Consider the following 57,671-nt stretch of genomic DNA (forward strand, 5'->3'; position numbering starts at 1 on the left):
GGTTTTCTAAGGAACTGCTTAATGTTTCTGATGTGGCTTATAAAGTGCCGATTGGCGTACGCAATATTCTCGGCGGGCGATCTGGAATGCTTGTCGGGACATTGAGCTCGAGTCCAGTTCAAAGTAACTATGGTAATGGGGCATACTCATTCGTAACCCAAGTTACGCCGTATCAAGTTCATTTTAAGTTTGGACATTTTAATTCCTACGTATGGGTGACGGACCTCAGAACTGGACTGCCGGTGAACGGCGCTGAAGTCGGTATCGAACTTGAACATTATTCAAATGTATCGTCACTTAGCGAGAGTGATAAAAGCGTGTATACCGACGATAGTGGTCTCGCAAAACTCGAGGGTATTCTTGAGTTAGACCCCACCCTGAAATACCGAAACCCTTATCGTTTTTCTGCTCCAAGATTAATCGTTAAGGTTCGCAAAGGTGAAAATACAGCGTTTCTCCCAATAGATAGGAACTATGAGTCTTGGACGCAGCCTTGGCCTAACCTTAAGACTAAAAACGGCTACGTTAAATCCTGGGGTACCACCGCACAGGGTGTGTATAAGGCTGGTGAAACCATTGAATACAAGTTGTATGTTCGTGGCCAAAGCAATCGTCACTGGGTGGTCCCGCCGAAAGGCAAGTATGAAATCAAAGTGGTAGACCCAAAAGGGCAAGTCATCCATAAAATCGAGGATGCATCGCTCAACGAATTTGGCGCAGTTCATGGTGAGTTTAAGACCGCAAAAGATGCCGCTGTGGGCTGGTATAGTTTTCAGCTCACGTTTTTCAACGGAGAAAATAGTTACACCCGATTTCCGATGCAAGTATTGGTGAGTGATTTTGTTCCAGCATCATTTAACGTAGGTAATGACCTTAATGGTGATTTGTTTCAAAGTGGTGACACGCTTAGTGTGTCATCTTACGCCAAAATGCACGCTGGTGGGCCTTATACTGACGCTCAGATTCGTGTCACGGCAGTTCTAACTGCACGTAGATTTACCACAGACCACCCTTTAGCCAACGGCTTTTCTTTTGGGGTTAGTGGTGGGCAAGGTCAACATACATTGCATCAAAGTCAGGGGGCTCTTGATAAAAATGGTGAAAAAGCCGCTGATTTTACCGTCGATGGCAAGTCGATCGTTTTCGGGCGTCTTAGGGTTGAAAGTGCCGTACGCGACGACCGTGGAAAATTTGTTGCGGGAAGCTCCAGTGCAGATTATGTCGGTCGTGACCGATTCATCGGCTTAAAAAATACGTCCTGGATTCATAATGTGGGCGATCGAAGTCGAGTTGAGTCGTTGGTTGTCGGGCCACGAGGAGCGCCCTCTCAGGGTGATGAAGTTATTCTTGTTGTTGAACGTCGTGTTACCAAGGCAGCCAGGATTAAGGGGGCTGGAAACGCTTACCTTACTCAGTACTCTCATGAATGGCAGGAGGTATCTCGGTGTGAGCAGACGAGCAATGCGAATCCCATGAGTTGTGAATTTATTCCGACCCACCCCGGTTCTCACAGAGTAACGGCCTCGCTCTCTGACTCTAAAGGTCGAAGGGTGAGTAATCAGATACACACATGGGTCGTAGGTAAGGGGGCTGTTGTGTGGAGCGGGGCGAATAACAATCAAGTCGAAATTGTCGCTGACAAAAAGGAGTACAAAGCGGGAGATACTGCAAAATTCTTAATCAAAAACCCTTTTCCTGGAGCGCAGGCATTGATTACAAAGGAGCGCTACGGGGTTCTCAAGACTTGGCAGAAGACGTTAGATGGCAGTACACCAATTGTCGAGGTACCAATCGAAAGCGATGATAATCCTGGTTTTTATTTGTCGGTGGTCATTGCATCTCCCCGGATTTCTCAACCCTTGGGCGACGGTGAGGTGGATTTAGGTAAGCCAGCATTCAAAATGGGGTACTTACAAATAGATGTGCGCGATGATTCAAAGCAAATTGACATAAAGCTAAAGACCAATAAAAAAGTCTACAAGCCAAGAGAGAGCGTAAAGGTCTCGGTCAAAGCCAAACCAAATACTGGAAAAACGAGCCCTATGGAACTTGCCATTGTGGTTTTAGACGAGGCTGTTTTTGATCTTAATAGTAAAGGGGAAGGTTACTACGACCCTTACCAAGGGTTTAATAAGTTGGAAGGCCTTGGCGTGGCTAATTACAACCTTTTGATGCGTTTGGTTGGGAGACAACGGTTCGAGAAAAAAGGAGCGAACTCAGGAGGAGGCGGAGGCGCTGGATCTGAATCGACCGATTTTAGAGACCTAATTAAGTTTGTTGCGCATTGGAATCCGTCTATCGAACTTGATAAGTCAGGCCGAGCACAATTTGACTTTACCCTGCCCGATAATCTGACGGGCTGGAGAGTGATAGCGATGGTGGTCGACAAAGAGACGCGCATGGGTATGGCTACCAGCAATTTCAAAGTGAATAGGCCGACCGAACTAAGACCGGTCATGCCAAATCAATTAACTAAGGGAGATTCTGTTCAGGCGGGATTTAGTGTCATGAATCGCACTGATAAGCCTCGCACTTTAAACGTTGAACTGCGAGCCTCAGGTTCGGCTCTAAACAGTCCTATTAAAAAGGAACTAACCGTTAATTTAGCGCCTTATCAACGCGAGAAGGTTTGGTTGCCTCTGACCACAGATTCAGTGGGTGAACTGGCTTTTTTCGCGAGAGCAGGAGATAGGAAAGACAGTGACGCGATAGAGCACCACTTAACAGTACGCCCTCGTTATACAGTGTTGACTGAAGCGAGCTACGGGACCAGCACTCAAGCACGAATTAGTGAACCGCTGCAGTTTCCTGGAGGGCTTGTGTCGGGAGTCGGTGGTGTAAAGGTAGAGGTTTCTCCTTCGGTGATCGGAAACATAGCGGGTGCTTTCCGCTACATGAGAGACTATCCGTATGCTTGTTGGGAGCAACGCTTAAGCAAAAGCGTTGCAGCGGCACAGTATCAAAGCTTGTTTGACTACCTTCCTGCAGACCTTGAATGGCCGGGCAGTGAGACTCTGCCGCAGTCAACATTGGATCAAGCCGTTCAGTTTCAGGCATCCAATGGCGGAATGGCGTATTGGATAAATAGAGACGATTACGTTAGCCCTTATCTGAGCGCGTATACCGCACTTGCTTTCGTTTGGTTACGCAAACAAGGAAAAGCGGTTCCAGAGGGCGTAGAATCGAAATTGCATGAGTATTTGACCTCTTACTTGCGTCAGGGAAGTTCGGAATCGCAACTAACAAATAATCTATCAGTTCGAATGGTGGCCCTAGCCGCACTTGCTGCTCGAGGTAAAGTTAAACGCGCTGATTTGATGCGGTATAAACCCTATATCACAAAAATGAACCTGTTTGCTAAAGCTCACTTCTTGAATGCAATGAGTTCGGTTGATGCGAGTGAATCCGTCGTCCTTGAGCTAGGCAATTCGATTCTGTCGCAGAGTGTCCAGTCTGGTGGTAAGTTTTCCTTCAATGATCAAGCTGCTCACAATTCATACTCAACGCTTTTCTCATCTTTACGCAGTAATTGCGCGGTGCTGAGTTCTTTGCTAACTGCTTCGCAAGGGTCTGAAGAACTGTTTACTCTCTTGGCTGATATTCCGTTTAAACAGGTGCGATCCATCACTCAAACTCGAGGCAATCGTGATCACTGGGAGAATACTCAGGAAAATATCTTCTGCATGAATGCATTGTGGGACTTTAGCCAGCTGTATGAGAAACGGAAGCCAAACATGGTTGTATCGGGCGAGTTTCAGTCTGCGGTTTCAGATCGGGGAATTAAGTTAGGGCAGACAGAGTTTGATAGCGTTAAAGATGAATCGTCAATCTTGTCTAATCCCGCATTAACGGTTAAGTCAAATTTAGCTGGAAACGTCGTCCTTAGTAAGACAGGGCAAGGACGGTTTTATTATGCAGTCAGAGCCTCATTTGCTAAGAACGACGACAGTGCAACTTCCATAAATGCGGGTATCGAAGTGCTGCGAGAATATTCGGTTCAGAGAAATGGTATTTGGGAAATGTTGACTGACCCAATGAAGGTTGAAAAAGGTGAATTGGTTCGGGTTGACTTGTTTCTGTCAACGGCTGGACCTAGGAATTACGTGGTGATCGATGATCCTGTGCCCGGTGGCCTTGAGCCGGTTAATAAGGATTTAGCAACGAGCTCTCTGATCGATGCTCAGCAGGCTTCGCAAACCAGGGACAATCAATCATGGTGGTATAAACGGGCCGCTTGGACTGGATACGGCCGTTATGGTTACAGTTTTTATCACAAAGAATTACGCCACGAGGCGGTTCGATTTTATTCCGATTATCTGCCGGCTGGTGATTATCATCTCTCGTACGTGGCGCAAGTGATTGCCAATGGTAGTTTTGCTGTCAGGCCGCTCAAGGTTGAGGAAATGTACGACCCTGATGTGTTTGGTCTCGGAGTGCCAGCTAGGTTAGAAGTCGACACAAGCCCTGTGATTGAACGTTTTAACGGTAGTGACCAATGAGTTATCGTATTCGATTTTTGCTTCCATTTTTATTGCGTAACCGTTGGTTGATTTTGTTGCGAGTTTTTCCATTGATTGCCGCTATGTTATCGATCGTTCTTTGGTTAGCGACCAGTCAAGCAATGCGTACCCTACCAAGTGATTTAAATGTCTTGACCGCACAAGCAGTGAAATCACAGTTGCTTGATCGCTCGGGGCGTCCCCTGACCATAACGTTTCAAAATCACTGGAACATCCATGATCAGAAACGTTTGCATGACATTCCTGAGTTTCTTCAAAAGGCCTTCGTCATTGCTGAAGACAAACGTTTCTATTCGCATGCTGGTATCGACTGGATTGCTCGAATAAATGCGGTAATGCAAAACATCTTGTCACTCAAAGGTGTCCGCGGCGCCAGTACAATATCTGAGCAGGTAGTAAGAATGATTCATCAGCGACCGCGAACCGCATGGTCGCGATGGGTCGAGGGGTGGGAAGCGAAACAATTGGAGACAGAGTTTGATAAGGCGACCATTTTTGAGTTTTACTTGAACCAAGTTCCTTACGCGGCTCAACGCAGGGGCGTGGTGCAGGCAGCACGTTATTATTTTGATCGTGACTTATTTACTCTCAGTCAGAAAGAGATGCTGTCCTTAGCGGTGTTAGTTCGAGCCCCATCTCGTTTTGATCTTCGCAAAAGTGTCACTAAAATTAGTGGCAGACTGCACTTGTTGGCTGATCGTTTTGAAGCAAATGGGCTTTTGATTAGCGCGGCAGAGTTGATGAACCAACAACTAGAAGTTAGCCAGATTAATGATATGGTCGATGCTTCGCACTTCGCGAGACACGTTTATGAAAAAACCGAATCGAATAGGCATCTTGGTTCGCACGACCAGGCTAAGAAAAACAACCCCAGTAAGCTTGTTACCACCCTAGATTTATCCTTGCAAAGCTATGCTAACACGGTGTTGGAAGCTCGCCTCAAGGCCTTGTCTGGCAAAAAGGTTCACAATGCCGCGATGATCGTGTTGGATCATGAATCCAACGACGTTTTGGTCTGGGCGGTCGGAAACAGTAAGCGAAGTTCGGGTTCTGCATTTGACAGTGTTTTAACCAAGCGACAGCCTGGATCAACGTTAAAACCGTTTGTCTATGCGGCCGCCATTGAAAAAGGCTGGTCGCCGGCAACCTTAATCGATGATAGCCCTCTACGAGAAGGGGTTGGCCGCGGGGTGCATGAATACCGAAACTACAGTAATACCTATTATGGCAATATCAGTTTGCGCAATGCTCTGGGTAATTCGTTGAACATACCTGCAATAAAAGCCGCCAAATACGTGGGGCTGACCCCTCTGATGAATAAGCTTAACCTTCTTGGCCTTAAAGAACTGGACCTGAGGTCAGTGGATTATGGGAATGGAATTGCCTTAGGAAATGGTGAAGTGAGCCTGTATTCCATGGCGAGAGCGTATTCCGCTATCGCGAGTGGTGGCACTTTGCGGCCAATAAGAACGGTCAAAGAGATAATACAGGAATCGTCGAATATCCCATCCGTTGATGTAGCCACTGGAACCGACCTCACGACAATCACCTCAGTGTTCGACGGGGAAGTCAGCTCATTGATCGGAAATATTTTATCCGACAGTGATGCTCGTGCCTTAGAGTTTGGCCGTAATAGTCTGTTGAGAATGCCCGTTCAGACGGCCGTTAAAACCGGCACTTCCAACGATTATCGGGATGCGTGGGTGTTTGGGTACGATCATAAGTATGTGGTAGGAGTGTGGATGGGGAATTTGGATAACACGCCAACAGATAAGGTAACCGGTTCAATAGGTCCCGCGGCCGCCATGCGGGACATGTTTTCTAAATTGCGAAAAAATTCAGAAACAAAAGGGCTCTTTCTCAGCCCGAAACTTAAGCAGTATCGAGTGTGTTTGGACTCAGCCAGTCTTTATGACGGTGAGTGCGCGTCAAGAAACGAATATTTCTTGTCAAAGCGCGAACCATTGAAGAATGCACCTCAAACACAAGCCGATGCGGATATTGAGTTGCTTGAGCCCATCGATCAGACGGAACTTGCAGTGGACCCACGCATTCCCTCAGACTTACAGCAAATTGATTTCAAGTTAAGCAGTGTAGAGGGAGTTGAAAGGGTCGAATGGTATATCGATGAGCAACGGATAGCGATAAATCGAAATGCGCGACAGCCGTGGCAGGTCGAGCGAGGCCACCATCAAGTCGAAGCAAGAGTGTTTTTCCCAAATCAAGCCGAACCTAAACGATTACGTGCCAGTTACTTGGTGAAGTAACGCAGAACAATACGTAAAAACCTAGCTAACGATGCCTAGATTGTTACTGAGTCCGCGTTATTTTTAGCCGCGATGTCTGAGGAATGGTTACTCCCTCTTTGCATCAATGGTCGCGGCCAACGCAGGTTTGTGTTCGCGAATCTCTTCGATGCTTAAATCAGTCAGCTCATGAGGGAAGACTAACCACTCGTCTGTTTCGTGCACGTAAAAGTCTGGTGAGTGATCGGTTTGGTTTCTGGTCGGTTTGTACCACGGGCAGGCAATTTTCATGTTGTGAGGCATGTTGCGTCTGGTTCTAATTTGCATATTCTCAAATATCGCTTTTATACTGCGACCAGAATCAAAAACATCGTCGACCAGAAGCACATCATCTTCAGCATTGACGTTATCGATAATGTAGTCCAACCCATGTACACGAACATTTTTATCCTGCTTGTTAATTCCATAATAAGAAGAGGTTCGAATGGCAATGTGGTCTGTCGGCACATGCATGTATTCAAAGTACTCCTGAATTGCAATTCCAACGGGTGCGCCACCACGCCATACGCCAATTATAAAATCTGGTCGATAGCCGCTTTCATAGATCTGCTTTGCTAATAAAAATGAATCGGTGAGAAGTTCGTTGGCACTGATGAAGTGCTTGGTCACAGGATCGCTCATGAAAGTGCTCGACTAAATAGTAAGATCTAAAGAAATGTGAACTTTAAAATAAAAATGGCTGAAATAATGATGACCGCGGGAGGGCAGTCTTTATTTTTTCCAGCAAGTAACTTAATTATGAAATAGGCTATGAATCCTAGCCCAATGCCATCTGCGATTGAATAACTCAGCGGCATTCCTAGCATGGCAATGACGGCGGGCGCGGATTCGGTTATGTCATTCCAGTCCAGACTCGAAATTGAGCGTATCATTAAGCAGGCCACAAACAATAATGCGGCGCCAGTTGCAAATGAAGGAATTCCTTTTGCGACCGGCGCAATAAACAAACAGGCTAGAAACAAGGCTGCCGTGGTCACGGCGGTTAACCCTGTTCGTCCGCCCGCTTGGACTCCTGCGGCACTTTCAATATAGGAGGTAGTCGGCGATGTGCCCAATAGCGCTCCAGCTGTGGTTGCACTTGAGTCGGCTAACAGCGCTTTTTTAAGGCGAGGTAGTCGCCCTTTTTCGTCGAGCATATTGGCTTGGTTTGCGACGCCAACTAAGGTTCCTGCGGTGTCAAAAATGTCAACGATAAGTAGCGTGAGTATCACCGTCACCATCGACCATTCGAGCGCGCCTTTGATGTCCAGCTCAAGAAGTGCACTGGGGTCGGGCGGCATGGAAACAATTCCGTCGAAAGTGGTTTCTCCCAGTGTCCAAGCAATGAGGGTAATGACGATAATGCCTATGAGTACGGCACCGACGACTCCGCGAGAAGTGAGTCCAGCGATCAACATAAAACCCAGTAGCATTAACAGGGCAGGCAATTCCGTGAGGTCTCCTAGGCTAATTAAAGTCGCTGGGTTATCTATTATGACCTTGCTTCCTGTGAGGGCGATAACGCCGAGAAAAAGGCCGATGCCAGCTGACATGCCAAGTTTCAATGAAGTCGGTATGGAGTTAATCAGCCATTCTCTGATCGGTAGCACACTGAGCACTAAAAAAATTAGCCCAGCGATGAATACGGCGCCCAGAGCAATTTGCCAAGAAATTCCCATTCCAAGAACGATGCCGTACGCGAAGAAAGCATTCTGACCCATGCCAGGGGCTTGTGCTATTGGGTAATTCGCATAGAGGCCCATAATTAAGCTGCCCAGGGCGGCGGCCAAACAGGTTGCAACAAAGACCGCACCAAAATCCATTCCAGCATCGCTGAGAATAGCAGGGTTAACCACGACAATGTAGGCCATGGCTAAAAAGGTGGTAATGCCAGCGAAAACTTCCTGACGCACGGTGGTGTTGTTTTGTTCTAACGCGAAAATCCGGTTGAGCATAATTGGGTCCGAGTAAGGAATTAGTTGTTGTTCGCCTTAATGTAATCAGCAATTTGAATGATGGCTTGTTCGAAACTGTCCGCTATTTCCCCGCTTCCAGATAACAGTGAACCAATCATCATCAGATTATCAGCCATTTCAAAATTTTCTATACTCTGACCATCTGCGTCAGTGTCTTCGTTTTCAGGTGAAATCGGGTAATATTTTTTGACACGGTCCCGATAAATGCCGGGTTTTTCGTGTTCGCCATAAAATGGTTTTGCATCGTAATAGGCGAAGACGGGTTTGTTCAAACCGTTCATGTATCCCATTTCGAACGCCGTACCAACGTCCATACTAGGCCCCCTAAATCTGATCATATTCGCAGTGACAAAATTTGCTTTTTGCATCAGATCAATATTGGCCTTATAAATAATTACGCCAGTCTTGAAGTCGGGTTTGAAGTTTTCAATTTCGTTGTCCATAGGGTACAGGCCAACGAGCGTAAAGGGCCAGTCATAACGTGAATTTAGTTCAGCGATTTTTGCTTTCTTGGATACTCCAGCCGCAATGGGATCTGGAAGGAACACTTCAGGGCCGGCTAAATAAATTGAGTAAACCGGTTTCTGAGCTGGGTTTTGGGTTGAATCAAATTGAGTGCTTTTCTTGACATTTGCTTGGCACCCTGTAAGGGTGAATACAATCAAGAGCAAGGACAGTGTTTGATGCAGTTTCATGATTATTTAATAGGAAAGTTTAGTTGCGCAAAAGATACCATGAAAACTGCTTTTATTGGCGGCTTAGACGGACAGCCGAAGATGATTTTGTAGGGGAAGCGTATGAAAGATGAACGCGTATACATGCTGAATGTTTTGTGGTTTCGAGAGGATGGGGGCGAGGAACGTTTCCAAGACTATTGGAAATTGGCGTTTCCGATGATTGAGTCGGTCGGAGGGCGAAAGTTAAAAAGCTTTGAGCCTCAACGGGCATTGGAAGGAGACTTTGACGCCGATCTGATTTTTTTTGTTGAATATCCTAATTTTGAAGCCTTCAAGAAATTTGCTAATAGTCCAGAGCATCACAATCTGGCGTTTATGAAAAAAGAAGCGGTTGAAAATTCACTCTTGGTTCGTTGTGCCAGACCTGAAAAACGTTCTGTATCCCACTAAATTGTTGTAAACATTGCGGAGTCAGCCTGCGGCCGCATTTAGAACGGTTCGTCGTGGTTTGACTACGGAGTCGACTGCGGGTTTGATATGTCTATAACATTCAACAAATATATGGTGCAACTCTTCGGTCTCACACGGCATAAAGCGGTTATTTTGCCTTCATTTAGCGAACTTTACATTTAAGGACGGGTTTCGCTCATCATCATTAGCACCAAAGTAGGTGAGCCTGTATACTCGCGCGGCTTTGTCGCCAATGCTAGTTTAGGTGACTATTATTACACGGCAGCATATGATTTCTGGGCTGCCACTCAACTTTGGAGCGTGCATGTCTGATTCTATTTTATTTGCTGATTTGGGTTTACCAGAACCAGTACAACGTGCGGTTACCGATCTTGGGTATGAAGTTCCTTCGCCAATTCAAGCGAAGAGTATTCCCGTTTTACTTGAGGGCCGGGACCTATTAGGACAAGCGCAAACGGGCACGGGTAAAACAGGGGCCTTTGCATTGCCGCTGCTCAGCAAAGTGGATGCAAGCAAGCGAGTTCCTCAATTACTTATCTTGGCTCCTACTAGAGAATTAGCCATTCAGGTTGCAGAAGCTTGTCAGCAGTACTCGAAACACATTAAAGGTTTGAACGTATTACCAATATACGGCGGCCAGTCCTACACTATTCAACTTAAGCAATTGAGCCGTGGCGCGCAGGTCGTGGTTGGCACTCCTGGTCGTGTAATGGATCACATGCGTCGCAATACGTTGTCGCTTAAGGACCTTAAAACGATTGTGTTGGACGAAGCGGATGAAATGCTCCGGATGGGGTTCATTGACGATGTGAAGTGGGTGCTAGAGCATGCTCCCAAAGAGCGTCAAATTGCGTTGTTTTCTGCCACCATGCCGCGTGAGGTCAAAAAGGTCGCAGATCAACATTTAGTTGATCCTGTTCATATAAAGATCGCTGGTAAAACAGCCACTGCCGCGAATATCAAGCAGCGCTACTGGATAGTCAGAGGGACACATAAGCTCGACGCAATAACACGAATATTGGAAAGTGAAGAGACTGACGGTGTCATTGTCTTCGTCCGCACTAAAAACGCCACGGTTGAGTTGGCCGACAAATTGTCGGCACGAGGGTTCAGGTCCGAAGCTTTGAATGGCGATATTCCTCAAGCCAATCGAGAGAAGGTGGTAGGGAGGCTTAAGAGTAATAAGCTTGATATATTGGTGGCCACTGATGTTGTTGCCAGAGGCTTAGACGTAGAAAGGATTAGCCACGTCATTAACTACGACGTACCACATGACACTGAATCTTATATTCATCGTATTGGCAGAACCGGGCGTGCGGGCAGAAGTGGTAACGCGATATTGTTTGTGGCACCACGCGAAAAGCGCATGCTGTTCTCAATCGAACGCGCAACTAAGCAACCCATCGAACCAATGGATTTACCTTCTGTTGATGATATTAATCAGAACAGAGTAGCGCGATTTAAAGCGAAAATACTGCAGACAATAGAGTCTGAAAACTTAGATGCTTTCTCACAAGTTATTACTGAGTTACAGTCTGAAGCTGAGGTGAGCTCGGAACAGATAGCGGCTGCAAGCGCTTACTTGGCGCAAGGTGGATCGAGCCTGATCCTTGACGAAAAAGACATTCCTTCGAGTTCTTTCGACGACCGTGGTCGAGACGGAGGCAGAGAGTCAACGCGCGTAAGGAGAGCTGATAAACCAGCGCCTGAACTTAAGCCTCAAGCTCTTAAGGGTTTTCCTGATGTTGAGATGACTCGGTATATCCTTAAGGTGGGCCATCGGCATAGGGTAAAGCCTGGCAGCATTGTGGGATGTATCGCCAATGAAGCTGAGTTAGAAAGTAAATACATTGGCGACATTGAGATCCGCGATGGTTATTCAACGGTAGATTTACCGGCGGATATGCCGAAAGAAACAATGAGTATTCTTCGCCGCGCAAGAGTGTCGAACAGGCCTTTGGAAATAGAAAAGTACACTCAAGCTCCTGCCGAAGACGACTCAAGTGATTTCGGGAGAAGAAAGCCCAGAGGGCAGGGTGGAGCAAAGCGGCGATCGGACGCACCCGCAGGCAAAAAATCGTATAATTCCAAAAAAGGTAAAGGTTCGCCTAAGAAAAAAGGGACATCTGATTACGCCAAAGGTAAGCGTAAAGACCGGTCAAAATAAGCAGCGCTCGAGAAGTTTCGTCGTAGTTCGGTGTAACCAAACGTTGACGTATACTGTCGAATTAACAGATTGTACGTAACCGAGGGTGTCGGCAACGATGCTGAGCAGTAGAAGTTTTAGAAAGTTAAATAGAATCGCTCTTCTGCTTGCCACGTTGAGCCTACTCTGCGGCTGCCAGTCTGTGGGATATTATTCCCAGAGTATTGTGGGGCATTCAAAGCTCATGTTAGCGCGAATGCCTATAGAGCGAGCAATAAAAACAGTTGACCCTCAAACCGCCGAAAAATTGAGGCTTTCCAAAGAACTCAAAAAATTTTCTGTTCAAGAGCTCGGGTTGCCTGATAATACTAGTTATACAACGTACGTTGCCCTTGAGCGTGATTACCCGGTATGGGTAGTCACGGCGGCTCCACCGTATTCATTAAAACCCAAGCAATGGTGCTATTTTATTATCGGTTGTGCGTCTTATCGCGGTTACTTTTCGCGCGAGGCAGCCACTGCCTATGCGAATGGCCTGGAACGTAAAGGCTGGGAGGTCAATGTTGGGGGCGCTCCCGCGTACTCAACGCTCGGTTGGTTTTCAGATCCAATATTGCCTTCGATGCTTCGTACCTCGGATGTCGATTTTGCTGAAATGCTCTTTCACGAACTCGCGCACCAAAGACTCTATATTAATGGTGAGTCCTCACTTAACGAGGCTTTTGCAAGCTTGGTCGGTGAACAGGGTGCCATTAAATGGCTTACCGCCTATTTTCCGGACAAGCTTGAACGATACCTGCGTAGGCAGCAAGCGCTTCGTGATTTTTCAGGTTTGATTGAACAATTGAAATCTGAGCTTAATCGTATTTATGATCAGTCGTACGAAGATGACATAAAGGGTCGAGAGAAGAAAAAGGCGATAGTTACCTTTCGCAAAAACTACGAGAGTTTTAAGCTCAATGAATGGTCAGGCAAAGGGTATTTTGATAACTGGGTGTTACAACCAATTAACAACGCGCGTTTGGCCGCATTCTCGACTTATCATACAAAGTTGCCGCCACTCGAAGCTTTATTGCGACGCTGTGGTGGTGATCTGAGGCGTTTATACCAGAGACTTGAAAACAACCACCTTTTGGAAGCCCCCTATGTTTGTCGTTAAATTTGTTGTTATATTTTTCATAATAACTGGGTCCCTTTATTCGTCTTTAGGCCGTGCACAATCGGATTTTACTAAATTGGTAGTCTTTGGTGACTCCCTTTCAGATACTGGCAATCTGGCGTTTGTTGATTTTCCGCCCCCTTACTTCGAAAATAGAATATCCGATGGTCCTGTTTCCGCGGACTTCTTAGCTTTAAAAGTTGGCAGCAATGCGGATCGCTCTGGTCACCTACTTGATCAAACGGGTGGTTTTAATTTTGCCGTTGCTGGCGGAAACATAGTAGGGGCTGATCGCGAGGATTTATCATCACAGGTCACCGCGTATTTAGATCGAACTAACGGCGATGCGGATTCTGACGCCTTGTATCTGATATTCATCGGTGGCAATGATATACGGGGGCTTCGTTCCATCGCTTCTCTGCCTTCCGCAGAAAGTTCAATAAGTGAGATCGTGGCGTCACTCGAAGTGCAGATAGACAGATTAGTGGCGGCTGGGGCCAGAGCATTTTTAGTGCCCAATGTCGCTAACATTGGGCGATTGCCAGAAACCATTGAAAAAGAGACGTCCATACCCGGGGTGAGAGCCAGGTCTGAGTTGCACAGTCGAGCTTATAATTCGGCGTTAGCGTCGATGTTAGAGAAATACAAGACTGACCGCGATGTAAGTTTGGTTGAGTTTGATCTATTTGGCGCTCTGGAAACTATCTTGGATAATCCGGCTTCGTTTGGCTTTAGCACAGTCGATGAAGGTTGTTTCGATCCCAGTGAATTGGAGATTGAGTTGGAATGTGCTTTGTTTGGCTTTGAACGACGCCCTTTTTTTGACAGTCTCCATCCCTCAAGCGCCACAAATAGGATCATTTCTGCTCAGTTAACCGCTGACTTACCAGTACTGATTCAGACCTCTGCCGCTTCTTCAAAGTCCATGATAACTCCTATTATCTTGTTGTTACTAGATGACAAGACCGATCTCTAGACGAGCCTCAGTTAAAATATCTTACGTTCGAGCGTGGATCTTTAAGTAGGAAATTCTGAATTTACATTTCTTGACTCCTTATTAGCGCTTGATGCTGGCTAAAAATATAACTGTGTTATAAGTTAGTAGGCATATCAGAGAGGTTGTTGGAAAATCTCTGAGTCAACAAGAGGTTTGTTCAGGTTCACATGGGGATGGGGTATGAAAATAAGTTCTGAAATGCGTTCTGTATTGGTTCAGTTACAAAATAAAGAGGGGCGAGCAATTAAAAAGTTGGTCAAGTTGCCAGCAAACGACCTCGGCAATAGCTTGATTGACTATTATTATAAAACCGACGCATTGGAGACCAGACAGCTGATCAGAATTTTTTTGGATATGGCTGGTGTGGTCTGGCTAAGAAAATTGTTGACGAATGACACAACGGCGGTTGTGAGTAGTCAAACTCGATTCGCCAGTTTAGGTGATTACTTAGATTTATTAGCGGCCAATGATGACGTATCTGGATTGTTGATTAATGCATAATGGATGACGGATTTTTTCTTAAGCTTGGTTTTCCTCCGAAATGGGCACTTGTAACTCATCACTGACATCAAAATTAGGCAAACACTAAGCAAAAAGCCCGCTGACGTAATGGTCAGCGGGCTTTTTGTTTGAGCGCGTCATTGTCTTAGTTGATCTTAACAGCAGCTTCGACAATGTCGAAACTGCTCTCGAAGATTAAGATTTCAATGATATTTTTTTTCTTAGGGGCTTGGATACTTTACGTAGCAAAGCCCTTTTGCGCTCTTGGAATGTTCAGGTTTACGCTTTCGTATAACTGATTGATCCATCTTTAGCGATTTCGCAGACAGTCTTAACAGAACCTTCTTCGGTAACAACCTTAAGCTTAATTTTGTAGACTCCGCGAGTTAGCTTTATTTTGCTTGCACGGGCTCGCTTGTAACCTTCATGAGCTAAGCCTGCTTGTGACTTACATAGCGTCACCGCATGGCCTGATGATTTGGCAGGCTCGCCAGCTTGTGCAGCAGCAGCAAAAAGGAATGTAAGAGCAAATAATGATGATGTTAGCTTTTTCATGGTGTACCTCTCGGGTTTAAAGCTCAGAATATAAAATTCAGTTATTGGCGAAAGTCGCCAAGGTTATATCAGAATATTCATTCTGATATGAATAAAAAAAATCAGACTAGGATCCACGAACCTTTGGTCGGTGGTATTCAATTAATCTAATGTACATTTTGTATATCAAAATAACAATCGTATTTGTTATACGGACGGTTTCAGTAATTGCAAGGCGCATCTAACATAATCATGCCTTTCTTCTACTGAACATCGTTGTTTTGTCATCGCAATCAAGGCTCTCTGAATGCCCATGACATACGTTACGAGGTCTTCTACGGGAAGCGCTCGAATATGACCGTCGCTTATTCCGTTTCGGATTAATGTTCGATACGTGTTCTTTGTATCGTCAAAAATACAATTGACGATTTTATGCACGTGTTCATCTTTCGCGCCTCGTTCTATCGCGGCTTGATGTGCAAAACAACCGTCTCGTTCACCTTTTTCAAGCTGTTCTAACACTCGATTAAAGTGTTCAACCAGCGTGTGAAAATCCCCTCGTTGGCCACAAAAGGGCTTTACGAACAGGTCGTGCAGCCTTTGGTGGTAACGCTTTAGAGTTGCGTAGTACAGTTGGTCTTTATCGGTAAATGCCTGATATAAACCGTAGCGAGCAACGCCGGATTTCTTAACCACGTCAGCCATGGAACACGCCTTGTACCCCTTGCTCCAGAATAAATCTAGTGCGGCGTCGAGGACTACTTCAGGGTTAAATTCGCGTGTTCTAGGCATGGGTAGCAGAATACATGTTCTGAATTATAACCGTCAAGCATGAAAACGACGTGAATTGATATGATTTCACTTTATTTCACAAATGAGTGTTATTTTTCTGAGCGTTTGTCGTGTTTCGTCAGTGTCGCCTAGCTGCTCAGACTGAATTTCTTAAAGCCAGGTTCGGATAGCATCGGTACAAGCCTCTGGGTCCTCCAGTGGGATCATGTGATAAGTGTTCGCTACTTCAATGCCAATGAATTCAGGGCTTAGTTTCTTGTTCTCACGATGAAAGGTTTGACTGGAATAGAGGTAAGAATGTTCAGCTTTGATAAACAGGGTAGGAAGCAGAGGTGCGTTTTTAAGGTTTTTCCATATATATTCAACTTGGCTGAATATATAGGCTTCCCAAATAGGATCAAAGACAAGTTCGTAGCGACCATTAACGTCCTCAGTTAAGCCCGATTGCGCATAAGACTCCATTGATTGAGTGGTGAAATGCTTAAAGGTTGGGTGTGACTTGTAACGTGATTTGAAAGAATCTCTACTCGACCAAGTTCGCTTTCGCTGCAAAGTGTTTTTTATCATCGGGACCATTCGATGGAGAAGCCAAGTCGGGAGGTGGCGGTAAAAAGAATCTAGTATACGATTGGGTAAAGATGCCGGTTCAATTAAAATTAACTTCTTGAACAGGTCCGGGCGTCGAATTGACGCGAGTAAAGTCACGTGCGCGCCAAAAGAATGACCCATACCAATTACGGGGGCACTGTGTGTGTTCTCGATCACAGTGATTAGGTCACTTGCTAAGCCATTGAAACCAAAGTCCTGTGGCGGGGTGTTGCGTTGCTTCGAAGCACCTCGGCAATCGGCGGCAACCACACGATGATCGGTTGAAAACTGATTTAAAAAATGTTGGTATACGAGCACCGGAAAACCATTAGCACCGGTAAAATGGATGGATTCCGCATTTTGTTGCCCTAGGCTGTAGTAGGGCAGCAGTGCCTTATCGGTACGTAGGTATTCTAGCTTGGGCTGCTTCATCTATATTGCTTGAGTTGCTGATCGAATTGCACTGTAGGGTTGATCCAGTATTCCCTTGGAGAACACAATTTGCCAAAGGTGGTTTCTCGAAGATTGGAAAGTCGCAGTACAACTCATCAGATAGTAGTGCCACATCCGTTGAAATCGCTCGTCATAGTTGGGTATTTGGTCCCAGTTAGCCTCAAGGTTTCGCCACCACGCCCACAATGTTTTAACGTAATCATGTCCGAAATTGTGCCAGTCTTCCAGATTAAATAGTGGTGCACTGTGTTTGCCGATCAGTTCGGCTGAGGGGAGTATAGAGTTGGGAAAGATGTACTGCGAAATCCATGGATCGACTTTGTTGATAGTTTGTCGGTGCCCAATGGTGTGCAGTAAAAACAATCCTTGATCATTCAGACTCTTCTCCACCACTTCAAAAAAGGTTTCATAATTCTTAAAGCCCACGTGCTCAAACATTCCTAGAGAATAAATTCTGTCATATTTTCCACTAATTTCTCGATAGTCTATTAATTCGAATGTGACGTTAGGGCACTCTATTTTGTCTTTTGCGAGCGCAATTTGCTCTTTGGAAATGCTCACGCCCGTCACCTCGACATCGTATTTTTCAGCCATGTATTGGGCTGCTCCTCCCCAACCACAACCGATGTCAAGCACCTTCATGCCTGGCTCTAGTTTTAGCTTTCGACATACTAGTTCTAGTTTGTGTTCTTGAGCCTGATCCAGGTTCTCTGCGTCTTGCCAATAGCCGCAGGTATAGATCATGCGTTTATCTAACATCTTTTCGTAAAGATCATTTCCTATGTCATAGTGCTTTATCGCTACCTCTCTAGCGCGATTATGTGTTTGCCTGTTGGTTAAATGCGCTTGAAGTAAGCGTAATTTATCTTTCAGTGTGGTGATGGATGTTGACAGGTTTGCTTCTAAGACGCGTGAGAAAAATGCGTCAAGTTGCTGACAACTCCACCATCCATCCATATAAGCTTCACCAAGGCCGAGAGTTCCGCCACCTAAAATTCGCGCGTAAACATCGTCGTTGTGAACTTGAATATCATATGGTTGTTTTCCGTTAATCTTTATTCCAGCTATGTCCAGTAGACCCTGAATAGTGCCCCTATGCTTGGATTCCCCTTGCATTGCCCTTACCCCGTTTCCGTTTTATAAATATTCTTTAATTATTGGATGCATTTTTATGGTTACAATGAATAAGTGCAAGTTATTCGTGTTTGTTTCGAAATCTAGTCTTTTAGTGCTAGGCAGATGCGGATAGCGTGGTTGCATCAACAATTGTGTTATTATTAGAGCGGTGATGCAGGAAACGGGTAGTTCTCGCATCAATTTTGCTATAGGGATTTGTTTGTATTCAGGCTGAGCTTTGGCGTCGGATGTGACGCAGCTCACTAGAGTCTCCTAAATATTGAGCATTTGGGTTTGGGTTTTTAGTATGGTCAAGATGTTCTACTGCAAGATGAGCAGTTGAACGCTTTCGTGCATTTTGTTCGGCACATTGTATTTCTTACCAATGAATTTAAACCTATTTATCGAACGATTTTCTTTCTGGGTATGCTTTGGAAGTTGTTTGATTTTTCCGTTAAGGAGGGCACATGTCTCTTAGCGTTGTAAGTCAGGGTTGGCTCATTGCCTTGCTGGTTATCTTAGTTGCTTCTATGTTTGTTTATGCTTTGTTTTCGGCGGGAGGAAGTGCGGCCTCTAGAGTCGCCGGAATGAAGAAAAAGAGCCGTCTCTTTAGTGCCTCCGAAAGGAAGTTTTTCGAAACCCTTTCCGACGCGCTTGATTATGATTACCACATCTTTGCCAAAGTCAGTGTGCTGGAAATAGTGGAGCCTGGCCCCAAGTTGAGTAAAGGACGGTTCAAGAGTTTAAAGAACGAGCTAGAAAAAGAGCGTTTCGATTACGTGGTTTGCAAAAAAGGTGATTTATCTGTCGCGGCGGTAATAGAGCTCGAGTGTTTTGATAAAGCAGTTTCGCGCAAGCGTAAACAGAAGCGCAGTGCACTTTTTAGTGAGTTGTGTAAAGCGACCAAGCTGAAGTTGTTCTATTTCGACACTCGTCAAGACTATTTGGGCGTTGATATTCGGCGCTTAATTACCGGAAGCTCTAAAGTGACGTTGACAGACCAAAAGCAATCAGGGGATGACAGGGGGATTCGGCAAGCCAACGAAAGAGTAGAGAGTCCGTCGTTAATTACCGAGCACGTAGGTCAAAACTCCTGCCCGGACTGCCACAGCGACTTGGTCACCAAGGTGGCGGTAAAAGGAAAGCACATTGGTGAACGCTTTTTGATGTGTAGGAAATATCCTTACTGCGAATACCGTGTCTTATTAAAGGAGCCTAATGTCGTTAACATGCGTTCCGTTGGTACACAGACTAAAGAGCCTAAAAAAGGTTTCTCTGATTGGAGTGGTTAGCGTCTAACGCAGGTTAATTGCCTGTTGTCCAGAATAAGGCTTACCAAGAGTCGTGGATTGTTGCTCCGCCTAAACAGCGTCTATCACGATAAAATACCAGTGCTTGTCCGGGTGTGACGGCTCGTTGAGGTAGTTCAAATCTTACCTCAATAGATTGTTCATCTAGTCTGGTTACGGTGCATACTTGGTCTTGTTGGCGGTAGCGAGTTTTGGCCGTCACAACATCACCAACTTCGGGGCTTTTTCCGCTTACCCAGTCCATGCCGTGAGCGGTAACGGTTTGAGTCAGCATCGCCGGGTGATCGTGTCCTTGCACAACCAGCAGTTCATTTTCTGAAATATTTTTACCAGCCACGTACCAGGCCTCACCGGCACCTCCGATGTTCAACCCTTGACGTTGTCCCAAAGTGTAGTACATCAGCCCGTCATGCTGTCCGACGGCTTTTCCATCTACGCCAACCATGTTTCCGGGGTTGGGTTTGAGGTAGGTGCTTAAAAAATCCTTAAACCGTCTTTCACCAATAAAACAGATGCCAGTACTGTCTTTTTTATTGTGGGTAACAAAACCTTGCGAGTCGGCAATTTCTCTGACGACGGTTTTTTCGAGCTCTCCTAAAGGAAAAAGGCTTTTATTTAACTGGCTCTGTTGTAGCGTGTAGAGAAAGTAGCTTTGATCTTTGTTGGAGTCAGCGCCTCGCAGAAGTAATGACTGGCCAGAGTCTGTTTGGCCTTTAGCTACGTAGTGTCCGGTGGCTATATAGTCAGCGCCCAATGACTCCGCTTGCAGTAAAAATTCTTTGAATTTAATTTCCTTGTTGCAAAGAATGTCAGGGTTTGGCGTTCGTCCAGCCTCGTATTCATGTAAAAAGTGTTCGAAAACATTCTCCCAATATTCGTGTGCAAAATTTACTTCATGCAGTTCTATATCGAGCTTTTCGCACACTTGAGCTGCGTCCTTAAGGTCTTGAGCCGCTGCACAGTACTCTTCAGTGTCGTCTTCTTCCCAGTTCTTCATGAACATGCCGGTGACATGATAACCTTGCTGTTTTAGTAGGTAGGCGGTGACTGATGAATCTACGCCGCCGGACATGCCTACTACCACATGGTTTTCTTTTGGGTTGAGAGTAGTATCTAGTTTTGGTTCTATCATGGCGCTAAGAATCGGGGCAAGATTTCAGATTTAAAGGACTAAACAGCAATCAGAGGTAACGTATGCGGCGTTATTCTAGGGTATGCCGTTCAAATTCAAAGGCTTTGAACTAAGTCTAGTGGGTAGCGCACACCGGACAAATAGTCCTTGAGGCAGGCTTTAACCAAAGGGCTTCTTAGTTGTGTGTGCGTCATTATTTCTTGCTCGGTTAACCAGTGAGTACGAATAATATCTGGGTCTAAATCGTACGCACTATCGAGGTCGCTTATTGCACCGCTGAACGTATACCGAAAGTAGGTTTTGCCATTCTCTGCTTGCAGTTGATACAAGCCAATAACCGACTCTGGGGTGAAGTGGCGTTGAGTTTCCTCTAATGTTTCGCGTATCACCGCTTCAATAGCTGTTTCGCCTTCTTCAATATGGCCCGCAGGTTGGTTGAAGACGATTTTTTGCGTCGATTTAGAGCGTTCTTCTACGAGTAGAAAACGACCATCTCGTTCACAAATAGCTGCGACAGTTAAGTCAGGTGTCCACATAAAACGAATTCAAAAAAGGAAATTAATTACAACCATCAGGGCGTCTCCGATGAATTTTTCAGCTGAATAATTTAGGCAGACGGCTTTAGGGCTTTCTAAGCCTATAGTGTGACGTTTGAAACGTCGTTTTACAATGCCGATGAAAGTTATTTGTGCTATCCTAACGCACTTTCTGAGGGCGTTACTGATAACGCACGCGTCTGCTTTTACTAATGGCAGACTGTTTGCTCTTATAAGTCATCATTCCCAATGTTGACCTTCGGTATCCCTCAAACCTGTAGGTGTGGTGCTCTGCTCCCTGTGCCACGTAATACCACCATTCAGATATCACGCTCAAACTGAGAACGAAGGCGAACTATATATGAGTAATGCAAAGTCTAAGATTTTTTACACCCTAACCGATGAAGCTCCTGCTTTGGCAACACGATCGTTATTGCCCATTTTTCAATCCTTTGCGTCTGTTTGCGACATTGACGTGGATACCAAGGATATTTCTCTCGCTGGCCGAATCTTGGCATTATTCAGCGACTATTTACCTGAAGAAAAGCGAGTTCCGAATGCGCTTGCCGATTTAGGTAAGCTCGTATTGGAGCCCAGCGCCAATGTCATTAAGACCCCTAATATCAGCGCGTCTATCCCTCAGATTAAAGCGGCAGTTGAAGAGCTTCAGGCTGGCGGCTTTGAATTGCCTAATTTTCCTGATGACCCTGAAACTGAAGAAGAGGAAAAAGTTCGCTCGCTTTATGAACAGGTAAAAGGTAGTAACGTTAACCCTGTTTTACGAGAAGGTAATTCAGATCGTCGAGCTCCGGCGGCGGTTAAAAACTACGCACGTAAAAACCCGCATTCAATGGGGGAGTGGTTGCCAACATCACGCTCTCATGTGGCGACAATGAATGGAGGAGACTTTCGTTCAAGTGAGCGGTCAATGACTCTTAAGGAAGCGTGCTCAGTGAAAATTGAGTTCACCGATCGCTTTGGCAATAGTGAGGTGAAGCAAAGTAATCTGGCTCTCCAACAGGGAGAAGTTATTGATGCTATGTTCATGAGTAAGAATGCACTTTGCAAGTTTTACGAGGAGCAAATCGAGGATGCTCGTGTCAATAACATGTTGTTTAGTTTGCATGTTAAAGCCACAATGATGAAGGTCTCGCACCCAATCGTGTTCGGACACGCGGTTAAGGTTTTTTATAAAGATGTCTATGAGAAATACGCGACATTGTTTGAAGAGCTTAATGTCCAGCCCAATAACGGTCTAGGAAATCTTTACAATATAATTGAGCAGATTTCCGGCGGTTTAAGAGAGAAAATTGAAGCCGATATCATGGCCTGTTATGAAAATCGCCCAGCGATTGCCATGGTCGACTCTGATAAAGGAATTTCAAACCTACACGTTCCCAGTGACGTGATCGTCGATGCATCCATGCCTGCGATGATTCGCAATTCTGGCAAGATGTGGAATATGGACGGTGAGTTACAGGACACAAAGGCGGTGATTCCTGAAAGTACCTACGCCTACATTTACCAAGAAGTAATTGATTACTGCAAAGTAAATGGCGCTTTAGATCCAACCAAGATTGGCAGTGTGTCAAACGTTGGGCTGATGGCGCAAAAAGCCGAAGAGTATGGGTCGCATGATAAGACCTATGAAATGGAATACGACGGATATATGCGTGTTATCGACGAAGAGTCGGGCATGATTTTGTTTGAGCATGCCGTTCAAGAGGGCGATATTTGGCGTATGTGTCAGGTTAAGGACGCGCCAATTCAAGATTGGGTTAAGCTTGCCGTTAACCGGGCGCGAAAGACCGGTGCTCCTGCTGTCTTTTGGTTGGATAAGAATCGTCCACACGAAGCGCAACTTATTATTAAGGTTAAAGAGTATCTTAATGACCACGATACTGACGGGTTGGAGTTATTAATTATGTCGCCTGCCGAAGCGACACGTTACAGCTTAGAAGTGATTAATGAAGGTCGTGATGTGATTTCGGTCTCGGGCAATGTATTGCGAGATTACTTAACCGATTTATTTCCTATTCTGGAATTAGGCACGAGCGCCAAAATGTTGTCGATCGTTCCTTTAATGAACGGTGGTGGTCTATTTGAAACTGGCGCCGGCGGCTCTGCACCCAAGCATGTCCAACAATTCAATAAGGAAGGTCACTTGCGCTGGGATTCACTTGGTGAGTTTTTAGCAACGGCAGCGTCTTTTGAGCATTTGGCGGACGTGACTGGAAATTCTAAGGCTCAGCTATTAGCTGATGCGTTGGATGCCGCCACTAGTAAGTTATTAGACGAAGGCAAGTCTCCATCTCGCAAAGTGCATGAATTGGATAATCGCGGTAGTCACTTTTACTTAGCCTTGTACTGGGCTCAAGAATTAGCAAATCAAGATCAAGATGGCGATCTAAAAGCTAAGTTTGCTGGTTTGGCAAGTCAATTATCTGAAAGTGAATCCACAATTGTTGATGAGCTTAACGCGGCTCAAGGCAGCGAAGTTGAGGTGGGAGGGTACTACTTCCCATCTGAAGAGCAGGCAACCGACGCTATGCGGCCTAGCGCCACTCTGAATGCTATTATTGACGGCTTTCGAGTGTAGCGTTTTTAGTTAAAACGTCAGGTGTTAAAAAAAAGGCACATACTTTAAGGTATGTGCCTTTTTTAATTGGTTTCGCTTTTTTAAAGCATCAGAGCGACGTCTTGATATCGTTTGTAGGGGAACTTTCAGAGTTCTCTGATTTTATAAGACGGCCCTGTCGATGACGCCTTTTTTAAGACGCAGCGCGTATCTTGGCCGCTTTAGGGCCTTTATCTCCGTCCTCTAAGTCGTATTCCACTTCTTGCCCTTCGTTGAGTGTTTTGTATCCATCCATCTCAATTTCAGAGTAATGCGCAAATACATCGTTGCCGCCTTCACTGGGTTCAATAAATCCGAAACCTTTCGAAGAATTGAACCATTTTACGGTTCCTCTTGTTGCCATTTTGTTTCCTCACTTTGGTATTTTCCTGATATTAGCTTCAGGTATTTTTATATCTGTGAAGTGCTGTTTTAGTTGTTGTTACACTACTTCACAACCAGCACCAAACTATCTGAGATAATTTGATTGGCCAAGTAAACCCGCTGAGCGAGTTCACGTCAAGCGCGCTAAAGAATTAATCTTACGTAAATTGACGTATGTTGAGTAAATTGCCCTTGAAAATTCCATAGTAGAGCGCAGAATTAGAGTTAACGAATTAAATCAATTGATTGAGTCGCATTTTAAGCGATTTCAACAAGTTATTAGTTATTTATAGTATGAGCGATTTCCCTGAACCAATACATGACAACGACCTTGCTGTGGAGACGGCCAGACCGAAGCTAAAGCGGCCGCCATTATACCGAGTGTTACTTTTAAACGACGATTACACGACGATGGATTTTGTCATCGATGTGCTTACGCAAATATTTAACCACGATGAAGAAAAGGCGGCGCAGATAATGCTGCACGTCCATCAGAAAGGAGCCGGCATTTGTGGGGTTTACACGCGTGAAATAGCCGAGACGAAGGTCGAGCAAGTGTTGCAGTACGCGCAAGCTCAAAAGCATCCTTTGCAATGCACGATGGAGCCAGATGACGACTAGTTACGGGTTGCTTGAAAAAGTTTTACCGGCCGAGAAAGCGGCCTTGAATGGGGAGATAATATGATATCCAAAGAGTTAGAAAAATCATTGAGCTTTGCTGTTCAGCTAGCGCATGATGCCAGGCACGAATTTGTGACCACTGAACACTTGTTATTGGCATTGTTGGATAATAGTTCTGCCTTGGCGGTGCTGCAGGCCTGCGCAGCGGACATCGATCAAATGCGTGCGGATCTCTCGTTGCACTTAGCGGACAATATGGAGACCCTGGGCGATGAGGTTGATTTAAAAACACAGCCGAGTATCGCTTTTCAGCGCGTATTACAACGGGCAATTGTTCATGTTCAGGGCTCTGGTCGAACAGAAGTGGAAGGTGAGAATGTGTTGGTGGCGATGTTTTCTGAAAGGGAATCATTTTCAGTTTATTACTTAGATAAACAAGGCGTTACTCGCTTTGATGCCGTGTCTTACATTTCCCATGGCATCAGTAAAGAAGGCGAAGAGCTTGATGGGCTTCCCTATCCCGATGAAGGAGAGGGGTTGGAAGAGGCTGATCAAAAAGAAGGGCCATTGGAAGCCTACACGGTTAACCTCAATGCTCGTGCAATCGAGGGTCACATTGATCCATTGATTGGTCGTGATAAAGAAGTCGAAAGAACCATCCAAATTTTGTCACGTCGCCGGAAGAATAACCCTCTTTACGTAGGAGAGGCTGGCGTTGGAAAGACCGCGATTGCTGAAGGGTTGGCGAAGCGGATAGTCGAAGAGGAAGTGCCTAAGGTCCTTGATGATGCCGTAATCTACTCATTAGACATGGGGGCCCTCTTAGCAGGAACCAAGTATCGCGGTGACTTTGAAAAGCGCCTTAAAGCGGTGCTTAAAGCACTAGAGCAAGAGGAACATGCGGTTCTTTTTATTGATGAAATACACACTATTATTGGGGCGGGAGCGGCGTCAGGCGGCGCCATGGATGCGTCTAATTTACTTAAGCCGGCCCTGTCCAGTGGTCAACTCAAATGCGTTGGTTCGACCACTTATCAAGAGTATCGAGGGATATTCGAGAAAGACCGAGCATTAGCCAGAAGATTTCAAAAAATAGACGTTGAGCAGCCTACCGTCGATGAAACCGTGCAAATTTTACGTGGATTGAAGTCGCGTTTTGAGGAGCATCACGAGGTCACGTATACCAGTGAGGCTCTTACTGTTGCTGCTGAGCTGGCAGAACGCTATATCAACGAACGTTTCTTACCCGATAAGGCGATTGATGTGATCGATGAAGCTGGTGCACGGACTCGGCTCTTTGATCGAGAGGAAGGCGTAACGCCTGTCATTGACGTTGATCAAATAGAAGAGGTGGTGTCTTTTATCGCTAGAATACCGCCTAAAAACGTGTCGGCCTCAGACGTGGATGCGCTTAAAAACCTAGAGCGTGATTTGAAGTTGGTTGTATTTGGTCAAGACCCAGCCATTACAAATTTGGCATCAGCAATTAAGATGTCTCGATCTGGGTTGGGTAAGCCCGACAAGCCTATCGGTTCTTTCTTGTTTAGTGGTCCCACGGGGGTCGGTAAAACCGAAGTCACGCGTCAACTGGCCATGACTTTAGGCGTCGAACTGATCCGCTTTGATATGTCCGAGTACATGGAACGACACACTGTTTCAAGACTGATTGGCGCCCCTCCTGGATACGTAGGGTTTGACCAAGGTGGTTTGTTGACGGATGGTATTAATAAGCATCCGCACGCCGTCTTGCTACTCGATGAAATTGAAAAGGCTCATCCAGATGTATTCAATTTGCTGCTACAGGTAATGGATCATGGCACGCTCACGGATAATAATGGACGTAAAGCGGATTTTCGAAATGTGATTATCGTTATGACCACCAACGCGGGCGCCGTGCAAGTTGCTCGAAACTCGTTGGGTTTTACAAGCCAAGACAATAGTAGCGATGATTCCGAGGCAATTAATAAGTTGTTCACCCCAGAATTCCGCAACAGATTGGATTCAATCGTGCGTTTTCAGCCCTTGGGTGAAGACGTAGTGGATAAAATTGTCGATAAAGAGTTATTGGAGGTAGAGCGACAATTATTGGACAAAGAAGTACAACTGGATGTGGATGCTGACGCCAGAGCGTGGATCGCCAAGAACGGTTACGACAAAGCAATGGGAGCCAGACCCTTGGCCAGACTCATTCAAGAAGAGATTAAGCGTGGTCTTGCCGATGAGCTGTTGTTTGGAAAGTTACAAAAAGGTGGTTTGGTTAAAATCGGTGTGATTGATGATTCGTTGACTTTTGATATCGTCTCAAAGTAGCGCTAATCGGGCTGAATTGATGAAAACAATTGGACTTATTGGCGGTATGAGCTGGGAATCTACCGCCAGTTACTACCGGCTTATTAACGAAGGAGTGAAAGAAAACCTTGGCGGGCTTCATTCGGCAAAAATCGTGATGGTAAGTGTTGATTTTGCCGAGATCGAATCACTACAAATGCGTGGTGAGTGGTCTAAAGCGGGTCAAATTCTGTCCCAAGCCGCCGTTTCGCTGCAGTCGGCTGGTGCGGATTTTTTCTTGATTTGCACAAATACCATGCATATTGTGGCCGATCAGGTGGCGGGCGCCGTGCACATTCCTTTATTGCACATCGCGGACGCCACCGCTGAGGTTTTGTTGAAAGAGGGTGTATCTAAAGTAGGCCTATTGGGAACTGCTTTTACGATGGAGCAATCTTTCTATAAAGGACGGTTGACAGATCGCTTTGGGCTAGAGGTGGTGGTGCCCAGTAATGAGGGAAGAAAAGTTGTACACGATGTTATTTATAATGAGCTGTGTTTAGGGGTGATAGAGCCTGCCTCGAGGACCGCTTACATTAGAGAGGTTGAGCAATTGCAAGAGAAGGGTGCCCAGGCGGTTATATTGGGGTGTACCGAGATTTCCTTGTTGGTTGCGCAAGCGGATTCAAGCTTGCCATTGATTGATACTACGTCTGTCCATGCTCAAGAGGCCGTACGTTTGGCTTTGGACTAATTGCAACCTAGACACTAAAATTCTGATAAATCTGAGACACCTAACAGTCTCTGTATAAATCACTTAAATCCGTGTTTTTGACGGGTAGTGAGCATGTTTAAGTCTAATTTCTATATTGCAGATTCTTGGAAATTACTTGAAGGCAATTATGTTGGAGTGTACTAAGCATCGGAGGAAGTGGTATGGTGGATCGGAATGGCAGGCCAATTGAAAAGTAAACCTTCAACTGAATTTGGAGACGTTTTTTACATGTCCAATAACCCGCTTTCTATTCTCATTGTTGACGACCATGAGCTCGCGCGTACCGGTATTGAAATGGCGGTTACGCAGATGGATAACATTGGGTCTGTGGTAACGTTATGTGATGGTCGCGAAGTGCTGAAGGTTGTTCAGTCTGAGGGGGTGGATATTGTTTTATTAGATTTGAACCTGCCCGATGTATCAGGTTTAGATGTTTTGATACAGCTTACGGCCGTGCTAGACATAGTTGTGATTGTGGTCACTGGGGAAAACCAAGCAAAGGACTTTGGTTTCGCACTGAAAATGGGGGTGCGTGCAGTGGTGAGCAAATCGGACTCAGTAGATTGTATTCGCGCGGCGATTAAAGCTGCGCTTGACCCGGATCAGGTTCAGCCCTACCTATCACCAAATATCGAAAGAATAATGGGTATGGTTGCAGAGATGACGGTTTCTCTCTCTCCCAGGCAAATAGCAATACTCCACTATCTTTCGAAAGGAGAAACAAACAAAGAAATTGCTTATCGCTTGGGCGTTGCTGCGCCAACGGTATCGTTTCATCTCAAAGAGCTTCGATTAAAGTTAGGTGTCAGTGGAAACAAAAAAATTTTGAACCGCGCCTTCGAAATTGGTCTTTTAGAGTCACCGTCAGTAAGCTAAGTGAGCTGGTTAACAGCAGCTGCTAATGATTTCGTGAGAGGCTTATAAATAATCAAATTGAAAGTATTACTTAGTTCTTGCCTCAGTGCCGCACTATCGTCGAAGGTGATAGCAATGCGATCATCTTTCTTCCTCATCAATTCCGTTCTGCGCATTTTTACGTCCAAATTATCCCAGTCTATCACTCTTGTTTGGATGTTGCTCAATCCCAGGTTGGCTGGAAGGTCATCCATATCGTACGGGGTGTGCTCTTCAAAATATGTTAAGGATATCTCGACCAGCGTACCTTCGGCTTTCGGGAATATCTTGAGATTTCCGCCGAGTTTTGTGAGCATGCGTTGGCTATAACTGAAGCCTGAGCCACTCCCTTTTACTACCTGTTCGTGCAGAACACGTTGCCCACCCGCGTGGTTAAGCTTGTCGGCCAAGTTTTGATCGACGCCTTGACCGCTATCGTTTACTGTAATTACTAGCTGTGAGTCGCGGACTAAAGCCGTTAATGTAACGCCACCACTTTTCGTGAATTTTAAGCTATTACTGATTAGGTTTGAAATTACTCGCGTTAGCACTGCACGATCACTCACTACCGTTATTTCTTCAGAGACTGGAGTAATGGAAAAAAACAGCCCTTTTTTAGAAAACAATCCTTTATACATTTTTTCTATTGGCTGTATTAGTTCATCAAAACTAAAACATGATAGGGCAATAGTATTACTGCTAGCACCTGAAATTCGTGCGCCGGACATCGTTGTACTCACGATTTTATTCAAGTAATCAGAGGAAGATTCTATTATAGCGCTGATATCTTTGGCTTGTAATTTTCCTCCGCTGCGCTCTACTGCATCGAGTGCACTATTCAAAGCGAGTATCACTTGTTGGCTGTCATGCCCAGATGCGTGTAATAGGGCGGATTGGTCTACTACAGTTGCCAGTGCTGAGGACCTTTCTTCTGCAAGTCGTTGAGCGGCTTTACTAATTTCGAGTTTATCTTCTAAACTCTGTAAGTAAGCCTCCTTAGTCTCTTCATGTTGGTTCTCTGACTTACGTATATTTAGTCCAATCGCAAGTGTAGCAAAGGCGGCTTCAATAACTCCAACTGGAGCGATCACATAGAAATTCATCGGTATGCTCGCGACTGTTCCTGAGTAAGCCAGCGATGCATACGCAGCGTAGAAAGCGAGGCTTCCCCAGGAGACAATCAAAGGCCAGTTCTCGGTTCCAAGTTTACGTGTTGCGTATACCCCGATGAAAAAAAAGTAGAACGTCGAAATGGCAACTACGATCGTATTTAGAGCGTACATTTGGATTCGAATCGAGGTTGGAATAAAGGCCGAAAAAAATTGTATCGCAATCATAATTGCGCTTAGCGTAATGAGGAATTTTAAAAAGATATCAGTTTTTGGAAGTCGCTTTGATGTCTTGATGAATATTCGCGCAAATTGCGACATACAAATAAGGTAGCCGTACTTGATTAAGTCGAAAACAGCGAGTAGTGCAATAGGTTTATCATAGAAAAAGTAGGTCGAAAAGAATCCGACTAAATACATAATCATACAAGCCAAAAAGAATTCGGCGGTGACAAGCCATACGAATTCAGGGCGCCCTGTGGCGATGTAGAAAAATAGATTTAATAGTAACAGTGCAAAGATGGCCGCTGTACAACCTGCGGCTAATATCAAAGTTAGGTTGCTTTCAATAAAATAGTTTTCCTTTGCCTGTAGAGTTAACGGAAAGTAGGCACTATCTTCTACATCACTGCGAACAATCAGTGTTTTTTCTTCCTCAGGAAGAAGTGTAATTGGGTCAGCATAGTGAAGATAGGTTTGTAAAACTTGCCTTGCTTTTTCATAATTATCGCTGTCAAAACGTAAAGTAAGATTATCCGTTTGTAATTGATAAATTTGTAAGCTAGTGGCTGACCCTCGGCCCGTCGATAGTACCCATTCGCCGGTAGAGTCACTTGTATTTTTTACTCTAAGTAGGATTACAATATTAGAGGCTGCTCGACCAAATTGTATTGAAGCTCCTAAAACCGCTTGCCAATTGTGGTTACTCTGCAACACTAGGCTAAGATCGTCATTATAGCTTTTAGAATAGCGTACATATTGATTTAGAGGCGGGGCGTCTCGCCCAGCTGTGAGTTGTAAAACTGGCAACTCATGAAGTATCCCAGAGTTATTCTGATTTGTTGTCGCACGCGCTATGCTTGACAAGCTCAAGCAAAAGAAGAGAAACAGACCGACAGCAATTTTGAGACAGCTCTGTTTGGAAAAGAAGGTTTTCAATATAGTCGGTTTAGTACTCATAAAAAATCAAGCGTAATACCATAACAGGATCTCTCACTCTAAAACATTCAGGAGGTCAGAACTCGCTCTACTTCCTCTAATTTACCTGAATGTAAAATAATATGGCGACTGTAGCATTGGAGTACCACCTTCAATCTCATCACTTACTATTTTGCAGTTGAAGTAGAGAATGCAAAATGTGTGTTTTTGTAGAGTGATGCTTAGTGTTTAAGGCTCCGCGATAACATCTTGGCTATACAAAATTTCATAGCTGTCATTGTAATATCTGAGCTCGTAGTCACCAGGCTCATCCGGTGATGTGATCTGTAAAGGGTTACCTTCACTTACCCAATTCACATATAAATGGTCGTCGGACTTTTGAGTTCTTGGCCCAATCGCAATAATATCGTCCGGAGCTCCAGGGCCCTTCCATTGAACGCTAAAGCTGCCGCCAGCTTGTATTTTTCCGATGACCTCTAACTGCAATTTAGTCGGTTGGACTGAGATTGGCACACGAGCATCTATCCGTGCTTGTCCATATGCATCAAACACATATAGAACTTCATAGTTTCCTTCTTGGGCAGGTGCGGTGAGCGTTAAGCGGTTTCCATGGCTTACATCGGCTTGTCCCACATGGTTATTAAATATCCCTCCAGGTTTTACAATAGCGATAGCGTCGGTTTTACCTCCATGGCCTACCCATTCAACTTCAAACTCGCTCGAGGCGAATATATCTCCCTTTATAATTACGTCGCTTTTCGGAACATCTCTAACAAGCTTCAAATAAAGTACGTCGTTATAGACTGGGTAGTTAAACGTTATTGCGCCTGCATAAACATTTGCCTGAGCACTCAAAGTGTAGGTTCCAGGAATAAGCTTATCACCCAGCCATTCTTTCAAGTGTAACTCTGAACGTGATGTCTCTGTCGTGAATGATTGATTGCCCTGCGTAACCCGCCAACTCGTTTGCTCTGCGGGTTCACCTAAATCATCTACCAGCCCAACTATTTGTAAGTTAGGTTCGGCCGTATCAATGAATATTTCTGACTTGATATCAAGTGCCTTGCCTAAACCTTCCGCATTTGTGACGTCAATATACTTACCGCCTGTATTGATTGCTAAACACCTCAGTTGTTGTTTATCGTCGTCCTTTTTAATGTCTAAACCGATAACATGAGTTGTGAAATCAACACCAAGTTTTTCAAGTTCATCGCCTAACTCGCAAGAATTAACGCCGCACGTTTCCACACCGTCGCTTAGCAGTACAACGGTGGCCTTCTTTTCAGTAAATTTTAACTGCCGAGCCGCAATGCGAACGGCATCGCCAAGCGGAGTCTTTCCTTTAGGCGAAATATTATTAACCGTTTTCTCCAATGAAATAGAATTTACTGGTTTTGGCTTTGAAATTAATTCGATATCTGAACAATCGCCTTTTCTGCGATGACCGTAGATGATTAGCCCAGCGTCGACTGGCATATTTTCCCAATCAACTAAGAGCTTTCCGTAGGCTTCACGAACCAACTCAATTTTTGGCTTGTTATCGATTTTCCCCCACATCGACCCGGATGCGTCTAGAACCACCATGACCTGTTCTCTTTGCTCTGCTTCAGGTTCTATTGATGAGCTACTCGTGTCCAGGGAGAATACGAAAGAAGATAGCGCAACGATTACGGTTGCTATACGATGGATTACCATTCTAATTACCTTGGTTAACGTTTAAGTTTATGTCGGTGTTCACAATTAGCGCCCTTAAACCTATTAATCACTATCTGCCCGAATGCAGCCAGATTCAGTATTCAAACCAGAGAAAAGGCCGTTCAACAAGCTCTCCGCTTGGTTCGAATTCGCATTGATCTGTTCTTCTTTTAGTGCGAGCATGAAATTCAACGAAAATGGGACGGTATTCTCTACGCAAGCCGTTCCATACTCCTCGATGGTAGCGGCCTCGCCCACTAAGCTTGCTCTTAGCCACCGTTTGTTATAAACAGACCAGTCTAATTTCGTGTTTTTGGGCACTCTGCATTGAGATTTTGGCTTAATGGTCGACAAAATATTTGTATTCACGGGTAAGCCTGATTGATAAGATTGGTCGCCTTTTTGAAACGTGACGGAAAGTGTTTCCGGTGTTATCAAATCACCTTGACCGGTAATAGCTGGGACTAGTTTGTTGGCGTCAATGAAATTAACCATGTAGTTAACCACAGGGCCAACGGCCAATTGTCCAGAAGTGAGTATCTCGCCCTCATCTTTTACGCCGTCTAGGTTCGCTGACCAAAAACAGCTGCAACCAATAGTTACTTGAATTGAATCCGCAAGAGATCCGTCGCTGGTTTCGGCCGTTATGGTTGTTGTACCATTTTTATTCCTTGCGTCGAATAAGCCTGATTTGCTTATAAACCCCAATGGCTCGCTTGTCCAAATTACCTCAAATGGCCTGCCAACCTCATCGAGCATAAGAAATTGAGTTGCCGTACTCGTGTCTACACAAATTGGAGTAGGAGTGATTTTTGCGCGTTCTACTCTTGCAGTTGCCTGTTCATTTGGATTAGAAATGCGCTTAACTTTGATCTCTCCTGGAAACAGTTTTTTGTTACTCGGTGATTGAATATCCACGACCCAAGATATTGTCGCTGTGCCGTTATTTTCCGTGAACAGTGGCTCTGAAAAATCGATGACTTTGAAGCCCGAGCTTGACATGAAGTCAACGTCTATATCATCGCCTTTTGAGCCTTCTAAAACGTATTCTACGGTGATAGCAAATTGATCGCCTGGTAAAATGGTCTGTGTTTCGGGAGTCACCCAAATACTGTCGGGGTCAACCTGAATGAGTTGTGTATTGGAAATGTGATTTTTCCCCCATAGGCCAGGCTTTACCTCATAGGTGAGGATCGTGTTTCCGCTTCTAATGGCGTCGTAGTAAAGTAGGCGAGGTTTTGTTTCGCTAAAAGAAAACATCAAGTGTTCATTAGTATCAAGCCTTGTTTGATAGAAACCAGGCTCAAGAATATTAATCGGTGCTAGATCGAACTTAGGTATCTTAAACGCGCTTAACGGCCCATCGAATTTTGCGTCGCCAAGGTGAGTCGATAATATTTGCTTACCCACAGTTTCGACCGCTGACACTGCATTACTTGCCGATTCTTTCTGATTTTTAGTTATCCTTTGGCTCAGTGTGGCAAAGCGGGAGGAAAGCCCTGGTCCGACCCGCTTAAGAGCTATAGATGAAGCTTGATTGGCGGCTTTGCCCGCCATTTTAACGGCTTTGCCTCCCAACGCTCCGTATGGGAAGAAGTTATTAACTAAATCGGCCATCAATTGGGCCATGTTCAAACCTTTAGCGGAGGTTTTTACCAAAATTTTGTTAATTGTCGCTCTGCGCGGAGCTTGTGTGCTGGAGAGTTTCCAAGGCCCGTTATAAGTGTTTATGGACTCGAATTTGTTGGGATATAGCCCATCAACGAGCTTATCACTGAACGCTTGCATGAATAGAAAATGAGCCGCCATCGTATATCCGACCGACACTGATTTTCCGACAGGTGTTTTCGTCGTACTCGCTAACAGGCTACCCAGTCCTAGCACTGTTCCAGCGGTGTCTCGCAAAGTCGACGTTTTAAACGAAGTGATTCTGTTTTTCCCACTTGTTTTTATACTGCTATTGGCGATAGAAGCGCTTAACTGTTTTCGCATTTGTAGAGACAATTCTTCAGCGGTTTTGGGTTCAATCCAGTTTGTTTCTGGTGGCCTTGTTATCTCGCCTGCGATACTGTTGTGATAAAGAGGATTTATCGAAGTTTGCGATGCGAGAATGATATTGCTATTCCTGTTAGAAGCTGATTTCGTCTGGCTAAATTTTTTTATAATCTCCTGATTTAGTGTATCTTTTTTTTCTAAGTATGAGATTACGTTTGTCGATTCTATGAAAGAATTCATGACTTGCAGTGCTAGAGAAGCATCCTCAGAAGAGTTGGCTTGTACAAAGAGGTCTCGGATAAACGGCACTACGTAAATAGCCGAAGAAGCATAGGTGAGTACGGGATTTAGTTGCGTTGATGACGGGGCTATTGCGGCGTTGATTCGGTCCTCCTCACTAAAGCCCATGTCTGTTGCAATTGCGGCATAATTTTCGCCCACAAGTCCGATTAGATGCGAAAAGTTGTTGCCGGTTTTTGTAAGAGCTCCGTGAGTTAGTCCAGTAATTTCACAAGCCGTCTCACCATTAGTTAACCACAAACTCAATATGGGTTTTTCTTCCCATGGTCTAAATAGCGTTGGGGGAACTACAAACTCAAAATTTGTGTTACCGTTTGCAAATGCTGGTACCAGAGCCGATGCTTCACCAAAGTCAAAAAAAGCCCATAATAAGTTGCCTGGAATGGTTGCATCGTAACCTGTATCGGCTACCTCAACCCAGGAACCAGGCTTAAGTGTTTTCATGGGATGTAGTACCCCACACGCTTCAATGCGAGCGGAACACACACATACAATCAGCAGTGTTATGACAAAACGAGTGGTAAATCTGAATGCATTCATAATTAAACAAGGGTGTTTTCAGTAACAAGAGACGCTACGTGTATCAGCACTCTTCCGAAAAATAACCAGAGGTATCCGGTATATCAATCGTGTCGATGGTTTATAAAGTTTATTTACTAAGTATCTATTGAGCGGGCGGGGCGCACGTAAACTTATTCGTATTAGGTGTACGCATTTTTTCAACAATATTTAGCCAGCTTTCAAGTGTGAGACCCTTAATTTGTTCAACTGCCCATAGTATTAGTTCATCTTCAGTCAAGTGATGATAGGGGTCTCTGAGCCTGTTTAATGATGAGCACGCATCCTCTGCAGTGGTTGACGACATTAACAGGGTTTTGACTGTGAAGAAGCTACCAGGAGCGCGCCAACGATTCGCGAATCCTGAGCCTGATGTATGACATGCTGCGCATACTTCTTCATCATGCGCTACGTCGGTTGCAGTTGTGATTCGGCCTTGGTCGATATGCGTTTGCCAGGTAGCATTCTTTGTTGTCATCTCATGGCAATTTATACATTTTTGATGCCGTGCCAACGGCATAAATTCATTTCTAAACGCTTGGTATGCGACTAACGATTGTGGGATAAAGCCAGAACGAACCAAGCGCACATTGCCGTAGGATGATTGATTGATCGCTTTAAGAGAGCCGTTTGTAAAATCAACAGCTTTTATAAAGTAATCATCATCTATCGTTGACGACCAGTAGTCTAACTCGTAAAACTGGGGGTCAGCACGATGTCCAGCTGGAAAAACTGACAGATTAATTGCTGGGTGATAGCACCGATGTTCAACCAACGAATACAGCTCTTTGTATGTGGGTAAACGCCAATCGTCGTAATTAGCTGTACTCGAACTTTGTGCCGCAAACAAGGCTTCATCCCATTCATAATTAGTCGCACTACCTGTGGAGCAAGCACTGCCTGATTGACCCTCGCTACATTGCTTCCACATTAGGCCTGTCTTTTTATCGGACACGGTGCCGTCTCCATGCACGATAAATTGGTTTGTGGGAGTACTCGCCGCGATCTCAGTTTCGCTATGACAAATTTGCCCATGATGAGCCATCACCAGTCCATTCCATAACCATAAAGTCAAAAATACGTTTATTTGTCTATATCTCATTTCGCCATATCCTGATAACTACAAAATGCTTGTGATTTCTTGTCTTTTTAGAAAAATAGCTCATCGCGTACTTCGAACTAAGCGCACATGAGCATTATCATCACGTGAACGACTATCCACATACCCTGTGAATCCTGCACACCATGCGTCTTCTAAGCCTTCACTTCTAAAATCTGAAGCAAAAGCTGAAGCCGTCCAGTAACAGGTTCCAGGGAACATGCCTCGATCACTTGACGGTGTGTTTGGAAAAAAAGTCAAATCAAATACGGGAGGTACAATTCCATAGTTATTTCCATACTCACGATAGATCATGATGCTGACAAGCTCTCCCGCTGACGGTACGCGCCAATCACTAAAACCACATAAAGCGTCACTATTGCTTTCATCTACTAGGGCATCCCAATCATCGTAGTAGGTACCGTAACCATTGCTTAGGGCCGTTTTTCCACCCCACCGGTAGGTATTATCTTTGTCGTGAATACCGCCATCATCGTTCTTAGTTTCCCAGATCAATCCAGTAACATTATCCCGTATGCATGACCATCGGGTGGCGCTCGTTGGAAGAGGGGCGCCCTTCGCGTCGAGTTTAGTGAAGCTAAAGCCAGCTAAACCGTCGCTGTCATCATTGTGAGTCACATCACGGCCGTGACTGCAATCCTGCTGGCTAAGTGTTGGACCAACAGAGCAATCGGCGAAAATTCCATGAGGGTGCAATCCGGCTTTGGTTAGGCCAGTGTCATTCCGTTTAATTTCAGGAATAATCAAAATTTCATCCGAAGGAGCACTTTCTGAGTTGGTGAATTGCGCTACGAGTACAAAGTAGTAGATTTTGTAGTTTGATAAGTCGCTTAGAACAAAGCTCGTACCGACGATATTCTGTATTCGTTCTGCATTTGCATAGTTGGTATAGTTGGCTGTATCAGCTACTGGTGAACCAAAACTTTCCATCGAGTAATAGAGTTGATAACTGATTGCTTCATCAACCGGGTCCCAACTTAGACTCACCTCGCCGGCTCCGGCGTGGCCTATTAGAGCAGGAGTGCCATTCGACTCTGTCGCCGGAATTGTCTCATCGTCTAGCAAGAAGTTAATAATCGGAGCGAGTGACGCGTTCCGTTTTCTTACCTCGTCGCTTTGCTGAGAAGTCGCGCTTTGGCTGTGAAATATGAGACTAAAGAAAACCAAAATCTTAACTAGGTGGCGCTTGACCCGGATAAAATCGACTTGAGTGTCACGGCAGAGCCTCTTTAGCTTAGACTGACTGACCGAATGCCGATTGAAACATTGGTTTAAGTACTCATTTTTCATAAGGTTTAGACTAGCGATGTCAGAAGATAAATACTCGGTGAGGCATACGCGAGTTCGAGGGCTGAGTGGGTTGAGTGGGTTGAGTGGGTTGAGTGGGTTGAGTGGGTTGACGGCTGGGCTCGATCGGGCTATCAGAGTATTGATCCGCGTTCTTTTGCCAAAAGTCATATGCGTCGCATTGGCTGTATATCTTTTCCTCACAAGCTTGGATAGGTGAGATACGTTATCGCCGTTTACTTTAAGAGCACCGGAAATCAACGCAGTAAGTTGGAAACCAGCTAGCGACAAACTCCGTATATGAAGACTTAAAATATTCATGATCTACAACTGCCTGACTAAAACCGAAAAAGAGACGCTATCTTTTCCAATTCACTCTTGGTTGGAGCAACCACACCATCACGGCTGTCTTGGGTTTTAGTTAATGTTAATGTATATCGACGCTCTTCTTTTTCGCGCCACGTATACGAAATAGATTTAGTAAATTTGTTCTCTAACGGGATTGAAAAAGCGCCATTCTCATGGTCCCCAAGGATTCCGGCTTTAACGTCTACGCTTTTTCCGAAGGCGATACGCCCATTGTCTATTTCGTACTGAATACTGTTTTCGAAATAGTTTGGGTTGGTGATTTTAGAATTACGCTCTTGCTTTTTTAGGTGGATGAGAAATGCTGCGCCAGATGAATCCTTTAACCCCCACTCACAGGATGTGCGTGAACCATCTTTCGATTCTCGGCGAGAGACTTCCTTTATAGTCGATCGACCTATACCAAAATGATTGGACGTCATCGCGATGTCAATCATGTCGCATGCGTTGGTGTCTTCATTAGTGGAATGTGAGCTGCAGGAAAAAAGACTCAGAATCACGACGATTGGCCAAGTAAGTTTTGTGAAATTTGACATAGTTCGAAAGATATCCAATATGTTATGGCTAAAATGATTTGTAACTCTTTCTTGAGTCAATCAGTTTTCATCGACCTTGATCTGTACAAGTTATGTTCTAATAATTAGAGTAAATATTGTTAGTGTTTCTGCGAAAAACGTTTTCACAACGCTATCGTGTTAAAGCTAAAAATGTGGCTTATATAGTTTTAATAACGAAAAAAGCTTCGGTGATAGGACATTTTTTTGAATTTCGCCGGCTTTATGGTCTGTTCTAGGGTGCTGCTTGTTTTAGATGAATTAAAATTTGACTAGAGAGTTCTCTTTACTCTGGCGTCGGTACTAATAAACAGCGTTGATCGTTAGATCTAAATTCAATGACGATCACTTTATATGAACATTTAGGCTTTGCCATCCTAAATAAAATTAGGGTTCAGGGTTTTTTGATGAAGTAGGAGTCAGTTACGAGTAAAGCGTCTGTGAGATTAGTGGCCTCTTCTTGAAATCAAAGAAGTATTACTGCGATGCTGAGATAGACTAAGTTTAGTTGTACTAAATTAATTGCTGCTTTATTTGACGTCTAATTAACTTTTGCCCATGGCCGTGTGGGCAATATTCCATCAGTAGGCATTAAGGGTACAAGCGACGTCGAAGTATTTAATGTTAATATTGGTACTGCTGCTGCGTTATTGTTCTTTTGAATAGAGTTTTCACGAAGCTATCGTGTTAAATTCGGAAATAGTATTTATGTAGAGTTAATAATAAAAAGCGTTGGTATTAGGATGACTTTTTTAAGCTGTATTGGCCCCATTGTCTTGGTCTACAAATTTATGTATTTAGTTCACTAATCTAGCATGTCAAATAATTTAGAAGTTGATGTGTTAGTAACTGAACATTACGAAACCCTCAAAAACCTTGCGCGAAAGAAGCGCCGCCGTCGGAGTAGTAGTCAAACTATGTTGACGACTGATATCTTGCACGAGAGTTGGCTTAAATTGAGGTCGTCCGCACGCTGGTCTGATGAGAATCATTTTTTTAGTTCTGTTGCGCAGGCAATGAGACATGTACTTATCGATCATGCGCGAAGGAGGCTAGCTGGAAAGCGCGCGCATGATGGAGAGTGCTCAGTTGATGAATTATCTGATTATTTGCCGGAATTTAGGGAACAGCCAGAACAACTTGTTGCTATAGCCGAGATGATGGAAGGTTTACGAAATATAAATGGACGCTATTCTAACATTTTGGATCTTCGTTATTTTGGCGGTTTTACTGAGCAAGAGACCGCCGATATTCTTGGGAAAAGCTCTCGGACAATTCGACGTGATTGGGTCTTTATCAAAGCGTGGTTAGCAAGTGCATTGCTTAATCAATCTGAGGAATAAAGAGCGGACAGCCAGTGAGATGAAGCAACTCCTTACGGCTTGAATAAACGCATTTTTCGTTGCCTAATACGTAGTCGTTTCCGTCACGTGAGAAAGATACATACGTTGGGATTATGTTTTTGGTTCTGAGAAACCGGAGGTTTTCGTAATACCATGACTCTGTCTCTTTCTTTGTCACATTACGTGTATATTGATAACCTTTTGCGCCAAGCACGGTCCACCCACTTGGATATCCCGGTTTTGGGTAAAAATCCAAGCCCGCAACATAGCCATCTGATTCTGTCGCTGCCTTTAAACGTTGAATGAGTTCTTTGCTTGTGTCTGGTGATGCTTCGAAGCCGCCATTGTACGCTATTACGAATGCGGCTCGCGCATCCCAGCGGTCAGGGTCAAAAGCCACCGCCGTTATTTGTTTGTTTTCCATCATAAGCCTATTGATTGTGCTGTAATAATGAATCGGCAATTCCCCTTTCACATTGCTAGTGTGCTTGTTTGCATCCGTCACCAACGCGATGCCTTCGCAATCGGGAGTGAAGCTTAACGCGCTTATAGGCACGCCATCTTGACTATATTGGCCAGCGAGTTTCGCAATGCCTTGCTGGCGCTCGGTCAGGGCGCCTCTTACTATTAACTCGTTGTTAAAGACTTGAATGCTGTCTTGACCGCATCCTAATGCAGTAATTTCAGACGGTTTAATTGATGTCAGGCTTGCTCTAGTAAACCAGTATTGATTTTCCAACTCCAAATTTTTTGTTTCTTTATAAAAACTAAAGCTGAAGATTGCTCCAATTGATACCATTATAAAGCTTCCGATTAAGGCCGTATTACGTTTGAAAGCTTTGGATAAGCGGTAGCTCCATTTTTGTTTTAGTGCGACCACAGGTTGACTTGAAAGTAGCCGTTCAATTTCACGTATTAGCTCGCGAACACTTCTGTACCGTAAGCTTGCATCGACGAATGTGCATTTGTCTACAATAGCGTCGATTTCTATGTCTATTGCAGCCTTTTTGGGAGCGTTGTCGGGATCGTCGTCATTATAAATTAGAGCTTTCAGTAATCGCCCTAGGGAAAAAACATCAGCCTCTACACCAAGGCTCTCGCCATTAATTTGTTCTGGCGCAGCGTACTTTTTAGTACATGGGGCGCTTGATTTATAAGTTGCGCTATCGATAAAGCCGGATATCCCGAAGTCAACCAGTTTAACCAATCCATCATTACTTACTAAAACATTCGATGGCTTTATGTCTTGGTGCAGAATACCGCGTTGATGTGCGTGTTCAACAGCCAAGCATAACTGACCAAATATATCAATTTTCCCCCTACGGTCTAATTGCATATCGCTACAATAGCGAACAATATCTTTCCCATCGATCAGCTCGGTCACAAAATACCTTAGGCCCGCGTCATCCGTGCCACCATCGATTAACCGGCCGATATTAGGATGTTCAAGCTTTGCTAATATTCTGCATTCATCTTGAAATCGTTGGAGCAGGTCGGGCTGACTTGTTCGCGATACTTTTAATGCAGCTGATTGCTCAAAGTCGGCACCAGTGCGTTCAACTTTATATACTTCACCCATGCCTCCTCGCCCTAATAGTTCGATAACTTTCCAGCGGCCGACCTTGCTATTTATGGAGAGCAGTGTTTCTGATAGATCGAGTTCGTAAGAGGTCGCCAAAAAGTCAGAATTAATCTCTGCCTTTCGCAACATATTCAAGATAAATAGGAACTCTGATTGGTTAGACGTAAAACGACGAATATAGTCTTCTCTGAGATGCGCCTTCATATTTAGTGCAGAATGAAAAATTGCTTCGATGCTTTTTTGAGAATTACGCATATGCTGCATGCCAAGACGGTCGTGAAAAGTTTTGAATATTAAGGGTTGCCCAGACGACAGCTCTAAGAAAGTACGAATTTAACAGCATACTGTGCATTTATTTGCTTGCCACGAGCTGAGTACAATCGTCGCGTCGTCCGCGATTAGATATATCTTGTTATCATGTGTAAGGCGACCAGTGCCGATGAACAAACAGAGACTTTCTCTAATTCCATCATAGCTATGTTCACCCTTTCAATTTTAAATGTAACTTTCTTTCGAGCCTATTTATATCTGCAGGTTTGTTGAAAAAAACTGAATAAACTACCCCTAGAGCCCTGCGGCTATCATTCTTTTTTCACAAAATCGTGCAATGGCATAAATATAGTTAGTGGCACCACACAATTTATTTTGAGAGGCTCGAAAGCTCCAGCAGCTTTAATGGTGGAATTTTAAAGTAAGATACTAGCGTATTAAAAAAGGGAATAGGGAATAGGGAATAGGGAATAGGGAATAGGGAATAGGGAATAGGGAATAGGGAATAGGGAATAGGGAATAGGGAATAGGGAATAGGGAATAGGGAATAGGGAATAGGGAATAGGGAATAGGGGCTGTAAAAACAAAAAAAGCCTCGCAGTGTGCGAGGCTTTAGCGTTATTAAGGTTAACTTATGAGTAAAACCGTAATAATGGCGGAGAGGGTGGGATTTGAACCCACGAAGGGCTATTAACCCTTGCTGGTTTTCAAGACCAGTGCATTCAGCCGCTCTGCCACCTCTCCTAATTCTTTTGGTTGCTGGCGCTGCCAAACAGGACGCGAATATTAACCGAAGGTTTTTGAGATGACAATGCCTTTTTAAAAATATTTTTGCCAAAAAACGTGATCGTATTCCAATAAATCGCTTTTACTATTAATTCCGGCTTAGCTAAAATAAAGCCTTGCAAACTGACTTCCCTTTTACTATATTACGCGTCCACTTGATGTTGCGGGGTGGAGCAGTCTGGCAGCTCGTCGGGCTCATAACCCGAAGGTCGTAGGTTCAAATCCTGCCCCCGCTACCAAGTGATTAGTTGTTTCCCATTTTAGGTCAACTGCTCGATTTTTAATGTGTGGCTAATATAGATGCGGTGTTACGTCAGTTGTATGGCTGGCGCGCTGTAACCAAGCTTGTTTGAGGTCTCATTAATTTGAGGTGTTAAGCTCACTGGAGACCCCGCCTTTAGCGGGGTTTCGTGTTTTTTACTGCGACTAAATTGAATCTTACTATGAAAGTCTAATTGCTTTTTAACGCTGATGATGTCAAGAACTGGCAGCATTGGTAGCAATGATAGAAGAATGCTTTATTCATTGCTGTAGATAAAATTCAGTGGCCGATCGACCCTTGGTCGTATCGATAGGTAGGTGAGCGATGCTCGCCTTTTTTTGTGCAAATTTGTGTTCTTTGCATCTGATGGCTTGGTAAATTTGAAAATATATTTAGAGAATTAGAAATGGCATTAACAGTCCCACACATTGAAGATCTATTGTTACCAGGCGCTGAAGCACTGGGTTACGAGATCGTGTCAGTTGAGCTCAGTGGTGGAGATACTTCGATAGTGCGCGTCTACATTGATTCTGAATCGGGAGTTAATGTTTCCGATTGTGCGAAAGCAAGTCGTCAGTTTAGTGCGATTTTGGATGTCGAAGACCCAATTTCTAATCGCTATACCTTAGAGGTTTCTTCTCCGGGTATGGATCGACCTCTTGCCAAGCCCGTGCACTTTAAAGCGGTCGTTGGGCAGGATGTTAAGATTAAAATGACTACGTTAGTTAATGGTCGTCGCCGGTTCTCTGGTGAATTGATCGAGGCTAATGATGAATTTGTTGTTGTTGAGGTGGATGGCGAACAGTCTGAACTGCCTTACGATGAGATGGACCGGGCACGATTAGTGCCGGTATACGACTTTAATAGTTAAAAACTTCAATTAAGAGAGCTACGAACATGGCAAGCGAAATATTGATGATGGCCGAAGTTTTGTCGACTGAAAAAGCAGTTGATAAAGCGATTATTTTTGAGGCAATCGAAGCTGCGTTGGCAACTGCAACACGCAAGCGTCATCGCGAGGATATTGAGGTGCATTGCACAATCAACCAAAAAGATGGGTCTTATATCCCATTTCGAGTTTGGGAAGTTATCGAAGATGACGCTGAGTTGGAGTTCCCGACGAAGCAAATTTGTTTGAGTGCAGCGAAAGAACACGACGCCGAGATAGAGATTGGTGGTTTTGTTAAAGAAGAGCTAGAGGCCGTTCCATTTGGCCGAATAGCAGCCCAGGCGGCAAAGCAAGTTATCATGCAAAAAGTGCGTGAGGCTGAGCGTAATAAAATCAAAGAAGAGTTTGAGCCACGCGTCGGCGAAATGTTGTCTGGCGTCGTTAAGCGCCAGGAAAGAGGAGATACTATTGTAGACCTTGGTGGTCTAGAAGCCGTACTCCCACGAAACAGAACAATTCAACGCGAAGCATTGCGTCCAGGTGACCGGGTTCGAGCAATATTGAGTGAAGTGAAGCAAAACAATCGTGGCCCTCAATTGGTGCTTGATAGGGTTGCTTCCGGGTTGGTTTTATCTTTGTTTCGGGCCGAAGTTCCAGAAGCCAGCGAAAACATCATTGAGATTGTGAGCGCGGCTCGTGATCCAGGGATGCGAGCAAAGATTGCGGTAAAGTCTAATGACAGTAAGGTGGATCCTGTTGGTGCCTGTGTAGGGATCAGAGGGTCACGAGTTCAAAGCGTTTCCAATGAGATTAATGGCGAGCGTGTTGACATCATCAAATGGTCGGAAGATCCAGCGCAATTCGTGATTAATGCGTTGGCGCCGGCCGAAGTTGAATCAATAATGGTTGATGAAGACAAAGGGTCAATGGACGTAATCGTTGATGAAAACCAACTTTCGCTGTCAATTGGTCGCGGTGGTCAAAACGTTCGCCTAGCGAGTGAATTGACTGGGTGGGAAATCAACATCATGACCTACGAGCAAGCCAATCAAAAGCTCGAAGAAGAGTCTTCTGGTGTGCGAGAGATGTTCATGGAAAAATTGGACATCGACAGTGACGTTGCCACTATCTTGATCCAAGAGGGTTTTTCCAGCTTGGAAGAAGTGGCCTACGTGCCACGTGACGAGATGGCTGAAATAGAAGAGTTCGATGAATCTTTAGTGGATGAGCTTCGACAGCGGGCCGATGATGCGTTAGTTACGATGGCGATTCAAAAAGAAGAGCTGTTAAAGGGTGCCGATCCTGCCGATGATTTGTTGTCTATGGAAAGTATGGATGACACGACTGCTAAATACATGGCAATCAATGGCATTAAAACGATGGAAGACCTGGCCGAAGCGGCAACCGACGAATTGTTGGAAATTGAGGGTCTTAACATCTCCGAAGAACGCGCACAAGAATTGATTATGATTGCGCGCCGCCCATGGTTTGAAGAAATGGGCATTGATGCGGAGGAAGCTGAGGCATAAGCCAAAAGCTCTAAAGATAACCAACTAGGTTATACCGCCACTCGCTAAACACACAAAACAGAACATTATTATGTCAACTATTACGATTAAAGCCTTTGCCCAACAGATTGGTATTGAACCTGAGCGCTTAGTTAAGCAGCTTAACGATGCAGGTGTGAAGGGTAAAACCGTGGAAGATTCGTTGCGCGATGACGAGAAGCGGACGCTTCTCGATTTCTTGAGAAGCAGTTCGGCGACTGAAGCGGCGCCAGCGGCGTCTAACGGTCGTGGGAAGATTACTCTAAAGAAGAAAACCACATCTGAAATTCAGCAAACAACCAAGACTGGTATTGCTCGAACGGTTCAGGTGCAAACCAAAAAACGCAGAACATTTGTTAAGCGTGAGGTTTTAGAGCAGCAAGAAGCGGAGCGCCAGCAAGCTGAGCAAGATCAGGCGGTTGAAGTCGCTTCGCAAGCTGATGATGATGTTTTGGCTGCTGAACAAGAAAAGTTAGCTCTAGAGCAGCAACAAGCGGCCGAACGAGCTGAAGCTGAAGCGCAGGCTGCTAGAGAAGCTGAAGAAGCGGCGAAGGCGGCTGAAGAGGCTGCTAGATTAGAAGCACAGGCTAAGGCCGAGGAAGCCGCTGCGAAAGCGGCCGAAGAAGCTAAGAAGCAAGAAGCATCTAAGAGTTCAGCTTCTGTTACTAAGGCAGCCGCTCCGTCCGCGTCTAAAGAAAAGCCAGCTGAAGAAAAGACGCCAGAGCCGCCGCGCCGTCCACGTCGCGAAGTCGCAATGCCATCAATCATTCGTAAGGCCAGTGAGCGCAAGCGTACTTCTCCAATTATTAAACAGGCTGAGCCTAAACCGGCGGCACCGGCCGCACCTGCAGCGGCACCTAAAGCTGGAAAGGGTAAGCGCAAGCCGTTTACTGGGCGAGAAGAGTTGCACGTTTCGAAGAAGGGCAAGCGTCGTAAGGATAAGCGTCGACCTAATAACATTACGACAAGCACATCGGATCAACACGCGTTTGAAAAACCGGTTGCTCCAGTGGTGCGTGATGTGCAAATCGGTGAAACCATCAGTGTGGCCGATCTGGCTGCGCAAATGTCGGTTAAAGCGGCTGAAGTTGTTAAAGAGCTTTTTAAGATGGGGACCATGGTGACCATCAACCATACTCTGGACCAAGACACAGCGATGTTGGTCGTAGAGGAGATGGGGCATACGGCGGTTGAAGCCAAGCAAGATGACCCTGAAGCATTCATTGCAAAAAATCAAGACGTCGAAGAAGACCAATCTTCATGGGAGTCGCGTTGTCCAGTGGTTACTGTCATGGGGCACGTCGATCATGGTAAAACGTCGTTGCTAGACTATATTCGTAAGGCTAAAGTCACTGATGGTGAGGCTGGTGGCATAACCCAGCACATTGGCGCCTATCAAGTACAAACCAGTAACGGTGAGATCACGTTCTTAGATACACCCGGGCACGAAGCGTTCAGTGCAATGCGTGCACGTGGCGCACAGGCGACTGATTTGATAATTTTGGTTGTGGCTGCTGATGATGGTGTTAAACCCCAAACGATTGAAGCAATCAAACACGCAAAGAATGCGGGCGTGAATATGGTTGTCGCCATCAATAAGATGGATAAAGATTCCGCTGACCCAGATCGTGTTAAGCAAGAATTAGCAACGCAAGAAGTTATCCCAGAAGATTGGGGTGGCGACATAATGATGGTTCCGGTTTCTGCGCACACTGGAGACGGAGTCGAGGAGCTGTTGGAATCGGTCGCGATGCAATCTGAAATTCTTGAGTTGAAAGCTCGCCCGACGGGTAACGCATCTGGACGCGTGGTTGAAGCTCGATTGGACAAGGGTCGAGGCGCCGTCTGTACCGTTCTTGTGCAGCATGGTGAATTGAAATACGGCGATATTGTTCTGATTGGTCGAGAGACTGGTCGCGTTCGCGCGATGGTGAACGATCAGGGCGATACTATTAAGGTGGCAGGCCCATCAACTCCTGTGGAAATTCAAGGCATGAGTGGTGTGCCAGCGGCCGGAGACGAAGTTCTTGTTGTCGACGATGAGCGTAAGGCTCGTGAAGCCGCTGAGTTCCGTCAGCATAAAGAGCGTGATTCGCGCTTGGCTCGTCAACAGGCTGCTAAGTTGGAGAACATGTTTTCTCAAATGGGCGAAGGAGAGGTTAAAACCGTTACTGTTCTCATTAAGGGTGATGTGCAAGGTTCAATTGAGGCGCTGAGTGAGTCTTTAGTAAAGCTATCTACACCGGAAGTAAAAGTGAGCGTGGTTCATGGCATGGTTGGCGCGATTAATGAGTCCGACATAAACCTTGCGATGGCTTCTTCAGCGGTGGTAATAGGCTTTAATGTCCGAGCCGATGCTCAGGCCAGAAAGCTTGCTGAGCAAGAAGATGTTCAAATCCGTTATTACAGCATCATTTATGAAGTCATCGATGATGTTAAAGCGGCGATGGAAGGTATGCTTGAGCCAGAGATAAGAGAAGATTTTATCGGATACGTCGAGGTTAGAGAGGTATTTAAGGCTCCTAAAATCGGCACCATAGCTGGTTGTTACGTCACCGAAGGTGTCGTGCGTAAGAAAGCGTTTGTTCGCGTGTTACGCGAGAGTGTGGTGATTTTCGAGGGAACTATCGACTCTCTGAGACGCTTTAAGGACGACGTTACTGAGGTTAAGAACGGCACTGAATGTGGTATTGGCGTAACAAACTACAACGATATCAAGGTTGGTGATCAGTTAGAAATCTTTGAGAAGGTAGAGGTTAAGGTTACTCTTTAAGGAGTAACCTTAATTTGACAAAATATAATGCCTAGAGAATTTGCAAGAAGTGACAGGGTTGCTCAGACGATTAATCGTCAGTTGGCCATGATCCTGCGTACCAAAGTGAAAGATGAGCGGGTTCGTTCTTTAACTATCACAGAGGTGGAAGTGACTAAAGATCTTCGTCAAGCGAAGATCTTTCTGACCAGCATGTCTGACGAAAATTTGGACATAGATGCTACGATGATCGCGGTTGATAACGCCAGTGGGTTTATTCGAGGTAAATTGGCGTCTGTAATCGAGATGCGACACTGCCCGAATTTAATTTTTGTTTATGATAACTCTATCTCTGAAGGTGCGAAAATGTCAGCGCTGATCGATAAAGCTCTTAATAAGCAATAATCCGTCAGCTCGCGCAGCCATTTCAAATAGAGGTTAATCCGCCTAAGTTGAACGGCTGGATTATTGAATTTTTGCGTCGGGAATGCCTAGTCAATACTTGAACGGGTAGACCCGCTTTTCGTATCTCCTATCGTCTATATTTTCTTTTCCACAAAGATGGCTCAATATAAGAATAAAAAGAACCAGATACACGGTGTCTTGCTGCTTGATAAGCCGTTAGGGCTTAGCTCTAACGCGGCTCTTCAAAAGGTTAAGTGGCTTTATCAGGCTAAGAAAGCGGGTCATACTGGAGCGTTAGATCCATTAGCTACTGGTTTGTTGCCTATTTGTTTCGGTCAAGCAACCAAGGTAAGCGAATACCTTTTAGGCTCAAGTAAAAAGTACACAACGACGATTAAGCTCGGCGAAGTCACTGATACGCGCGATGCCGAAGGGGTTGTTATTGATAAAATCGCAGTCGATGTTTCCGATGCTCAAATCGAGGAAGTATTATCGCAATTTAGGGGGCAGATAAAGCAAGTTCCTCCGATGTACAGTGCTTTAAAGAAAGACGGTCAGCCTCTGTACAAGTTAGCGCGCAAAGGAAAGGAAATTGAACTGCCGGCACGAGATATGACTGTCTATAGTCTTGCTGCTGAGCGTACCTCTGATGTGTTGTTAAAGCTCGAAGTCCATTGCTCTAGCGGTTTTTATATTCGTTCGCTTGGCCACGATATTGGTCAAGCTCTTGGTTGTGGAGCCCACGTTGTAGAGCTTAGGCGTACTGACATAAAGTCTATCTCGGTAAGGCAGTCTCATTCAATTGAAGCCTTAACTGACCTCGAAAATGACCAGCAAGCATTGACTGATTTGCTTTTGCCGATTGATGTGTTGATTTCAGATATGCCGCAATTACAGGTGTCAGACAAGCAGATAAAAAGCCTGTTGTGCGGAAAGCCAACGCAATCTGACGGATTAGTTACAAGCGGGTTAACGCGTTTTTATCGCCCCAACGGTGGTTTATTTGCACTCGGTGAAGTTAGGCAGAACAGCCAAATTAAAACACAGAAGATATTTGTGGATATCGACTGAAGACTGAATGTCTATTTGGAGGGAAGAAAAGGGACAAAATCTATGATTTTTAACTAAATGTGCGTGCTTTTCGACGCTAAACCTTTAGAATACACGCCTTGTTATGCCATCGTGCTAACAAGCTAATCGCCCATATCCACCCTTCAGGGTATGTGGTTTGTTTAACTATTTTGTTTTAATGAAGAGGAAACTATCATGGCATTAGATGCTACCGCTAAAGCTGCAATTGTTGCAGAATACCAAGTTCAAGAAGGCGATACTGGTTCTCCAGAAGTTCAAATCGCATTGATGACAGCTCGAATTAAAGACTTGTCACCACACTTCAAAGAGCACATCCACGATCATCACTCACGTCAAGGTTTGCTGCGTTTGGTAAACAGTCGACGTAAATTGCTGGACTATTTGAAAGGCAAAGATGTCGAAAGATATCGCTCTCTTATTAAGCGTCTAGGCTTACGTAAGTAGAAAGAATAAGCAAAGGCCTTATCTTAATGATAAGGCCTTTGTGATTTAAAGATCTAAAGACAGAATTTTAAGTTCGGTTGAAGCGACTTCCAAAACGGCTTCTTTAAGTAAAAATAGAAAGTTTGGCCTCAGTAGAAATGACAAAGAGGTCGTTAGTTGGATGCTTGTTCGCAATAGGGCGGTTGAGCAGATATAAATATAGGTAAAAAAGTATGTCAAAGGTAATGAAAACCTTTCAATTCGGCGAGTACGAATTCAAATTAGAAACAGGCGAAATTGCTCGTCAGGCTGATTCAGCCATCATCGCCAGCTGTGGCGATACACAAATAATGGTCACCGTAGTAAACAAAATGTCCGGTGAACCTAGAGACTTCATGCCTCTAACAATTGACGTTGAAGAGAGAACTTATGCCGCGGGTAAGATACCTGGTGGCTTCTTCCGTCGTGAAGGTCGTCCTTCTGAAAAAGCCATTTTGACGTGTCGCTTGATCGACCGTCCGCTTCGCCCGTTATTCCCTAAAGGGTTCGGGTACGATGTGCAGGTTGTAATTACAATCATGTCTATCGATCCAAACATCGACACTGAAATTGTGTCATTGGTTGGTGCCTCTGCGGCGCTTGCTACCTCTGGTATTCCTTTCAATGGCCCAGTAGGCGCTGCTCGTGTCGCTTACGTTAATGGTGACTATTTGTTGAACCCGACCATGGAACAATTGGAAGTGTCTGATTTAGACCTTGTGGTTGCGGGAACTCAAGACGCCGTTCTGATGGTTGAATCAGAAGCGAACATATTGTCAGAGGACGTTATGTTAGGTGCCGTGATGTACGGTCATAAGGAGTCGCAAAAAGCCATTGATGCCATTCAAGAGCTTGCCGCCGAAGTTAATAAGCCAATGAAAGAGTGGACTCCACCGGTGGAAGACACTTCTGTAACCGCAAAGGTTGCTGAAATTGCCAAAGCTGGATTGGAAGATGCGTTCTCCACCGCTAGCAAGGTAGAGCGAGTTGCTAAAATTTCATCGGCACATAGCGATGTTCTCGGTGCATTGGTGAATGAAGAGTCTTCAGTCGCCGATATTGATGCGGTCAATTCTGCATTTAAAGGCTTGGAAAAGGATATTGTACGGGGTCGTATCATCGCTGGTTCTCCTCGTATTGATGGAAGAGATACCACCACAGTTCGTCCTATTAACGTTCGCACTGGTATTTGGGCACGTACTCACGGGTCTGCCTTGTTTACACGTGGTGAAACACAGGCTGCCGTGGTGGCGACGTTAGGAACTGAGCGTGACGCGCAACGTATTGACGCCCTAGAAGGCGATATTACTGATCGTTTTATGCTGCATTACAACTTCCCCCCTTATTCAGTAGGTGAAGTTGGGCGTGTTGGTTCACCTAAGCGTCGCGAAATCGGTCATGGCCGTTTAGCTCGTCGTGGCGTAGCCGCGGTTTTGCCGACAGCTGAAGAGTTTCCATACGTGATTCGTGTCGTATCAGAAATCACCGAGTCAAATGGATCTAGTTCCATGGCGTCAGTTTGTGGTTCATCGTTAGCGATGATGGATGCGGGCGTGCCAATTAAGGCACCTGTAGCGGGTATCGCTATGGGCCTGATTAAAGAAGGTGACAACTTTGCGGTCCTAACCGACATTCTAGGTGACGAAGATCACTTAGGCGATATGGACTTTAAAGTAGCTGGGACACCAGAAGGTATAACAGCACTGCAAATGGATATTAAAATCGACGGCATTACCGAAGAAATTATGACCCAAGCGTTAGCTCAAGCCAAAGACGCACGCGTTCATATCTTAGATGAAATGGCGAAGGTTTTGGATAAGCCACGAGAAGAGATGTCTGATCATGCTCCTCGTATTATCACGTTCAAAATCAACCCTGATAAGATACGTGATGTTATTGGTAAGGGCGGAGCCGTTATTCGGGCTCTGTGTGAAGAAACTGGTGCAACGATTGATCTTGAAGATGATGGTACGGTTAACGTGGCATCGGTGGATGGCGCCCAAGGTGCTGAAGCTCGTCGTCGTATTGAAGAAATTACAGCTGACATTGAAGTTGATCGTATCTACACAGGTAAAGTGGTCAAAATCATGGAGTTCGGTGCGTTTGTAAATGTCTTGCCGGGCAAAGATGGTTTGGTGCATATTTCTCAAATTTCACAAGAACGAGTTGAGAATGTATCTGATCACCTGTCTGAAGGAGATGAGGTAACGGTAAAGGTCTTGGAAGTAGACAAGCAAGGCCGAGTTCGTTTATCTATGAAAGCGGTTGATTCACAGTAGGTAAATACTTTCGACATCAGCCTCAGTGGTTGATGTCGACGTTAGAAGGCTCGCCAAGGCGAGCCTTTTTTATTGAATTTGAATTACTAATACATTGATATGAATACTCTACAAGCCTTGTCGAGGAGCGGTATTACAAGTTTGAGGACCGCTATGATGGTTCTTTCCCTCACGTTGGGGAATGTCGAGCCAACCTGGGCGATAGACCAGGGTGAGCAAGCTGAGCAACGAGATCAAAAAACATCACTAATTGATCGACTCCTTGAACTGAATGGGGTCCGTTATGTCAATGAGGAAATGGCTAATCAGTACACCGAAAATCTGAGAACACGTTTGCTTAGATCTGGTGTGGAGGTGGATGATACGTTTTACCGTATCGTTCAAAGCGAAACCAGTCGAGTGATCTACGAAACGTACGTAAGCACGGACGATTTCGAGCGTATTTATCATGGGCTATATGGTCATGCTTTTTCCGTTGAAGAGCTCTCAGAACTTGTCGCTTTTTACCAGTCTCCTCTTGGTCAAAAGCTGGTTTCAACGTCTGGGCAGATTGCCCAACAGGGCTATATTCAAAGCACCGAGTTTGCCAATGGGCTTCTCCCGTCTATTCAGGCCGCACTTGAGATTTCGTTAGCTGGAGCAGGGTTTGACTTGAAGAACATTGCCCAGCAGGCAGGAAGCCAAACTACGAGCCCAGCTCCAACAGTTGATCAGGTAGCAGGCATGGTTAAAGACCAGTGTCCAAGCGGTGATAAAAGAGATTCTGTCGAGAATAGTATCAATTCAGCAAAGCCGGTTTATCGAGGGCAACCTGATTATCCTTACTTGGCTCGTTTACTAGGGTTAACAGGCTGGGTCGAAGTAGGTTTTAACGTCACTAAAGACGGAGGAACTGACGATATTCATGTGACTGGCTCCAATCCTGATGTCGTGTTTAATGAATCCGCCATTAAGTCTGTGCAGGATTACATCTATTGCCCTTCAAGGAACGGCAGCGAAAATCAAAAAATTCGCATTCGTTTTGAAATGAGTGAGTGATGTTCATATCTGTTATTCATCGTTACAATTTGGTCTTTTTAGGGACTCTCGATAACTTCATGCAAGGTACTAATCTATGAAAACAATACAAGATATTCAAGCAATGCTAGAAGTGTTTGTGAATGAACGCGAATGGCAACCGTACCAGTCTCCTAAAAATCTAGCCATGGCATTGACAGGGGAGGTGGGAGAGTTAGTGGAGCATTTTCAATGGATCTCTCAAAGCGAGTCTCAAGCGCTCAGCGAAGAAGCTCTCTTGGAAGTTAAAGATGAGATGGCCGACGTATTTATCTATTTGATTCGTATGGCCGATAAGTTAGGCATCGACCTAATTGAGGCGGCTGAAGTGAAAATTGAGAAAAATGCCGTTAAATATCCAATTGAGAAGTCTAAAGGCAATCAACTTAAGTACTCAAAACTAACATAGTGCTCGCAATCGCGATGTGCTGAATCGAATTAGCGGGACGATTAGGTTAATAAGCCGTTAATCTGTTTTGAGCTGGCAAGCGAAGTGTTACCATTGCGTCGCGCAAACCATTAAACTGAATAAGATTGTTTTCGAATATCACACAATTCACTGACCGGCCTAATATGAATGCACGGACTGCAGGGTTTACCTTGATTGAGGTTATGGTCGGGGTTGCTATCTTTGCTGTTCTGTCTGCGATGGTGGTTTCCTCTATACAGAGTAATGGCGATCGAAATGCTAAATTGGAAGCCCAACGATTTATTGCTGTGATGAATGAGGTTAGAGATGAGGCCGTGTTATCCGGTAAGACCTTCATAATGGAAATGAACGACAAAGGGGCAGAGTATGGCTTTACCGTGCTTGGCGGCCAAGACCAGACGGTGCCTGACTCTTTGATCAGAACTCGCAAGTTACATAAGAGCGTTAAACTTAAATGGGAAGTCTTTGAAGCGTTTAATGACGAAGAAAGCGAATTGGATGATGACGATCCAGAGGGCGAAAATCAGCCCCGTGTTTACGTAACGGCATTAGGGGAGTTAACTCCTTTTATGGCTAGATTTGGTGGTGAGGACGAAGATTTCATCGTTGAACTCAATGATGACGGCGTCTTAGCCATGGATGTAAAAGCATCAAACTTTTTTTGATGTGTCGGTTTACCTGAATAACACCATGGGAAAACATAGCAGGCAAAGCGGTTTTACTTTGATCGAGGTGATGGTGGCTTTGGTGTTTGTTGCTCTCGGTATTTCAACGGTCATACAAGTTACCACGAGCTACGTCGGCAATATTACCGAACTGGAAAAGCGGGCTTTAGCTTCTTGGGTGGCGAGCAATCATATTGCCGAAATTAGATTTGAGTCGGAAACTGAGCGGGTACGAACTGGTAATAAAAGTAAACGTTATAAGATGGGTGGCTATCAATGGAGATCAAAAGCCAAAATTGCTAAGACAGAAGTTGAGCGAGTATTTTTACTGGAAGTGGAGGTCTGGAACGATCGCGGCAATGATAAAACCCCTTATGCTTCTTATACGACGGCCGTAACTGAGAATTTCTAGTTATGAGAAAGTTCATCAAGCACGGCCGTGAGGGCTTTACGTTAATCGAGATTATGGTGGCCATCGCGATTTTCGCTCTGATAGCGGCGATCGCTTTCCCGGCATTGATTCAGTTCTTGGATATACGTGAACGGATCATCCAGAAAAACGACTCTATTTCATCATTGCAGAAAACCTTCACTTTTTTCTCAAGAGACGTAAGCTTTGCCGTAAATCGATTGGGCAAGAATGAATTCGGTGAGGCTGCTGATGCCACGATGTTGGTCGGTGACGACAGTTTAATGGAGCTCACAACCAGTTATCAGGACTTCAATTTGGATGGTTCTGGTGTTCCACGTAAAGTTAAATGGTTGCTTGAAGATGATGAGTTGTACCGAGTTCAGTATCCCGTTATGGACCCTGATGGCGACACCAGAGTGTATCGCCAACGATTGCTGAGCGACGTGAAGGACGTCGAACTAAAGGTTTACAGTATTGAAGAAGGGCGAGATTCTGAGAGTAAGCGCTGGGACGAAGAGACGCGGTTACCTAATATGGTCCGCTTGACGATAGAGATGGAGAGTGGCGTAGAATACGAGCGCGCTTTTACCATGCTCGGCGGAGATCGAGAGGAGGCGGCAAAAGCAGGGGCGAGCTCAGTAGCGGCTCCGCCGAATGGCGAAAGCGGCTCAGGTGATTCTCCAAGTCGGGATGAAAATCCCGGTTCAAGTCCACCTGAAACACAGACCACTTCTTCTCCTCCCCCTCCTCCTCCTCCTTCAATTGAAATCCCTGGAGACGAAGATGGGCGCTAGTCATAGAGTGCAGAACTCATCTTTTAAGCCGATTGCTAAGCAACGCGGGCTTGTCATGTTGATGGTAGTCGGTGTGGTGGTGCTGATGATTACGTTATTGGCGCTTATGCTTGAGGATCAGCATATGTTGATACGCCAAATCGGTAATCAGCGGATTGTAGAGCAGAGCCGCCAATATTCTCATGGACTAAACGCATGGGCCATGAGAGTGCTGCATGAAGATGCAAATCGTCAGATTGATCATTCGAAGGAGAAGTGGGCAAAGTTTGGACGGCCACAGCCTGAAGACGAGGAAGATGAAGATAGTTTTTCACTTGACTCTACCTTGGCTAGAGGCCAAGAAGACGATGAAGAGGACCCCAAAATAGATTTTGGTATTGATACACTCTCTGTCACCATTGAGGACCTTCAGGGGCGCTATAACCTAAATAATTTGGTTGAAGGCGGGGCCAAAGGAAAAGTTAACGTACAGCAAAAACAGGTGTTTTTGAACTTGCTTCAAATTTTAGAGGTTGGCGAGTTCCAAGAAGACCGTGAAGAGTTGTATGCCGCTGTCGTTGATTGGTTAGACGAAAATGATACCAGTGCGGGCCGTGGAGCCGAGAGTGGTGATTATCAGATTAGATCCACCCCGTATTTTGCAGGTGATCAGCCTTTGAGTAATATTGGCGAGTTAAAATACGTGAAGGGCTTTAGTAAGAAAATCATCAGCAAGCTGCGACCCTTCGTCACAGTTTTACCTGTGCATAATGCAAGACTGAACTTAAATTCAGTGAAAACACAGGTGCTCGCGTCTTTAGCGGGCGGAGCGGTTGCCGACACCGCGCCTGCCTCAGGATTTCTTGCTCGCAAAGAGCAGCCGGGGTTTCAAGGCTTTCAAGGGGGGGATATACAAGCCGCCTATACCGCTGTAAATGGGGTGTCGCCGGGCTCAAAAGGCGCGACACAGAATATGTTGCAAGTTAACAGTCAGTTTTTTCAAATCAATACGAAGGTTGAATTAGGGGATACTAAGGTATGCACACGTACCATTGTGTTGCGTCAAAGCGCAAACCCTGAGAAACTCACCGACCAAACCATTACCGTGTTAAGCCGTGAGCAAGACACGATTTGCAAAGAAGAAGCCGAAGACAGCGGCGCCGAAGAGTCAATCATTGATGAAGATTTACGTTAGATTAGAGGCCCCTTTTGAATGGGTGCGAGTAGCTGGTGCTGCGGTTGAAGCATTTGGCGAAGTGCCAAGTTTGGCCGATTATCCAATTACAGCCGATGATGAAGTTATTGGAGTGGTGCCGGGTGAATGGGTAACAACCCATCTTGTCAACTTACCGACCAAGACTCGAAAGCAGTTTAATCAAGCTCTACCATTTGCGTTAGAGGATACGATTTCAGAAGAAATATCTAATATTCACTTCAGCTGTCCCGATTGGAAGCCTGCTACAGAGGTTGCTGTTTTGTCGGTTGCCAAGGATAAGATGAAATCTTGGCAAGATTTAGCAAATGATCACAGGTTACCGATCGCGCAATTGCTTCCTGAATATGCCCTATTGCCATACCATGAGGCGGCGGACAGTTCCATAGCCTTATCGGAGAGTGCCGTGTTCGCCTGCAACAGTGATCTAGGCGGCGTGAGTATTGATGACAGTCTAATTGATGTTTGGTTGATGGATATTCCAATGACGTCAACAATAGCCGTTAATGATGAAGCTCTTACTCAAAAGCTAATCGCAGAGCACCCCAGTAGAGATTTT

45 protein-coding genes and 2 tRNA genes (2 of these 47 cut by a window edge) are annotated in these 57,671 nt (G+C 45.0%); 29 read left to right on the forward strand and 18 right to left on the reverse strand.

Annotation, left to right across the window (positions count from 1 at the left end):
* Nucleotides 1-4,499, forward strand: the 3' portion of a protein-coding gene (locus ABWW54_RS13160; RefSeq protein WP_353412799.1) for an alpha-2-macroglobulin family protein. The gene continues 1,465 nt to the left of window position 1, outside the view; 4,499 of the gene's 5,964 nt are visible here — the last part of the coding sequence; its start codon lies beyond the left edge, outside the window; the stop codon is at nt 4,497-4,499.
* Complete coding sequence (locus ABWW54_RS13165) at nt 4,496-6,787, forward strand: transglycosylase domain-containing protein (RefSeq protein WP_353412800.1); 2,292 nt, start codon at nt 4,496-4,498, stop codon at nt 6,785-6,787. The genes ABWW54_RS13160 and ABWW54_RS13165 overlap by 4 nt, the downstream gene beginning before the upstream one ends.
* Nucleotides 6,788-6,874: 87 nt before the next feature.
* Here ABWW54_RS13165 and ABWW54_RS13170 read toward each other — a convergent pair whose 3' ends face one another.
* Genes ABWW54_RS13170 through ABWW54_RS13180 form a run of 3 tightly spaced genes read right to left on the reverse strand, consistent with a single transcriptional unit; the run spans nt 6,875 to nt 9,476 of the window.
* Nucleotides 6,875-7,435 (reverse strand): phosphoribosyltransferase, encoded by a 561-nt coding sequence (locus ABWW54_RS13170; protein WP_353413026.1) that lies wholly within the window; start codon nt 7,433-7,435, stop codon nt 6,875-6,877.
* Nucleotides 7,436-7,473: 38 nt separating this feature from the next.
* Entirely contained in the window at nt 7,474-8,760 is a 1,287-nt protein-coding gene (locus tag ABWW54_RS13175; RefSeq protein WP_353412801.1) for an NCS2 family permease, read from the reverse strand.
* Between the two features lie 20 nt (nt 8,761-8,780).
* Entirely contained in the window at nt 8,781-9,476 is a 696-nt protein-coding gene (locus tag ABWW54_RS13180; RefSeq protein WP_353412803.1) for a nucleoside 2-deoxyribosyltransferase, read from the reverse strand.
* A gap of 102 nt (nt 9,477-9,578) precedes the next feature.
* Between ABWW54_RS13180 and ABWW54_RS13185 the strand changes: the two genes are divergently transcribed.
* The 5 genes from ABWW54_RS13185 to ABWW54_RS13205 all read left to right on the forward strand — a co-directional run bounded on the left by ABWW54_RS13185 (nt 9,579) and on the right by ABWW54_RS13205 (nt 14,732).
* Nucleotides 9,579-9,908: a DUF1330 domain-containing protein gene (locus ABWW54_RS13185; protein ID WP_353412804.1), complete on the forward strand. Its 330-nt coding sequence runs from the start codon at nt 9,579-9,581 to the stop codon at nt 9,906-9,908.
* Between the two features lie 325 nt (nt 9,909-10,233).
* Nucleotides 10,234-12,096 carry a DEAD/DEAH box helicase gene (locus tag ABWW54_RS13190; protein ID WP_353412805.1) on the forward strand — a complete coding sequence of 621 codons (1,863 nt, stop codon included), beginning with the start codon at nt 10,234-10,236 and terminating at the stop codon, nt 12,094-12,096.
* A gap of 97 nt (nt 12,097-12,193) precedes the next feature.
* Complete coding sequence (locus ABWW54_RS13195) at nt 12,194-13,234, forward strand: aminopeptidase (protein WP_353412806.1); 1,041 nt, start codon at nt 12,194-12,196, stop codon at nt 13,232-13,234.
* Nucleotides 13,221-14,210, forward strand: coding sequence for an SGNH/GDSL hydrolase family protein (locus ABWW54_RS13200; protein WP_353412807.1), 990 nt, complete (start codon nt 13,221-13,223; stop codon nt 14,208-14,210). Before ABWW54_RS13195 ends, ABWW54_RS13200 begins: the two co-directional genes overlap by 14 nt.
* Nucleotides 14,211-14,411: 201 nt before the next feature.
* On the forward strand, nt 14,412-14,732 hold the full coding sequence (locus tag ABWW54_RS13205) for a hypothetical protein (RefSeq protein ID WP_353412809.1): 321 nt from the start codon (nt 14,412-14,414) through the stop codon (nt 14,730-14,732).
* Nucleotides 14,733-15,011: 279 nt separating this feature from the next.
* Here the strand turns inward: ABWW54_RS13205 and ABWW54_RS13210 are convergent, their stop codons facing one another.
* From ABWW54_RS13210 to cfa, 4 genes are all read right to left on the reverse strand, one after another.
* Entirely contained in the window at nt 15,012-15,287 is a 276-nt protein-coding gene (locus ABWW54_RS13210) for a hypothetical protein (RefSeq protein ID WP_353412810.1), read from the reverse strand.
* A gap of 186 nt (nt 15,288-15,473) precedes the next feature.
* Nucleotides 15,474-16,058, reverse strand: coding sequence for a TetR/AcrR family transcriptional regulator (locus tag ABWW54_RS13215; RefSeq protein ID WP_353412811.1), 585 nt, complete (start codon nt 16,056-16,058; stop codon nt 15,474-15,476).
* Between the two features lie 150 nt (nt 16,059-16,208).
* Complete coding sequence (locus ABWW54_RS13220; protein ID WP_353412812.1) at nt 16,209-17,078, reverse strand: alpha/beta fold hydrolase; 870 nt, start codon at nt 17,076-17,078, stop codon at nt 16,209-16,211.
* The gene (cfa, locus tag ABWW54_RS13225) at nt 17,079-18,215 is read right to left on the reverse strand and encodes a cyclopropane fatty acyl phospholipid synthase (protein ID WP_353412813.1); all 1,137 of its coding nucleotides are present in this window, start codon (nt 18,213-18,215) and stop codon (nt 17,079-17,081) included.
* A 467-nt stretch (nt 18,216-18,682) separates the two neighbouring features.
* Between cfa and ABWW54_RS13230 the strand changes: the two genes are divergently transcribed.
* A complete protein-coding gene (locus ABWW54_RS13230) occupies nt 18,683-19,507 on the forward strand; it encodes a DUF2726 domain-containing protein (RefSeq protein ID WP_353412814.1) in 825 nt (274 codons plus the stop codon).
* A gap of 40 nt (nt 19,508-19,547) precedes the next feature.
* On the opposite strand, the gene mnmA is transcribed toward ABWW54_RS13230, so the two are convergent.
* Entirely contained in the window at nt 19,548-20,657 is a 1,110-nt protein-coding gene (mnmA, locus tag ABWW54_RS13235) for a tRNA 2-thiouridine(34) synthase MnmA (protein ID WP_353412816.1), read from the reverse strand.
* A 95-nt stretch (nt 20,658-20,752) separates the two neighbouring features.
* Entirely contained in the window at nt 20,753-21,193 is a 441-nt protein-coding gene (locus ABWW54_RS13240) for an NUDIX hydrolase (protein WP_353412817.1), read from the reverse strand.
* A gap of 361 nt (nt 21,194-21,554) precedes the next feature.
* On the opposite strand from ABWW54_RS13240, the gene ABWW54_RS13245 reads away from it, so the two are divergent.
* On the forward strand, nt 21,555-23,792 hold the full coding sequence (locus ABWW54_RS13245; protein ID WP_353412819.1) for an NADP-dependent isocitrate dehydrogenase: 2,238 nt from the start codon (nt 21,555-21,557) through the stop codon (nt 23,790-23,792).
* A gap of 172 nt (nt 23,793-23,964) precedes the next feature.
* Here ABWW54_RS13245 and ABWW54_RS13250 read toward each other — a convergent pair whose 3' ends face one another.
* On the reverse strand, nt 23,965-24,174 hold the full coding sequence (locus ABWW54_RS13250) for a cold-shock protein (RefSeq protein ID WP_353412820.1): 210 nt from the start codon (nt 24,172-24,174) through the stop codon (nt 23,965-23,967).
* Nucleotides 24,175-24,488: 314 nt separating this feature from the next.
* Between ABWW54_RS13250 and clpS the strand changes: the two genes are divergently transcribed.
* From clpS to ABWW54_RS13270, 4 genes are all read left to right on the forward strand, one after another.
* Nucleotides 24,489-24,815, forward strand: a complete 327-nt coding sequence (gene clpS, locus ABWW54_RS13255; RefSeq protein ID WP_353412821.1) for an ATP-dependent Clp protease adapter ClpS — start codon at nt 24,489-24,491, stop codon at nt 24,813-24,815.
* Between the two features lie 60 nt (nt 24,816-24,875).
* Complete coding sequence (gene clpA, locus ABWW54_RS13260; RefSeq protein WP_353412822.1) at nt 24,876-27,125, forward strand: ATP-dependent Clp protease ATP-binding subunit ClpA; 2,250 nt, start codon at nt 24,876-24,878, stop codon at nt 27,123-27,125.
* Nucleotides 27,126-27,144: 19 nt separating this feature from the next.
* On the forward strand, nt 27,145-27,837 hold the full coding sequence (locus tag ABWW54_RS13265) for an aspartate/glutamate racemase family protein (RefSeq protein WP_353412823.1): 693 nt from the start codon (nt 27,145-27,147) through the stop codon (nt 27,835-27,837).
* A gap of 249 nt (nt 27,838-28,086) precedes the next feature.
* Nucleotides 28,087-28,734 (forward strand): response regulator transcription factor, encoded by a 648-nt coding sequence (locus ABWW54_RS13270; RefSeq protein ID WP_353412825.1) that lies wholly within the window; start codon nt 28,087-28,089, stop codon nt 28,732-28,734.
* Here ABWW54_RS13270 and ABWW54_RS13275 read toward each other — a convergent pair.
* The 6 genes from ABWW54_RS13275 to ABWW54_RS13300 all read right to left on the reverse strand — a co-directional run bounded on the left by ABWW54_RS13275 (nt 28,731) and on the right by ABWW54_RS13300 (nt 38,876).
* Nucleotides 28,731-30,797 carry a sensor histidine kinase gene (locus ABWW54_RS13275; RefSeq protein WP_353412826.1) on the reverse strand — a complete coding sequence of 689 codons (2,067 nt, stop codon included), beginning with the start codon at nt 30,795-30,797 and terminating at the stop codon, nt 28,731-28,733. The two genes, ABWW54_RS13270 and ABWW54_RS13275, sit on opposite strands and share 4 nt — an antisense overlap.
* 450 nt (nt 30,798-31,247) lie before the next feature.
* Nucleotides 31,248-32,714 carry a vWA domain-containing protein gene (locus ABWW54_RS13280; protein WP_353412827.1) on the reverse strand — a complete coding sequence of 489 codons (1,467 nt, stop codon included), beginning with the start codon at nt 32,712-32,714 and terminating at the stop codon, nt 31,248-31,250.
* Nucleotides 32,715-32,777: 63 nt separating this feature from the next.
* A complete protein-coding gene (locus tag ABWW54_RS13285; protein ID WP_353412828.1) occupies nt 32,778-35,453 on the reverse strand; it encodes a hypothetical protein in 2,676 nt (891 codons plus the stop codon).
* 220 nt (nt 35,454-35,673) lie between these two features.
* On the reverse strand, nt 35,674-36,669 hold the full coding sequence (locus tag ABWW54_RS13290; protein WP_353412829.1) for an Lcl C-terminal domain-containing protein: 996 nt from the start codon (nt 36,667-36,669) through the stop codon (nt 35,674-35,676).
* Between the two features lie 60 nt (nt 36,670-36,729).
* Nucleotides 36,730-38,295 (reverse strand): Lcl C-terminal domain-containing protein, encoded by a 1,566-nt coding sequence (locus ABWW54_RS13295; protein WP_353412830.1) that lies wholly within the window; start codon nt 38,293-38,295, stop codon nt 36,730-36,732.
* Between the two features lie 17 nt (nt 38,296-38,312).
* Nucleotides 38,313-38,876, reverse strand: a complete 564-nt coding sequence (locus ABWW54_RS13300; protein WP_353412831.1) for a hypothetical protein — start codon at nt 38,874-38,876, stop codon at nt 38,313-38,315.
* An 833-nt stretch (nt 38,877-39,709) separates the two neighbouring features.
* Here ABWW54_RS13300 and ABWW54_RS13305 point away from each other — a divergent pair.
* Complete coding sequence (locus tag ABWW54_RS13305; RefSeq protein ID WP_353412832.1) at nt 39,710-40,237, forward strand: ECF-type sigma factor; 528 nt, start codon at nt 39,710-39,712, stop codon at nt 40,235-40,237.
* On the opposite strand, the gene ABWW54_RS13310 is transcribed toward ABWW54_RS13305, so the two are convergent.
* Together ABWW54_RS13310 and ABWW54_RS13315 are read right to left on the reverse strand one after the other, a co-directional pair.
* A complete protein-coding gene (locus ABWW54_RS13310; RefSeq protein WP_353412833.1) occupies nt 40,218-42,074 on the reverse strand; it encodes a serine/threonine protein kinase in 1,857 nt (618 codons plus the stop codon). The two genes, ABWW54_RS13305 and ABWW54_RS13310, sit on opposite strands and share 20 nt — an antisense overlap.
* A gap of 668 nt (nt 42,075-42,742) precedes the next feature.
* Nucleotides 42,743-42,833, reverse strand: a tRNA-Ser gene (locus tag ABWW54_RS13315).
* 204 nt (nt 42,834-43,037) lie between these two features.
* On the opposite strand from ABWW54_RS13315, the gene ABWW54_RS13320 reads away from it, so the two are divergent.
* The 15 genes from ABWW54_RS13320 to gspL form a co-directional block, all read left to right on the forward strand.
* Nucleotides 43,038-43,114: transfer RNA gene (locus ABWW54_RS13320), tRNA-Met, on the forward strand.
* Nucleotides 43,115-43,543: 429 nt separating this feature from the next.
* Entirely contained in the window at nt 43,544-44,008 is a 465-nt protein-coding gene (gene rimP / locus ABWW54_RS13325) for a ribosome maturation factor RimP (protein ID WP_353412834.1), read from the forward strand.
* Nucleotides 44,009-44,034: 26 nt separating this feature from the next.
* Nucleotides 44,035-45,555 (forward strand): transcription termination factor NusA, encoded by a 1,521-nt coding sequence (gene nusA, locus ABWW54_RS13330; RefSeq protein WP_353412836.1) that lies wholly within the window; start codon nt 44,035-44,037, stop codon nt 45,553-45,555.
* 70 nt (nt 45,556-45,625) lie between these two features.
* Nucleotides 45,626-48,346, forward strand: coding sequence for a translation initiation factor IF-2 (gene infB, locus ABWW54_RS13335; RefSeq protein WP_353412837.1), 2,721 nt, complete (start codon nt 45,626-45,628; stop codon nt 48,344-48,346).
* Nucleotides 48,347-48,373: 27 nt separating this feature from the next.
* Complete coding sequence (gene rbfA / locus ABWW54_RS13340) at nt 48,374-48,730, forward strand: 30S ribosome-binding factor RbfA (RefSeq protein ID WP_353412838.1); 357 nt, start codon at nt 48,374-48,376, stop codon at nt 48,728-48,730.
* 156 nt (nt 48,731-48,886) lie between these two features.
* Nucleotides 48,887-49,801 (forward strand): tRNA pseudouridine(55) synthase TruB, encoded by a 915-nt coding sequence (truB, locus tag ABWW54_RS13345; RefSeq protein ID WP_353412839.1) that lies wholly within the window; start codon nt 48,887-48,889, stop codon nt 49,799-49,801.
* Between the two features lie 195 nt (nt 49,802-49,996).
* Nucleotides 49,997-50,266: a 30S ribosomal protein S15 gene (gene rpsO, locus ABWW54_RS13350; RefSeq protein WP_353412840.1), complete on the forward strand. Its 270-nt coding sequence runs from the start codon at nt 49,997-49,999 to the stop codon at nt 50,264-50,266.
* Nucleotides 50,267-50,490: 224 nt separating this feature from the next.
* Complete coding sequence (gene pnp, locus ABWW54_RS13355) at nt 50,491-52,563, forward strand: polyribonucleotide nucleotidyltransferase (RefSeq protein WP_353412841.1); 2,073 nt, start codon at nt 50,491-50,493, stop codon at nt 52,561-52,563.
* A gap of 153 nt (nt 52,564-52,716) precedes the next feature.
* Entirely contained in the window at nt 52,717-53,601 is an 885-nt protein-coding gene (locus ABWW54_RS13360) for a TonB family protein (protein WP_353412842.1), read from the forward strand.
* Nucleotides 53,602-53,677: 76 nt separating this feature from the next.
* Entirely contained in the window at nt 53,678-54,028 is a 351-nt protein-coding gene (locus ABWW54_RS13365) for a nucleotide pyrophosphohydrolase (protein WP_353412843.1), read from the forward strand.
* Between the two features lie 164 nt (nt 54,029-54,192).
* Nucleotides 54,193-54,714 (forward strand): type II secretion system minor pseudopilin GspH, encoded by a 522-nt coding sequence (gene gspH / locus ABWW54_RS13370; protein WP_353412844.1) that lies wholly within the window; start codon nt 54,193-54,195, stop codon nt 54,712-54,714.
* 25 nt (nt 54,715-54,739) lie between these two features.
* Nucleotides 54,740-55,126, forward strand: coding sequence for a type II secretion system minor pseudopilin GspI (gene gspI / locus ABWW54_RS13375; RefSeq protein WP_353412845.1), 387 nt, complete (start codon nt 54,740-54,742; stop codon nt 55,124-55,126).
* 2 nt (nt 55,127-55,128) lie between these two features.
* The gene (gspJ, locus tag ABWW54_RS13380) at nt 55,129-55,920 is read left to right on the forward strand and encodes a type II secretion system minor pseudopilin GspJ (RefSeq protein WP_353412847.1); all 792 of its coding nucleotides are present in this window, start codon (nt 55,129-55,131) and stop codon (nt 55,918-55,920) included.
* Nucleotides 55,910-57,094, forward strand: coding sequence for a type II secretion system minor pseudopilin GspK (gene gspK, locus ABWW54_RS13385; RefSeq protein ID WP_353412848.1), 1,185 nt, complete (start codon nt 55,910-55,912; stop codon nt 57,092-57,094). The genes gspJ and gspK overlap by 11 nt, the downstream gene beginning before the upstream one ends.
* A protein-coding gene (gene gspL, locus ABWW54_RS13390) for a type II secretion system protein GspL (protein ID WP_353412849.1) crosses the window boundary here: on the forward strand, nt 57,078-57,671 show its 5' portion. Its footprint extends 576 nt past the window's final position; only the first 594 of its 1,170 coding nucleotides appear in the window; it begins with the start codon at nt 57,078-57,080; its stop codon lies beyond the right edge, outside the window. Before gspK ends, gspL begins: the two co-directional genes overlap by 17 nt.

Origin of the sequence: Arenicella sp. 4NH20-0111, assembly GCF_040366405.1 — a bacterium.
Classification (GTDB): Bacteria; Pseudomonadota; Gammaproteobacteria; order Arenicellales; family Arenicellaceae; genus Arenicella.

Bases quoted from the DNA above. Each gene is read 5' to 3' on its own strand.
- gspI (WP_353412845.1), top strand. From the start codon at position 54,740: ATGGGAAAACATAGCAGGCAAAGCGGTTTTACTTTGATCGAGGTGATG.
- ABWW54_RS13265 (WP_353412823.1), top strand. From the start codon at position 27,145: ATGAAAACAATTGGACTTATTGGCGGTATGAGCTGGGAATCTACCGCC.
- ABWW54_RS13195 (WP_353412806.1), top strand. From the start codon at position 12,194: ATGCTGAGCAGTAGAAGTTTTAGAAAGTTAAATAGAATCGCTCTTCTG.
- ABWW54_RS13190 (WP_353412805.1), top strand. From the start codon at position 10,234: ATGTCTGATTCTATTTTATTTGCTGATTTGGGTTTACCAGAACCAGTA.
- ABWW54_RS13220 (WP_353412812.1), bottom strand. From the start codon at position 17,078: ATGAAGCAGCCCAAGCTAGAATACCTACGTACCGATAAGGCACTGCTG.
- gspJ (WP_353412847.1), top strand. From the start codon at position 55,129: ATGAGAAAGTTCATCAAGCACGGCCGTGAGGGCTTTACGTTAATCGAG.
- ABWW54_RS13310 (WP_353412833.1), bottom strand. From the start codon at position 42,074: ATGCGTAATTCTCAAAAAAGCATCGAAGCAATTTTTCATTCTGCACTA.
- pnp (WP_353412841.1), top strand. From the start codon at position 50,491: ATGAAAACCTTTCAATTCGGCGAGTACGAATTCAAATTAGAAACAGGC.
- ABWW54_RS13205 (WP_353412809.1), top strand. From the start codon at position 14,412: ATGAAAATAAGTTCTGAAATGCGTTCTGTATTGGTTCAGTTACAAAAT.
- mnmA (WP_353412816.1), bottom strand. From the start codon at position 20,657: ATGATAGAACCAAAACTAGATACTACTCTCAACCCAAAAGAAAACCAT.
- ABWW54_RS13210 (WP_353412810.1), bottom strand. From the start codon at position 15,287: ATGAAAAAGCTAACATCATCATTATTTGCTCTTACATTCCTTTTTGCT.
- ABWW54_RS13185 (WP_353412804.1), top strand. From the start codon at position 9,579: ATGAAAGATGAACGCGTATACATGCTGAATGTTTTGTGGTTTCGAGAG.
- ABWW54_RS13295 (WP_353412830.1), bottom strand. From the start codon at position 38,295: ATGAATATTTTAAGTCTTCATATACGGAGTTTGTCGCTAGCTGGTTTC.
- ABWW54_RS13175 (WP_353412801.1), bottom strand. From the start codon at position 8,760: ATGCTCAACCGGATTTTCGCGTTAGAACAAAACAACACCACCGTGCGT.
- ABWW54_RS13280 (WP_353412827.1), bottom strand. From the start codon at position 32,714: ATGGTAATCCATCGTATAGCAACCGTAATCGTTGCGCTATCTTCTTTC.
- clpS (WP_353412821.1), top strand. From the start codon at position 24,489: ATGAGCGATTTCCCTGAACCAATACATGACAACGACCTTGCTGTGGAG.
- ABWW54_RS13250 (WP_353412820.1), bottom strand. From the start codon at position 24,174: ATGGCAACAAGAGGAACCGTAAAATGGTTCAATTCTTCGAAAGGTTTC.
- gspK (WP_353412848.1), top strand. From the start codon at position 55,910: ATGGGCGCTAGTCATAGAGTGCAGAACTCATCTTTTAAGCCGATTGCT.
- ABWW54_RS13285 (WP_353412828.1), bottom strand. From the start codon at position 35,453: ATGAAAACACTTAAGCCTGGTTCCTGGGTTGAGGTAGCCGATACAGGT.
- ABWW54_RS13360 (WP_353412842.1), top strand. From the start codon at position 52,717: ATGATGGTTCTTTCCCTCACGTTGGGGAATGTCGAGCCAACCTGGGCG.
- ABWW54_RS13290 (WP_353412829.1), bottom strand. From the start codon at position 36,669: ATGAGATATAGACAAATAAACGTATTTTTGACTTTATGGTTATGGAAT.
- nusA (WP_353412836.1), top strand. From the start codon at position 44,035: ATGGCAAGCGAAATATTGATGATGGCCGAAGTTTTGTCGACTGAAAAA.
- rpsO (WP_353412840.1), top strand. From the start codon at position 49,997: ATGGCATTAGATGCTACCGCTAAAGCTGCAATTGTTGCAGAATACCAA.
- cfa (WP_353412813.1), bottom strand. From the start codon at position 18,215: ATGCAAGGGGAATCCAAGCATAGGGGCACTATTCAGGGTCTACTGGAC.
- ABWW54_RS13215 (WP_353412811.1), bottom strand. From the start codon at position 16,058: ATGCCTAGAACACGCGAATTTAACCCTGAAGTAGTCCTCGACGCCGCA.
- ABWW54_RS13270 (WP_353412825.1), top strand. From the start codon at position 28,087: ATGTCCAATAACCCGCTTTCTATTCTCATTGTTGACGACCATGAGCTC.
- ABWW54_RS13245 (WP_353412819.1), top strand. From the start codon at position 21,555: ATGAGTAATGCAAAGTCTAAGATTTTTTACACCCTAACCGATGAAGCT.
- ABWW54_RS13240 (WP_353412817.1), bottom strand. From the start codon at position 21,193: ATGTGGACACCTGACTTAACTGTCGCAGCTATTTGTGAACGAGATGGT.
- rimP (WP_353412834.1), top strand. From the start codon at position 43,544: ATGGCATTAACAGTCCCACACATTGAAGATCTATTGTTACCAGGCGCT.
- ABWW54_RS13200 (WP_353412807.1), top strand. From the start codon at position 13,221: ATGTTTGTCGTTAAATTTGTTGTTATATTTTTCATAATAACTGGGTCC.
- clpA (WP_353412822.1), top strand. From the start codon at position 24,876: ATGATATCCAAAGAGTTAGAAAAATCATTGAGCTTTGCTGTTCAGCTA.
- truB (WP_353412839.1), top strand. From the start codon at position 48,887: ATGGCTCAATATAAGAATAAAAAGAACCAGATACACGGTGTCTTGCTG.
- ABWW54_RS13300 (WP_353412831.1), bottom strand. From the start codon at position 38,876: ATGTCAAATTTCACAAAACTTACTTGGCCAATCGTCGTGATTCTGAGT.
- ABWW54_RS13180 (WP_353412803.1), bottom strand. From the start codon at position 9,476: ATGAAACTGCATCAAACACTGTCCTTGCTCTTGATTGTATTCACCCTT.
- ABWW54_RS13305 (WP_353412832.1), top strand. From the start codon at position 39,710: ATGTCAAATAATTTAGAAGTTGATGTGTTAGTAACTGAACATTACGAA.
- ABWW54_RS13365 (WP_353412843.1), top strand. From the start codon at position 53,678: ATGAAAACAATACAAGATATTCAAGCAATGCTAGAAGTGTTTGTGAAT.
- infB (WP_353412837.1), top strand. From the start codon at position 45,626: ATGTCAACTATTACGATTAAAGCCTTTGCCCAACAGATTGGTATTGAA.
- rbfA (WP_353412838.1), top strand. From the start codon at position 48,374: ATGCCTAGAGAATTTGCAAGAAGTGACAGGGTTGCTCAGACGATTAAT.
- gspH (WP_353412844.1), top strand. From the start codon at position 54,193: ATGAATGCACGGACTGCAGGGTTTACCTTGATTGAGGTTATGGTCGGG.
- ABWW54_RS13165 (WP_353412800.1), top strand. From the start codon at position 4,496: ATGAGTTATCGTATTCGATTTTTGCTTCCATTTTTATTGCGTAACCGT.
- ABWW54_RS13230 (WP_353412814.1), top strand. From the start codon at position 18,683: ATGTCTCTTAGCGTTGTAAGTCAGGGTTGGCTCATTGCCTTGCTGGTT.